Origin of the sequence: Pseudomonas sp. 58(2021) (assembly GCF_017491585.1) — a bacterium.
Lineage (GTDB): Bacteria > Pseudomonadota > Gammaproteobacteria > Pseudomonadales > Pseudomonadaceae > Aquipseudomonas > Aquipseudomonas fluorescens_BT.
On sequence record NZ_JAFGYZ010000010.1, the window covers coordinates 57,091 to 113,177 of the forward strand.

Here is a 56,087-nt window from a genome sequence, read left to right on the forward strand (position 1 = left end):
TGGGCTTTAAGATTGGCGTCCAACATACGGGCGATCTCCTGACTGTATTTGAGGCGAAAAAAAGCCCGAGCGAATCTCGCCCGGGCTTTTCTATTGGGCGGTGCAGCTTACTTAGGTAGGTGCGGAGTTCCGCCCTGCATTGCGTGTCACAGACTTAAATCTTGCCGACCAGGTCCAGGGACGGAGCCAGAGTGGCCTCGCCTTCTTTCCACTTGGCTGGGCAAACTTCGCCTGGGTGTGCAGCAACGTACTGAGCAGCCTTGATCTTGCGCAGCAGCTCGGAAGCGTCACGGCCAACGCCGCCATCGTTCAGTTCAACGATTTTGATCTGGCCTTCAGGGTTGATCACGAAGGTGCCACGATCCGCCAGACCAGCTTCTTCGATCAGCACGTCGAAGTTGCGGGAGATCACCTGAGTCGGGTCGCCGATCATGGTGTACTGGATTTTGCCGATGGCTGGCGAAGTGTTGTGCCAGGCAGCATGGGCAAAGTGGGTGTCGGTCGAAACGCTGTAGATCTCTACGCCCAGTTTCTGGAAGGCAGCGTAGTTGTCAGCCAGGTCTTCCAGCTCGGTTGGGCAAACGAAGGTGAAGTCGGCCGGGTAGAAGAACACTACGGACCATTTGCCTTTCAGGTCAGCGTCCGAGACTTGTACGAAGTCGCCGTTTTTGAACGCGGTAGCTTTGAACGGTTTTACTTGGCTGTTGATGATAGGCATTGATGACTCTCCGTCAGGGTTGTGAATTCGATGGGTGAATCCTACCCACTCACTCGACGGATGGCTCATTGGCAAACCTGATGCTGCTGATTTGTTTTCGCTATTAGCTGAGGTTATTAATAGAAGAAAACGATATCTATGGCGACAGCGGCTTATCCGTAATCCGGGCCATCCCGTGAAAAGGGCTCGCTTCAACATAGCGCATGGCGGACTTCATATCCTTCCAGCCGACGTAACTCATCAGCGATTTGAGGTCCCAGCCACTTTGATGTGCCCACGTTGCAAAGCCGCGCCGCAGTGAGTGGCTGCTATAGCGTTCGGCAGAGATCCCGGCGCGTTCCAGGGCCTGACGCAGCAACGGAATCACACTGTTGGCGTGCAAGCCCTCCTCGCTCAGATTGCCCCAGCGGTCGACGGCGCGAAACACCGGGCCCCGCACCAATGCTGCTTCGGTGATCCAGTCGATGTAGGCCTGCACCGGGCACAGCTTCAGCAATGCAGGCGCCTGATAGGTCTGACCGAGATTCTCCCGATCGCCCTTGCTGCGCGGCAAGTACAGGGTGATGCCGCTACCGGCGTGGGCCTGGACATGCTCGATTTGCACCCGGCACAACTCATCACTGCGAAAGCCGCGCCAGAAGCCCAGAAGAATCAACGCTCGATCCCGACAGGCTCTGAGTAGCAACGGCCGGTCCTGATTTTCTCGGGCCTCTTTCATTTCCTGCTCTAGCCAGGCAACGGTCTGCTCAAGATCCTGCAACTGTAACGGCTCGGCCTGTTTTTCCCGCGCGGGATGCAGCGCGCGGATGCCTTTGAACACTTTGCGCACCACCGGCGACTTGGTGGGATCAGCGAACCCCTGACTGTTATGCCACTGCGCGAGTGCCGACAAACGCAGCTTCAGCGTATTGACCGACAGCACGCCCGCGTGAGCCACCAGGTAGCGCGCGATGCTGTCAGCCGTCGCGGGCAGAAACCCGCCCCATACCGTTTCAAAGTGCTCGACGGCCGCACGATAGCTGCGGCGGGTGTTGTCACGGGTGGCGGCTTGCAGATAGCGATCGATATCGCTCATGGGCTGATTTCTCGCAGATGTACTGATTTGAAGATTGAAAAGCGGATTCTGGCGCTTCACACGGGGTAATACCAGTATATCCCGCCCGTTTATCTTGAAACATTTAACTTTATTTCCGGCATGGTACACTTCGTACTTTGGTGGCATGTACCACAGTACGTAATCGTAGGAGCACATATGGCCCGTGGCGGCGTTAACAAAGCAGTAGTCCAGATCGCGCGCGCAGCGATCCTCGCCCGTGGCGAACACCCCAGCATCGACGCAGTACGCATCGAGCTGGGCAATACGGGTTCCAAAACCACGATTCATCGTTATCTGAAGGAACTGGATGACGGCAGCGAACCGGCCGATCCGTCGGCAGAACCTGTCGATGACGAACTCCTCGCCCTCGTCACGCGCCTGGCGCAACGCCTGAAAGAACAGGCACAGGAGCCGATTGACCAGGCTCGCGAGCAGTACGAGCAACAGCGTCAGGCACTGGAGGACGAGCTGAATCAGCTTCGTCAGGACCATGCGCAACTGGAGAAGAAGCACGACATCCAGGCTGCCGCGCTGGCCAAGGAATCCGAAGCCCTGAGCGATACCCGCTCGATGCTGCAGACCGAGCAGACCCGCAACGCCGGACTGAATCAGGCGCTGGCCGATTTTGAATTGCGCCTGCAGGACAAGGACGAGCAGATCCGCTCGCTGGAAGAAAAACACCTGCACGCCCGTGATGCGCTTGAGCACTACCGCAACGCCATCAAGGAACAGCGCGAGCAGGAGCAAAGCCGTCACGAAACTCAGGTTCAGCAGTTGCAGATGGAGTTGCGCCAGGCGCAACAAAGCGCGCTGGTACGCCAGGACGAGATCACCCAGCTGCACCGCGACAACGAACGCCTGCTGACCGAGAATCGCGGCACCATGCGCGAACTGAGCCTGATGCAGGATCAGCTCAAGCACAGCAATCAGCGTCAGGATCAATTGCTGGAGCAAGCGACGCGTGTCGACAGCGAGCGCACCCTCCTCCAGGAACGCCTGCGCGTGGCGCTGCTGGAGAGCCAGACGCTCAAGCAGAGCGTCGACGAGCAGTCGCAGCTCAATCAGTCATTGGAGAAGGAATTGACCAAGGTGCAAGACAGCCTGCGCCTGGCTACCACCGTTGCGGCAGCGCCAGACGCAGCAGAACCGAAAAAGACTTAAACGCCGACCGGCGTACGCATCGTGACAAACTCTTCGGCCGCCGTCGGGTGCACCCCGATGGTGTCGTCGAAGTCACGCTTGGTGGCGCCAGCCTTCAACGCAATTGCCAGCCCCTGCACGATCTCGCCGGCATCCGGACCAACCATGTGACAGCCCAGCACCTTGTCAGATTTGCCATCGACCACCAGCTTCATCAGTGTGCGCTCCTGGCAGTCCGTCAGGGTCAGCTTCATCGGGCGGAAACGGCTTTCGTAGATCACCACGTCGTGACCCGCTTCCCGGGCCTCTTCTTCGGTCAGGCCGACGGTGCCGATATTCGGCAGACTGAACACTGCCGTCGGGATCATCTTGTAATCCACCGGGCGGTATTGCTCAGGCTTGAACAGACGCCGCGCCACCGCCATGCCTTCAGCCAGCGCCACCGGCGTCAACTGCACACGACCGATGACATCGCCCAACGCCAGAATTGATGGCTCAGTGGTCTGATATTGTTCATCGACCTTGATGAAGCCTTTGTCGTCGAGCTGCACATCAGTGTTTTCCAGCCCCAGGTTGTCCAGCATCGGACGTCGGCCGGTGGCGTAGAACACGCAATCGGCCTCCAGCACGCGACCATCCCTGAGGGTCGCTTTCAGGCTGCCATCCACCTGCTTGTCGATCCGCTCGATATCGGCATTGAACTGCAGATCCATGCCGCGCTTGGTCAGCTCTTCCTTGAGATGGTTACGTACCGAACCGTCAAAACCGCGCAGGAACAGATCGCCGCGATACAGCAACGTCGTGTTGGCGCCCAGACCATGGAAGATTCCGGCAAATTCGACGGCGATGTAACCGCCACCGACGACCAGTACACGCTTGGGCAGCTCTTTGAGGAAGAACGCCTGGTTCGAGCTGATCGCATGCTCATGCCCCGGAATCTCGGGGATCTGCGGCCAGCCACCGGTGGCGATCAGAATATTCTTCGCGGTGTATCGCTCGCCATTGACCTCGACTTCGTGCGGACCAACGATTTTCGCGTGAGCCTCATGCAGGGTCACGCCGCTGTTGACCAGCAGATTGCGATAAATGCCGTTCAGGCGATTGATCTCGCGATCCTTGTTGGCAATCAGCGTGGCCCAATCGAAATCCGCCTCGCCCAGATTCCAGCCAAAACCCGAGGACTGTTCGAAGTCTTCGGCAAAATGGGCGCCGTACACCAACAGTTTTTTCGGTACGCAACCGACGTTGACGCAGGTACCGCCCAGATAACGGCTCTCGGCCACCGCCACTTTCGCACCGAACCCGGCAGCAAAACGCGCAGCCCGTACACCGCCGGAACCGGCACCAATCACATAAAGGTCAAAATCGTAGGCCATTTCTATCTCCTCGGCAGGCGATCAGCATACCCGCAGACGCTTATTGAGCAAGTCTCTACTGCACAGGGACGGGCAATACCGGGAGGTGCTACCGTTAGCATTTGATTAATGGCTTTCTGCCGGTTGAATTTTTGGCAGCCGCAACGTATGCCAGGCGATCAGAATCGCTACGAGCGCCAGGCCGAAAGCGAGCCACGATGCCAATGCAATTCCGCCCGCAAATGCACTTCCCGCCTGCTGCATCAACTGTTGCGCTTGATCCCCCGCCAACCCCGTCGCCACATGATGAGCGCCAGCCAGCGTTTCACTTGCCAGCATCGTCTGAACATCGCTCAAAAACGCTGGAAGCTGCAGGTCTGCTCGGTAGTGAGCTGTCAAACGCTCTCCTTCGCACCTCCCTGGCGAAGACGAGTCAGTTCAGCAGCGAATATGTCAGCTGACAATCGAACATTTGTTTGACGTTGCATCGCGTATCGAATCGAGATGCACTATTTCTCCCCACAAACGCAAACGCCCCGAACATGTCGGGGCGTTTGTTTTTAGCGTCACACGATTCAGACCGTGTGACGCACCTTCAGACAGATCAGGCGCTATCAGTAGGCCTTGCCAGTCTTGTAGAAGTTTTCGAAGCAGAAGTTGGTTGCCTCGATGTAGCCTTCAGCACCACCGCAGTCGAAACGCTTGCCCTTGAACTTGTAGGCCATTACGCAACCGTTCTGGGCTTGTTTCATCAGGGCGTCGGTGATCTGGATTTCACCACCCTTCCCTGGCTCGGTCTGTTCGATCAGGTCGAAGATGTCCGGGGTCAGGATATAACGACCGATGATCGCCAGGTTCGACGGAGCATCTTCCGGCTTTGGCTTCTCGACCATGCTGTGTACGCGGTAGATGTCGTCGCGGATCATCTCGCCGGCGATTACGCCGTACTTGCTGGTTTCTTGCGGATCGACTTCCTGAATGGCAATGATCGAGCAGCGGAACTGCTTGTACAGCTTGACCATCTGGGTCAGCACGCCGTCGCCTTCGAGGTTGACGCACAGGTCGTCCGCCAGCACTACGGCGAACGGCTCATCGCCGATCAGCGGACGACCGGTCAGGATCGCATGACCCAGGCCTTTCATTTCAGTCTGACGGGTGTAGGAGAACGAGCACTCGTCCAACAGTTTGCGGATACCAACCAGGTATTTTTCCTTGTCGGTGCCTTTGATCTGGTTTTCCAGCTCGTAGCTGATGTCGAAGTGGTCTTCCAGAGCACGCTTGCCACGGCCGGTCACGATGGAGATCTCAGTCAGACCAGCATCCAGAGCTTCTTCGACGCCGTACTGGATCAGTGGCTTGTTTACCACCGGCAGCATTTCTTTGGGCATGGCCTTAGTCGCTGGAAGGAAGCGAGTACCGTAACCGGCTGCTGGGAACAAGCATTTCTTGATCATATAAGTCCTTGAAAGGGCTGTGTGTACGAGTTTCGGCGCAGTCTAATCAGGCGGCGTGCACCTTACAATGCCCCGCACTGGCTAACCGATGTCAACATAGAGAAATATTCTGGCGGATAGTTCAATCCGCACGCAGAAGCTGCGCATTGAGCGTAGCCCAAAGATTCAGGAACACCGCATCGACCCGCGCCCGTTCGCCCGTTTCCCGTTATCATGAAGCCTTTGAACCAGCCAACGAGGCCGCTAGATGTCCGCAGCAAAAATCATCAACGGGTACACCGTCGCCAAGGCAAAAGATGGCCAGTGGCATATCACCGCCGCCAACGGCGAAGATGTATCCGGCCCATTGCCCACTGAAGCGATGGCAATTGAGGTAGCCGCGGTGCTTGATTACACACCTCCTGCACCGAAGCGTCGCGGGAAGGATCAGGACTGATCAAACAGGCCCTGCCACTGCGCAGGGCTTTTTTTGGCCCGCACACAAAGACGTGGCCAATCGCTATAACCTTTTCACACCGGCGCTGTCATAGCGTCTAGCCCTCTCCTTCCGAAGACGACATCGCCATGACCACCCGTACCCTGCACCGCATGCTGCCACTGATTGCACTTCTGGCCCTGGCCGGCTGCGCCACTTCCGAAACGACTTATCTGAACAATGGTGAACAAGGCCTGAGCATCGACTGCTCCGGTGAGGCCAATTCCTGGGCCGCCTGCTATGAAAAGGCCGATGCTTCCTGCGCCGGCACTGGCTACCGCATCGTCGGAACCGACGGCACGCCGGCGCCAAAAGAAAGTGACAAGACGCTGGGTGTCGACGTCGGCAATTACAAGAATCGCAGTGTTGTGGTGGTCTGCAAGTAAGGGCCTACATGTGAATCTCGGCGAACTTGATACCCAGTCCGCGTACCACCTCGATCAGATCGTCGAGCCGGTCGAAGGATTCGACTTCGTCGTTTTCATCCACCAGAAAATAACTGCGTCCGGCGCTCTTCTTGAAAAATACGATCCATTCACCCGGGTTCGCCGGATTCTGGATCACATGGGTGGCTTCAATCAGCCCCTCTCTATGGCGCTCGCGCACCTGTTCTCGCTTCATGCACGTCTCCTGAAATGAAAATGCCGTCCAGGCGTGACCTGGACGGCATCGATACCGGTGACTGACAGTTTATCAGCCGGAAATGCACGCCGTGGCTGCATTGCGTACATCCCGTGGACGTATCGGCACATTGGACATGCGCTCATGCAACTTGATGCTGCTACCGCCAGAGCGATCCTCGATGTCAAACACCGCCGCCGGGCCGGACGACAATTTCCCCGGCACGATCACCCTGACGCCGTCCTTGTGCGGCTCCATTTGCAGGGCCCCGCGGCTTTGGGCCAGCTTGTCGGCCAGACACTGTGCGTACTCGTGGGGTTTTTTGCCGGAAATGACGTTCATGGTCGGCAGCGTTTCATTGATCTGCGAAACACTTGCGCAACCACCCATCGCCAATGCAAACGGCACAATGACCACACCCCACTTCATACAGAATCTCCTATAAAGACCCTCGGACAGCCTGAATGCCGTTTTTCTCCGAGGTCTATTGCATTTAACGCACATGGAATCGCGAATAACTGTTTTTAATTGTCAAAGCAGCGCTCGACGGCCGGATAATAACCTGTCCGGACTGATAAACTGCCGCCAATTGATCTTGCTATCGTTTTGATTTTGTAGAAAAAGCCCTTCTGGAGGCGACCATGAAATTTATTCACCAGCGCGAGCATCTCAACGAAGACGACATCGTCGTCATCCAGTGCTCGCAAACCTGCAACATCCGTCTGATGAACGACGCCAACTTCCGCAGCTTCAAGAACGGCGGTCGTCACACCTATCACGGCGGCGCGTTCGACACATTTCCTGCCCGTATCACCGCGCCGAGCACCGGTTTCTGGAACATCACCATCGACACCGTCAGCCGCCGCGCAATCAGCGTGACTCGCAAGCCGACCCTGACGCACTCGATCAAGATCATCCGCCGTTCCAGCTCGAAGCTCAGCTGATCGACCCCATCAATACAATCAGGTAAGCATGACCGTGGCCCAAACGACCAAATATGTCATCAAGTACAAATTGAACGGCGAGCGGCGCTTCGAATTCGCCCAGCTGGAGAACGGCACGCCGGAAGAAGCCAAGGCTGCGCTGGACGCCCTGCACGGCCAAAGCGAAGACGTGATCAGCGACATCAGCGTCAGCAAGGCGTTGTAAGACGCGGATGACAATTCGACCGCAAGCGCCGGAGTGTTCCGGCCTCGCGGGTTGCCTAGACTGATCGCCTGGACGCAAGCCAAGGAATCAGTATGCCGATGTCACCCGACTCTCCCCTCGATACGCTCGACTGGGTCGCACTGGAACAACAGCTGGATCAGGACGGCTGTACCGTCATCCGTTGTTTGTTACGCCCGCAAACCTGCGATCGCCTGAGTGCGCTTTACCCGCAAAGCGAGCCGTTCCGCTCGCAGGTGATCATGGCCCGCCACGGTTTCGGGCGCGGCGAATACAAGTATCTGCGCTACCCGCTGCCGCCATTGGTGGAGCACCTGCGCAGTGCGCTTTACGCGCGCCTGGTCCCCTTGGCCAACCGCTGGCATGAACGAATGGCAATACCGGAACGGTTTGCGCCCCTGCACAGCGATTTTCTTGCGCGCTGCCATGCCGCCGGTCAACTGCGGCCTACCCCGCTCTTGCTGCAATACGGCCCTCAGGACTACAACTGTCTGCATCAGGATTTGTACGGCGAACACGTATTCCCGCTGCAAGTGGCGATTCTTCTGTCAGAACCTGGCGAGGATTTCAGCGGTGGTGAATTCGTCCTGACCGAACAGCGCCCAAGAATGCAGTCTCGCCCACTGGTGATGGATCTGAAGAAAGGCGATGCGTTGATCTTTGCCGTCAACCAGCGCCCGGTCAAAGGCCTGCGCGGCGACTATCGCGTCACCATGCGTCACGGCGTAAGTCGCTTGCACAGCGGAAAACGGCATACTCTGGGCATCATCTTTCACGACGCAATCTGACCATCATGCACAGCAATTTCGACCTCTTCGCCGACATCGAGCAGCCACACCGCTCTGAACAGATTGGAGAGCAGTCGTGGGTGCTGCGCGGTTTCGCGCTGTCCTGTACCGAACGATTACTGCCAGCTCTGGAGTCGATCATCGAACGCGCACCGTTGCGACACATGATGACGCCTGGCGGGTTCAGCATGTCGGTGGCCACCAGCAGTTGCGGCGCACTTGGCTGGATCACCGATCGTGGCGGTTACCGCTACTCGGCCGAAGATCCGATCAGCCACCGGCCCTGGCCGCAGATGCCCGACGTGTTTCGCGAACTGGCGCAAACAGCAGCCTTGCAGGCAGGCTTCTGCGGTTTCGTCCCGGATTCCTGCCTGATCAACCGCTATATTCCCGGCGCAAAAATGTCTTTGCATCAGGACAAGGACGAAAGCTCCTACACAGCGCCCATCGTTTCCCTGTCATTGGGTTTGCCCGCGACATTCCTGTTCGGCGGCTTCAATCGCAGCGACAGGAGTCAGCGCATTTCGCTGCTGCACGGTGACATGGTGATCTGGGGTGGTGTCGACCGGCTGCGCTACCACGGCGTCCTGCCGATCAGACACGGTCGGCATCCGCAACTGGGCGAACAGCGTTTCAACCTGACGTTTCGCACCGCGGGATAACCTCGCGGAATTTGACCGCAAGGGCCGGAGTGTTACGGTTGGCGGCACTGGTTAACCTGACATTCAACAGGTCAACGGACTCTCCATCATGAAAACGCTTTCGACCACTTCGAGCACTCAAGACGATCCACGCTGGGCCGCTGTCGTCGCACGGGATCCAAGGGCGGATGGACAATTTGTCTACGCCGTCAAAACCACGGGCGTCTATTGCCGCCCGAGCAGCCTGGCGCGCTTGCCGAAACCGCAGAATGTCGAGTTCTTCGACACGGCCGAAGCAGCTGAAGCGGCGGGTTATCGCCCCAGCAAACGGGCGAGCAGGGATCAGAGCGAAATCGCCGCGCAACATGCCGCGACCGTAGCGGCAGCCTGCCGCCAGATCGAAGCAGCCGAAAACCTGCCGCCGCTCAATGAACTCGCGCAAGCCGCTGGCCTGAGTTCGTTTCATTTCCATCGGGTTTTCAAAGCCGCCACCGGCCTGACTCCCAAAGGCTACGCTGCCGCGCACCGGTCTCGTCGGGTACGGCAACACCTGGCGGATGGCAGCTCGGTTACCGAAGCGCTGTACGACGCCGGTTTCAACTCCAACAGCCGCTTCTATGAAACAGCAGACCAGTTGCTGGGCATGAAACCCGGCGACTTCCGGGCTGCCGGGCAAAACAACGACATTCGTTTTGCGGTGGGCCAGTGTTCGCTCGGTGCCATTCTGGTGGCCCAGAGTGCGCGAGGAATCTGCGCGATTCTGCTGGGAGATGATCCGCATCAATTGGTCTGTGACCTGCAGGATCAGTTTCGCCGGGCAAACCTGATCGGGGCTGATGCCGAGTTCGAGCAACTGATCGCCCATGTCGTCGGTTTCATCGAAGCACCGGCCATCGGCCTCGATCTGCCACTGGACGTGCGGGGCACCGCGTTTCAGGAGCGGGTCTGGCAGGCGCTGTGCGAAATACCGGTTGGCAGCACCGCCAGTTACGCCGATATCGCCCAGCGCATTGGCTCACCCAAAGCGGTTCGGGCGGTGGCCCAGGCTTGCGGCGCCAACAGCCTCGCGGTAGCAATCCCTTGCCACCGCGTGGTCCGCAGCGACGGTAACCTTTCGGGCTATCGCTGGGGCGTGGAACGCAAGCGTGAGTTGTTGTCCCGGGAAACCCGCTCTTGACGAATAGATGGCCACCGACTCGGGGCCCGGATGGGCCTCGAAGTTGGTGGCGTAGCGGTGCGAAAGCTGCAGATGGGTTTTGAAGTGCTTCCAGATCCGCCCCCAGTCAGCGATTGACGTCCACGACAACCCGTCCGCGCAACTGGCCGGCGAGCAATTTCGGAGCCGCTTCAATCACTTCGCCGAGGCCGATCTCGTGACTGATCAGAGGCAGCAAGGAAAAGTCCAGATCCTTGGCCAGACGCTCCCAGGCCTCGATCCGTCGTGCCTTGGGCTGAGTCACGCTGTTGATCCCCGCCAGCGTCACCCCGCGCAGAATGAACGGCGCCACCGACGCCGGGAAATCCATACCCTGAGCCAGACCGCAGGCCGCTACCGTACCTTCGGCGCGGGTACTGGCGCAGGCGTTGGCCAGGGTATGGCTGCCGACCGAATCGATGACAGCCGCCCAGCGCTCCTTGGCCAATGGTTTGCCAGGTTCGGACAAGGTTGCGCGATCGATGATTTCGCTGGCGCCCAATTGTTGAAGATACGCATGCTCCGAGATCCGCCCCGTGGAGGCCACCACCCGATAGCCCAGCGTGTGCAACAACGCGATGGCAAAGCTGCCGACTCCGCCATTGGCGCCGGTGACCAGTACTTCACCCTGCTCCGGCGTCACGCCGTTACGTTCCAGCGCCATGATGCACAGCATCGCGGTGTAACCGGCCGTGCCAACGGCCATGGCTTGTGCCGGGGAAAACGCTTCGGGCTGCGGGATCAGCCAGTCGCCGTTGAGCCGCGCCTTCTGGGCCAGGCCGCCCCAGTGGCTTTCTCCCACGCCCCAGCCGTTGAGCAACACTTGATCGCCAGCCTTGTAGTCCGGATGCGAGCTGACGTCTACCGTACCGGCCAGATCGATCCCCGGCACCATCGGGAACTTGCGCACCACCGGACTGCTGCCGGTAATCGCCAGTCCGTCCTTGAAGTTGAGCGTGCTGTAAGCCACACGCACGGTCACATCGCCCTCGGGCAGTTCCTGCTCGCCGATTTCCTGCAGGCTGGCGCGATAACCGGTGTCGTCTTTGTCGATCAGAATGCCGTTGAACATGGCTGCCTCTCTGGGGAAGGATTCTGGGATTGTGGCATTCAAATAGCACACCGCAACATTTTGCCCCACTCGACTTTCCGCCAATCGCTGCAACCGGCGGGTGATTCATGAACCACTCCTGCGGAGGTGGCGGATTGCGTCGGCGTTGACCGGAATTACCGTGAAGCCACAATCCCGGCTGGCCCTCGACCCGCTTTTGCTGGTAAAAAACCGGCTCGAGCGTCCAGCCCTGTTTTGTCTTTCGGAGTCTTTTCCAATGAGCCAATGGCCAGATACCCGCATTCTCGACCTGTTTGGCATCGAACTGCCGATCATCCAGGGCCCGATGGCCGGTGCCACCCAGTCTTCGATGGTCATCGCCGTGTGCAACGCAGGTGGCCTGGGGTCGATGCCGGCGGCAATGTTGAGCATCGAGCAACTGCGCGAAGAGTTGAAGACCATCCGCCAGGGCACTGACAAACCCTTCAACGTCAATTTCTTCTGCCACCAGCCGCCGGCTCCCGATGAACAGCGGGCACGGGACTGGAAGAATCTGCTGGAACCTTACTACCGCGAACTCGGTGCCGATTTCGACGCTCCCACGCCGGTTTCCAATCGTGCGCCTTTTGATGCAGCAGCCTGCGAAGTGCTGGAAGAGTTTCGTCCTGAAGTGGTGAGTTTCCACTTCGGCCTGCCGGAAAAATCCCTGCTGGATCGGGTCAAGGCCACCGGGGCAAAAATCCTGTCGTCGGCGACGACCGTCGACGAAGCCATCTGGCTGGAACAGAACGGTTGCGACGCAATCATCGCCATGGGCTACGAGGCCGGCGGGCATCGAGGCATGTTTCTCAGCGATGACCTGAGCAGCCAGGTCGGAACCTTTGCCCTCGTTCCGCAAATCGTCGACGCGGTCAAAGTGCCGGTGATCGCTGCCGGCGCGATCGCCGATGCACGAGGGGTTGCAGCCGCCTTCATGCTCGGCGCGTCGGCGGTGCAAGTCGGTACGGCCTACCTGTTCACTCCGGAGGCGAAAGTCAGCGCTTCCCATCACAAGGCGTTGCGCACAGCGAAAGAAAGCGAAACAGCGGTCACCAACCTGTTCACCGGGCGTCCCGCACGGGGGATCCTGAACCGGGTGATGCGCGAACTGGGGCCGATGTCGGGCAAGGCACCCGCATTTCCCTTGGCTGGCGGCGCCCTGATGCCTCTGCGCGCCAAGGATGAAGCCGACTTCAGCAACCTGTGGGCGGGCCAGGCGTTCACGCTGGGCAAGGAACTGAGCAGCGCCGAACTGACCCGGCAACTGGCTGAAGGCGCGCTGGCGAAACTGGCTCGATAACCAGCGCAATCGGGTGAGAGGCTGCGCGCCCTCACCTGATGTGAAACCAGTACTTTCCGTTTAGCGGCATTTCGCTATATATTCAGATATATAGCGGGCCAGACCCTCGTATCGGCGCACTCTACCCCTCTAACAACAACTGCCCGCTGCACCTGCCAACAACGGAGCTGTTACATGACCATTCGTGCCTCACGTTTTGCCCCTGCCTGCCTGGCCTCCCTGCTTGCGGTATTCGCCGTTGGCGCTGTTCAGGCCGAAGAAGTGCAGGTCGCCGTCGCGGCCAACTTCACTGCACCGATCCAGGCAATCGCCGTCGATTTCGAAAAAGACACCGGGCACAAACTGGTTGCCGCGTATGGTGCCACCGGGCAGTTCTACACCCAGATCAAGAACGGCGCGCCATTCGAGGTATTGCTCTCCGCTGACGACACCACGCCGGAAAAACTGGAAAAAGAAGGCGACACCGTCAAAGGCTCGCGCTTTACCTACGCCATTGGCACCCTGGCGCTGTGGTCGGCTAAAGAAGGTTACGTCGATGCGAAAGGCGAGGTTCTGAAGAAAAACGAGTATCAGCACCTGTCCATTGCCAACCCGAAAGCCGCGCCCTATGGCCTGGCTGCCACTCAGGTGCTGGAAAAGCTGAAACTGACTGAAGCGACCAAAGCCAAGATCGTCGAGGGTCAGAACATCACCCAGGCCTACCAGTTCGTTGCTACTGGCAACGCTGAACTGGGCTTCGTCGCCCTCTCGCAGATCTACAAGGATGGCAAGGTCAGCAGCGGCTCGGCCTGGATCGTTCCGGCAAGCATGCACGACCCGATCAAGCAGGACGCCGTCATCCTGAACAAAGGCAAGGACAACGCCGCTGCCAAGGCGCTGGTTGATTACCTCAAAAGCCCGAAAGCCGCTGCGGTCATCAAGTCCTACGGTTATCAGCTGTAAATGTCGCTGACGAATGCCGATTTCGCGGCGATCTGGCTGACCCTGAAACTGGCGTCTCTGACCACTGCGATCCTGTTGGTCATCGGCACTCCGATTGCCCTGTGGTTGTCGCGCAGCCGTTCCTGGCTGCGCGGCCCCATCGGAGCCATCGTCGCCTTGCCTTTGGTGCTGCCGCCAACCGTCATCGGTTTTTATCTGTTGCTGGCAATGGGCCCGAATGGCTTTCTTGGCCATTTCACCCAGTGGCTGGGGCTTGGCACGCTCACCTTCAGTTTCACCGGGCTGGTGATCGGTTCGGTGCTCTATTCCATGCCTTTTGTGGTGCAGCCGTTACAAAACGCCTTTTCCGCCATCGGCACTCGCCCACTGGAAGTGGCCGCCACCTTGCGCGCCAATCCCTGGGACACTTTTTTCAGCGTGATCCTGCCGCTCGCGCGTCCGGGTTTCGTTACCGCGGCAATCCTCGGTTTCGCCCATACCGTGGGCGAATTCGGCGTGGTGCTGATGATCGGCGGCAATATTCCTGACAAGACCCGCGTGGTTTCGGTACAGATCTACGACCACGTCGAAGCCATGGAATACTCGCAGGCACACTGGCTGGCCGGGGCCATGCTGGTGTTTTCGTTCCTGGTGTTGCTGGCACTCTATTCCAGCCGCAAGTCGCGCTCAGGCTGGAGCTGACCGATGATAGAAGCACGCTTGAAACTCGCCTGGTCGGGCTTCGGCCTGGATGTCGATCTAAGCCTGCCCGGGCGAGGTGTGACCGCGCTGTTCGGGCAGTCCGGTTCGGGCAAGACCACCTGCCTGCGCTGTATTGCCGGACTTGAACGGGCTCCCCATGCCTTCATCAGAATCAACGATGAAATCTGGCAGGACAGCGATAACGGGATTTTCGTCCCGCCCCACAAGCGTTCGCTCGGCTATGTCTTTCAGGAAGCCAGCCTGTTTGCGCACCTTTCGGTGTTGGCCAATCTGCAATTCGGCCTCAAACGCATCGCAAGAACCCAGCGCCGGGTCGACATGGCGCAAGCCACCGAACTGCTGGGGATCGGCCATTTGCTGGAACGTCATCCGCAGCACCTGTCCGGCGGCGAACGTCAGCGAGTCGGCATCGCCCGCGCCTTGCTGACCAGTCCGAAATTGCTGTTGATGGACGAACCTCTGGCAGCCCTCGACAGTCAGCGCAAACGTGAAATCCTGCCTTACCTGCAACGCCTGCACGACGAGCTCGATATACCGGTTCTTTACGTCAGCCACGCTCAGGATGAAGTGGCGCGTCTGGCCGATCATCTGGTGTTGCTCGAAGACGGCAAAGCATTGGCCAGTGGCCCGATCGGGGAAACCCTCGCCCGACTGGACCTGCCATTGGCGATGGGCGATGACGCCGGAGTGATCATCGAGGGGCACGTCATCTCCTACGATCACGAGTACCAGTTGCTCTGCCTGCAATTGCCCGACACATTGCTGGGCATTCGCGTGACCCACGCACTGATGGACGTCGGCCAGGCACTGCGCTGCAAAGTACAGGCCCGCGATATAAGCCTGACGCTGCACGACACCGAACACAGCAGCATTCTCAATCGACTGCCGGTCAGGGTGGTCAGCGAGATGCCTGCCGACAATGCCGCGCACGTGCTGATTCGCCTTGACGCCGGTGGCACGCCGCTGCTGGCGCGGATTACACGGTACTCGCGGGATCAACTGGGCGTGCATCCGGGCCAGGCATTGTGGGCGCAGATCAAGGCAGTCGCGGTTCTGGCCTGAATCGGTTCGCACGACTGGCAGGGCATGCGGTCAATCGCTGTAACAGTTGACCGCCGCAAAGGAATCCGCCATGCCCGATGCCACGCTGACCGAAGTGTTGCCTTCGGACCTGCATTACGTCGATGACACCCAACCCGGAATCACACGCAAGAAGCTGCGTGGCAAGTTCTGTTACTTCGACCCCCATGGACAGCGAATCGTCGATACCGACGAAGTCAAACGCCTCAATGCGCTGGCCGTGCCGCCGGCCTATACCGATGTGTGGATCTGCGCCGATCCTCACGGTCATCTGCAAGCCACCGGCCGCGATGCTCGAGGGCGCAAACAATACCGCTATCACCCACGCTGGCGTGAAGTGCGCGATGCCGACAAATACTCGCGCCTGCGCGAGTTCGGCATGGCGTTGCCAAAGCTGCGCAAACAACTGGAAGCGCTGCTGGCAGCACCGGGGTTCAGCCGCGACAAAGTCATGGCCACGGTCATCACACTGCTTGACGCCACGCTGATCCGTGTCGGCAACACTCAATACGCACGGGATAACCGGTCATACGGCCTCACCACATTGCGCAGTCGGCACGTCGAGATCAATGGCAGCGCGATTCTGTTCCAGTTCCGGGGCAAGAGCGGTATCGAGCATCAGATCACCGTGAAGGATCGGCGACTGGCGCGAATCATCAAGCGCTGCCTGGAGATTCCGGGGCAAAATCTGTTTCAGTATCTGGATGAAAATGGCGAGCGGCACACCGTCAGTTCACAAGACGTCAACTCGTACCTGAAAACCCTCACCGGCGCAGACTTCACCGCCAAGGACTACCGCACCTGGGCCGGCAGTGCTCTGGCGTTGGCGGTATTGCGAGAGCTGCAATGGGAGTCGGAAAGCGAGGCCAAACGCCATGTGTTGGAGATGGTCAAGGGCGTCGCCCGGCAACTGGGCAATACGCCAGCGGTCTGTCGCAAGTGCTACATCCACCCGGCTGTGGTCGAGCAGTTCATGCTGGGCGCGCTGGCTGAACTTCCAAGGCCTCGGGTGCGCAAGGGCTTGCGCGCAGAGGAAGTCGCCCTGGCAATGTTTCTTGAGCGAATGGCCGACATGGCAACCGCACCTTGAACCCTGCAGACGTCTCGGCTAGGCTTGCGGCTTTCTCCTCCTCGGGATGACCGCAGAAGTGAACAACTAAGCCTTCAAAAATGTAATCGCGACACGCCTTTCAAGGCGCTTGTCAGTGTTCACGACATTTTTTGGAGGTGCCGATGACTCACGTCTCGCGTACGCCTGCCCTCGTCTCCCTGAATCAACTGGGTTTCCAGTTCGCCAATGGCGAGACGATTTTCAATGAAATCAATCTGAAATTCGACCACACACCAACCGCCATCGTCGGGCGCAATGGCGTCGGCAAAAGCGTACTGGGACGCTTGATCGCCGGGCGTTTACAGCCAGCCAACGGTAGCGTGGTCTGCTCCGTGACAACCGCCTACATGGAACAAAACCCCGTCGTACCAGCCAACCTCACAGTCGCCGACGCAACAGGCAGCACAGCCATTCTTCTGGCACTTGATCGTCTGAGCGAGGGCAAGGGTTCAATCGAGGATTTCGACATTGTCGGTGAACAATGGGATTTCGCAGAACGTTTGCGACGGTTGCTGGATGACGCAGGGCTGGCAAAGACTGGCTTTGACGACCGGGTCGGCAATCTGAGTGGTGGTCAGCAGGCCCGCATTGCTCTGATTGGCGCCTTTTTAAACCACACATCTCTGTTGATTCTCGATGAGCCGAGTAACCATCTGGATGCTGTCGGCCGGCAATGGCTACTGGGCATGCTCGAACGTTGGCGAAGCGGGTTGATCGTCATCAGTCATGATCGGCAATTGCTTGATTGCATGCAGCGCACGGTCGAGCTGACCGCCGCAGGCGCGAACGAGTTTGGTGGCAACTACTCGGCGTTTCGAGAGCAGCAGAAAATTCATCAAGCGGCCGCGCAGGCTCGCCTCGATCAGGCCAGGAGCGAACGCCATCGCGAACAGATCAGGTTGCGGCGCGAGCACGACACCATACAGCGACACGCGGCCACCTCCAGTCGCAATGCCGATACGGCCAACATCGCCAGTTTCGAACGCGTCGCCATCAAGGGCGCCGCCCGCGAAATCATGGGTCATGTCCGTTCTGTACATGAGCGACGCAAATCCGAATTGAATGCTCAGGTGCGTGATGCCTACGCCAAGGTAACCCCCGAGGATTGTGTGCTGGTCAACCTGCCGGGCAGCAGCGTGCCGACCGCGCGCCAGGTCTGTACGGTGATTGATGCAGGTTTGCCCTGGTTGCCGCCTGATGCGCCGACAAGCAGACTGAGCTTCTGGTTGCGCGGTCCGATGCGGATCGCTGTCAGTGGCCCAAACGGCTGCGGCAAGTCCACCTTGCTGAAAATGCTCGCGGGGGAGTTGCATGCTGTCACCGGACATTGCACGACTCATGTGCCTTGCGCATTTCTCGATCAGCAACTGAATCTGCTGGACGAGCAGCACTCCATCACTGAACAGCTGACAGCTCAAGGCTCGACGCTGAGTGAAGGCACTCTGCGCAGTTACCTTGCTCAGTTGCAGCTCGATGCCCGGCGCGCCACGCAACCTTGCGGTTCACTCAGTGGTGGCGAACGACTGAAAGCGGCACTGGCGCTGGCCTTGTGGAGGGAAACTCCCGCACAACTGTTGCTGCTCGACGAGCCGACCAATCATCTGGATCTGCCGTCTGTTGAAGCTTTTGAACAGGCTTTGCAGACATTTCCGGGAGCAATTGTTGTGGTTTCACACGACCAGAAATTCCGACAAGCGTTGCGCCCGACGCACAACCTGCACTGGCACCCCTCAGGCTGGTTGCTCCAGCCGACAAACTGAGCTGTGTATTTTTTGCATGATCGGTCAGGGCTTCTATAGTTGATCTGACACGCATCATCTGCGGTGACGCCATGGAAGACATATTCGTCGTGAAGCATTGCAACAAGATCATCATTCACGGTCGCCGCGCCGGAGAAAGTCTTCATGAGCCTGCCGAAGCCATTGGCTGGTATCGCATCAGCGACACCCGCACCGGCGGCTTCATCGGCGACGGCTACGATCTCGAGGAAGACGCCCGGCAAGAATGCCTGCGGCTCAATGCCGCCAGCGCCCGAGTAACCGTCGATGAGTCTTGCGGCTGATAGCTGTCATTTACGGGTCTATACTCAAACGAGCTGAAGGAGCAGCGCCCCAACGGCAGAGAGCTCGCGCTTCGCGGGCTTTTTGCTGCCTCAGAGCGGTTTACCGAACGGAGGTGTTCCATGTCCGAAAGAGAGTCCATCACCACGCTTCTTACCTTGCTCGACGCCCGGGAAGCGCGCCTCGCCGCGGCCTGCAAAGAGATCGCCGACTGGGTCGATCATCAAGGCGGGCACCCGACCGCCCTGCGTATCCGTGACCGTCTGAACGACATTGAAAAGGACACTCCCCTGATCCGCAGCACCCTGTCATCGCTAAAACCTGTCGATCGGCCGCTGCCACGTTTCCGGTAATCCGCTGATTTGCGTGTGGTCAGTTACAAAGAACGTCCCTGGTGGTGAAAGGTCAAACCCTTTACACGTCACCAAGGAGACGTCTCATGGTCACTCATTTCAAAGTCGACGGGCTTCTTGCCTGTGGTCACAAGGGCAACAATCTCAGCGCGAGCTCCGAGCTCAATCGCGTCAAATGCCGCAGCTGCCGCAATACTGAAGCCTATAAGGATGCACGCAAGGACCAGCGCAATGCCGCACGACGGGCCGCGCGTCATGCCAAGGCGTCACACCACGAATCAAATTGGCGTTCTGAATGGATCGACCGCCTGACGGCCATGGCAGGTCTTCAGCGTTTGCCAAGGGGCTTTACCGGCCAGGCCTTCGTCTAGACATCCCCTCACAACGGGCCGGCCTGCCCGGCCCTTTTTGCGAATGCGTTTATCACTGTGCAGATCTGCCGATGCTATGGTGAATTTTTGTCCGCCTCAATTTTGGAAACTCACCGTGCCAGTACCATTTGAATCTACAGGCAGCGCCGGAAACGCTCCGTCACCCCGTCGCAACTTTTATGAGGGCAACTCACATTCAACCGCAGAGTGTCGCCGTGCAGGCCCTCACAGCTGCGGGTCACACCGCAAAACTCTATGAGCTGACAGGCCCGAAGCTTTGGGGCGGCCTGCGAACGACTTCAGCGCTTATGCCAAGCGCACCGCTTCGACCGAAGTCTGGAAGTCTCTAAAGTGAACAAACGGTAGAAAAAGGGGTGAATGATTATTGCAAGGCAAAAGGGGCTCGCATGAAAAATAGCGTGCAAGTCCACTCCACGAGACAAGTCATCGAAAGGATCATCAGCGAGCCAAACGCTGGGAGAGTTGAATATTCATGCAGCGACTCTTTAGAATCTCCCCCCCTCACGGCAAGCTGCTTTGAAACCAATAGGAAAATTATGAGTAATCCGAACATCCAATACCGTCCGGATATTGATGGGCTGCGCGCCCTGGCCGTTCTGGGTGTTGTCATCTACCATGCTTTCCCGTCTTTACTTCCCGGTGGGTTTGTTGGTGTCGATGTATTCTTCGTGATATCCGGTTTTCTGATCGGTACGATACTACTTCAAAGTCTCGCAAAAGACACATTCAGCTTCAGCGACTTCTACTCTCGCCGGATACGTCGAATATTCCCCGCGCTAATCGTTGTTCTGGCATCTTGTTTGATAATAGGCAAACTCGTACTGCTCGATGATGAGTATCGACAACTTGGCAAACATGTGACTGCTGGCGCCACGTTCATCGCCAACTTTGCATTCTGGAGTGAAAGTGGTTATTTCGACACTGCCGCAGAACTTAAACCACTGTTACATCTCTGGTCTCTGGCTATTGAAGAGCAGTTCTACCTGATTTGGCCACTGGTGCTGTGGGGAGCATGGAAACTGCGCGCAAACATGTTGGCTGTGACCATCGTGATCGCACTTGTGTCCTTTGCCATCAATATCACCCATGTCACCAGCAATCCTGTTGCGACATTCTTCCTGCTACCGAGTCGCGCATGGGAACTGCTTGCAGGGAGTATCCTGGCATGGCTCGCTCTTCAAGGCGGCGGGGCAACAGCGCGGACGCCACTTCGTGCATTGCTTGATGATCTGGCTGGTGTACTTGGTTTCGCCCTGGTTGTTTGGGCAATGTTTTTTGTCCATAAATCTGACGCGTTTCCCGGCTGGTTTGCACTTGCACCGGTTACCGGAGCTGTCCTGTTGATTGCTGCGGGTCCGCAAGCACGCGTCAACCGTTTCCTGCTTTCGAATAAACTAGCGGTATTTATCGGTCTGATCAGCTTCCCGCTGTACCTGTGGCATTGGCCACTGCTGTCGTTTGCAAGGATTGTTCAGAGCGACGAGCCTGGCCGAGAAATACGACTGGCTGCAGTCCTGCTCGCAATCGGACTTGCATGGCTCACATACAAGTTTGTTGAACCCCCATTCCGCACCAGCAACCGCAGATTGGGCAAAGTCGTCGCACTGGTTTCAGTCATGCTGGTGGCGGGGGTCATTGGCTATAAGGGCCTTGTCAGCCAAAGCAGTGCTGACGAGACTCAAACCATGGCCTTGACAAAGAGTTATCAAACCATGGCTCTGTCACAGGCAAACTGTGAAAAACGGTTCCCGGATTGGACTAGCATCACGGACAATGCCTGCCGCTTCCAGAGAGAGGCAGACAACTCCGTTGCCATTGTTGGCGACTCTCATGCTGGCCACCTATTTCTGGGTATTAGCGAGCTGCTGAAGCCAAGCGAAGGGGTTGCGGTATTTGCAGCCAGCTGTGCGGCGCCCTATATTGATGTCGCCACTGCTCAGCAAGACAAAAATGCTCAGAAAGTCAGGAAAGGCGCCTACAAGCTTATAAACCGCGCGTATGACTACATAATTGACGACCCGAAAATCAAAGTCGTTATTCTGGCTCACCTTCCGATTTGCTCTTATCAAGATGCCACTGACATGAGAGATCCCTCCAATGGCGACTATAAGAAAGCTCTCACTGAAGGAATGAAGCGGACTTTCTCGGCACTGACGCAAGCAAACAAAAAAATCATTGTTTTGCTGGATAACCCAGTCCTGCCCTACGCGCCCTCAGCGTGTACCGAACGCCCTTTCAGGCTTACAAAGAACACTGATCGCTGCTCCTTCCCGCGCGAGCAATTCGACAAAAACCAGCCTTTCGCAGATTACAAAGCGCTTGTAGAAGCGGCAACCAATGACTTCCCGCAAGTTAAAATACTCGATCTTTCCACCAAGCTTTGCGATGAAAATCGCTGCTATCTGGCGAAGGATGGACGCTTGCTCTATAGCGATAACAGCCATCTAAATTTCGATGGATCTCGATATGTTGCACCCTATTTGGTTAAGGCAATCGAGAGTAACAACTAACCCCAAAATCGCGGCCCACCCTGCACGGACTGGGCGCAGGGCGGCCCGCTGATCGAATTTCCCACGGTTACAGTGGCGCCATATTTCGTAAATGTGAGCGGCGCCGCACATTTCTGGGTTGCTGAGCCATGGCCAGAATGTCGGTCACCGGCACACGTGGCTGGACGACGCGACGAACAATGCATTCAGCCACCAGCCCGGCGAGACCCGAACCGACGCCGCGGTCTTCGCCAGGCGCGGCACCTCGGTCAAAGTCCCCAACGTGGGATAACGGAACAAAAACGAGGCCAGAAACATCCACGCACTGAAACACGTATTGATTGATCTAATCCATACCCAAAACAGACCAGCATATAAATATAAAAGCGATCACGGACCAAACACTAAATCTTCAGCCTGTTCAAGAGTCAACACCTGAGTCAACTCAATCTTTAGATGACGATAAGCCCTAGGGTTGAATTTGATCTGCACAGCTGGGTTTTCACTGGCATTCGACAGCCAATCATAATTATTGCAATAGTCCGCAGGTATGTTTTGCCACTGCTGAGCTTCTGGAACCGCAAAGTTCTCCATATCGATCAACTCTCGATTGCAATATACAGCCCATATATCAACTCCCTCCCGAGGAACAACAGCAGAAGCAATCCCATATCCATAAGTATAAAGGGCCGGTGTTTTTTTAAAGGATTTTATTACATAAAATCCACTTCCCAACTCCCCGCCTGATGCATGATCCCAAGCCCCTGGCACGACTCTCAGACCGCTTGTCAAAGATGCCCTATGTCCAGATCTAGTAGCGTGAAAACCTATTAATCTCATAGAAAACTCCATTTAAGTTACACGACTCATCCAAACGCACAGGTTGAGTAAATCGCCCTCCAGGAAGACGAGACACCTAGATTAAATAGATCGGGTTCCGTCAGTTCGCCATCAATTTAGATGATGAGAACTGTCTACCCCCTAAAACCCCCTGACTTGATATAACAGCCGGCCAGGCGCCCTGTCCACACGCAAACTCTTGGTCCATCGCCCGAGCATTTTTACTTCTCTTTATCCAAGCTTAATGCCAGCTATCAACAAATAGACCATTCCCGAATAAAACGCCAATACGCCAGCCTCATAGGTCTACCTGGAGCAGCCCATGGCCCCTTCCCACCCTATATTGATCGGTGAATGCATCGACATGATGTGGACTATGCCCGACCAGTCAGTGCAGTGCTGTTTGACCAGACCGCCCTACTTCGAGTTGCGGGATGACAGCGTCGACGCGCAGATAGGCCAGGAAGAAACCCTGCCGAGTAGCAACGGAAATATGAAAGCGGTGGCCAGGAAGCCAAACGGCGTTGGCTGGGGGCATGGCACCTATAGTCAAGACAGCGCCCGTGGCAGGATCAAGGCGGTGGTCGCCATACAGGAAGGCCGAAAATCGATCCTGTGCGAACGAAACCCGGACTATGCAGCCATGGCCGAACAGCGGATAGCGGCGGCATGGCTCGACGGTGCGGCACAGATGGACGTGATTCACGATTCTGCGCCGGCCGCCTGATCCGCCAGAGCCTGACGACAAAATTGCCGTGCCTGGACTCATGCCTGCTTGAGTGGCTCGCTCTTTCCCCTCAAAACAGCATCATAGGCATTCTGCAACTCGATGCTTGCACGGGTCGGAATAAAGTCCGATACCGAAGGTTCACGGGGGCAGCTCTTGGTCATTGAAAGCGCGTGAGCAACCAAGTCATCAAGATTTACACCAAACCTTTCTGATGCGATCAGCACAGATATGAGGGCAGTTTGTAAGGCACTTTCACGAACAACGGCCATTTTGATCTCCCTTCGGCCTCATGCCGAGCCGCAAAAGTTAACCGATCCGACATCATTTTGCCATAACCCTATGCGGCGCATCCGGTAACGGAGGACAGCGCCCGACTGGAGGTCACCGACAGACCTGGCCGCAATTGCCGGCCAGCGGAATTGAAGAGGTAGGCCATGGCCGGTCCGATTCCTCAGATCGAGAACCGAAAAATCGCCACCTACCGATGCAGGAAGCTGCGCGGCGAGTTCGTTAAATCCGGTGCCGATAGGAAGGCTATTACCAAGCAGGAATCCATCGAGTCGGCCCGTCAGCTCCGGAAGCAATGTCGGAATGAAGCCGAGGCGAAAGGGTTGTTGACTGTGTAAACCACCGCTCACCCGGGCAAGGAAGTGCGCCATGAACATCACGAAGATCATCAAGGGCCGGCCGATAGCAGCCGCCCACGAACGATCGCAACCCGTCATTCGTGATCCATAGTTTTGGACTCAAATTGGTTTTCTGTTCCCTGCATCAACATCGCACTTCTACTGAAACTACGCTTTGAGTGAGCGCCCTATCTACTCCGGCTCCACGTCCTCGACCGGCAATGAAGCAAGCATTTCTGCCCGGCACACCTCAAGGATTTCATCAGCAAGTGCGGAGTCATCGGGGCAAGCACGCGACAAAATAATCGCGCCGACCGCACGCGACAGCAGGTCGATCATTTTCTTTCTCCCCTCACCCTCTGCGGCATCCGGCCCTGTCGGATATTTTCCCCCCAGGGTTTGCAAGGTGCGTTCAATGCCTTCAGCAAACGTCGCTTTCACATCGTCCGTCTGACGCGCCGCGTCGCCACACAGTGCGGCCATAGTGCAACCGCTGCCGCGTCCGTCGCGATGTTCTTTGTTCACATAGACGTTGATGAAACCGGGCACGTCGAGCGCCTGGGCACCTGTTAACGATTTGCCAAGACTGCAGGCCGAGGCTTCGGCCATCAGGTCGGCCTTCGAACCGAAGTGCTTGTAGAAGCCTCCATGAGTGAAACCGGCAGCCGCCATGAGGTCCGCTACACCGACGCCGTCAAAACCACGCTCACGGAACAGCTCCGAGGCCGTTTCAACGATGTGTTCTCGATTGGCCTGCGCCTGGGCCTTGGTCACTCTCACGTGCAATACCTCGTGTTCAGCGGGAATTCCTGCGTCTGATGATACATAGATGTCGACCATAATCAAAACCGTTGACAGTTTAGATTTCGATCATCATCCTAATTTCACACCCACCGATCTCCATCCACGGGCACGGAAGATTCATCAGATGACCAAACAGACTCTGTTCACCCCTTACACGCTAGGCAGTCTCACGCTGTCGAACCGCGTCGTTCTTGCACCGCTGACACGCAACCGCGCGGGCCAGGGCTTTGTCCCGAGCGAATTCGCGGCGACCTATTACAGCCAGCGCGCCAGCGCCGGTTTGCTGATCAGCGAAGCTACTCAGATTTCCCGACAGGGTCAGGGTTATCAAGACACCCCCGGGATCTACACCCAGGCACAGATTGACGGTTGGCGCACAGTCACTGATGCCGTCCACGCCAAGGGCGGAAAAATCTTCCTGCAGCTGTGGCATGTCGGCCGCGTTTCACACGTTGACCTGCAAGAAAACGGCGCCGCACCGGTGGCCCCTTCTGCGCTGCGTGCCGCGACCAAAGTGTTCGTCAACAACCGCTTTGAAGACGTCTCCGAACCCCGCGCCCTGGAAACCAGCGAACTGCCGGGGATCGTCTCCGATTTCCGCCAGGCTGCGGCCAACGCGATCGATGCCGGGTTCGATGGCGTGGAGATTCACGGTGCAAACGGCTACTTGCTGGATCAATTCCTCAAGGACAACGCCAATCTGCGCACCGACGCTTACGGCGGCTCGATTGAAAATCGTGCGCGTCTGTTGCTCGAAGTGACGGCGGCTGTCATCAACGAGATCGGCGCGGATCGCACTGGCGTGCGCCTGTCTCCCGTGTCGCCGGCCAATGGCGTGTCTAGCAGCGATCCGCAGGCGCAATTCAATTACGTCGTCGAGCAACTCGACGCCCTCGGTGTGGTTTATCTGCACATGGTCGAAGGCGCGACCGGCGGCCCGCGCGACGTGGCCCCTTTCGATTTCGGTGCCCTGCGCCAGCGCTTCAAAAACACCTATATCGCCAACAACGGCTATGACCTGGACTTGGCGAACGCGCGGCTCGCCGAAGACCAGGCCGACCTGATCGCCTTCGGTCGCCCGTTCATTGGCAACCCGGATCTGGTGGAGCGCCTCAAGCAGGGCGCGCCGCTGTCCGCGTTCAATCCCGCCACCCTCTATGGCGGCGGCGCGGCGGGCTACATCGACTACCCGACGCTGGCTGAATCAAGCGTCAGCGCAAGCTGAGCGCGTTCTGTTTCTCACCTCCTGAAAGAGAGATACCCCATGAGCACTCGCCCTACTGTTCTCATCACCGGCGCCTCCACCGGCATTGGCGCCGTCTACGCCGAACGCTTCGCGCAACGTGGCCACGATCTGGTACTGGTCGCCCGCGACAAGGCTCGCCTAGACACACTGGCAGCGCGTTTGCGCAGCGAGCACGACGTCGCCGTCGATGTCATCCCCGCAGACCTGACCCAACTCGGCGATCTCAACACCGTTGAAAGCCGCCTGCGCGATGACGCCCGCATCGGCGTTCTCGTCAACAACGCCGGCGCTGCGCTGTCCGGCCACTTCGTCGACCAAAGCACCGACAGCGTTGCGCAACTGGTCGCCCTCAACACCACAGCGCTGGTGCGGCTTGCCAGCGCCATCGCACCACGCCTGGCCAAGGCCAGCGACGGCGCGATCATCAACATCGGTTCGGTGGTGGGTCTGGCGCCGGAGTTCGGCATGACGGTCTACGGTGCGACCAAGGCCTTCGTGCTATTCCTTTCCCAAGGCCTGAGCCTGGAGCTTTCGCCTCAGGGCGTCTACGTGCAAGCCGTGTTGCCCGCCGCCACCCGCACGGAAATCTGGGATCGCTCCGGCGTCGACATCAATACCCTGAGCGAAATCATGGAAGTGGGTGATCTGGTGGATGCCGCACTGGTCGGCTTCGATCGTCGCGAACCTGTGACCATCCCGCCGCTGCACGAAGCTGAGCGCTGGGATGACCTGCAGGGCGCACGCCAGGGCCTGCTGGGGCAAATCCGCCAGTCTGCGGTCGCCCAACGCTACCAGACGCCACAGTGATTTTTTGCTAGCGAGCATTCGCGGCAGATTCGATGCAGGCACATGGCATTGCATCGAATCCTGCCCGCTGGCCGGAGTGACAATGAGTTCAATGCAGACAAATTCCCGCTCGGGTTTGCCGACGCCATTTATTGACGCGGCAAACCAGTCGATCACGGTCAACGGCATTCCCTTCGCCTACCGCGACACCGGGCCCGCGACCGGCATGCCCTTGGTACTGTTCAACCATTGGGGTGCAGTACTGGACAACTTCGACCCCGCGATCATCGATGGCCTGGCGCAAACCAGACGCGTCATCACCACCGACTATCGCGGCATCGGCAACTCGGGGGGAACCGCGCCACTGACGGTGAGCGAAATGGCCGACGATGCCATCCAGCTGATCAGGGCGCTGGGGCTGAAAACCGTGGATGTGCTCGGTTTCTCCCTCGGAGGTTTCGTCGCTCAGGATATTGCACTCAAGGCGCCTGACTTGGTACGCCGGTTGATTCTGACCGGTACTGGACCGGCGGGCGGCACCGGCATCGACAAGGTCGGCACAGTGTCATGGCCATTGATCCTCAAAGGTTTGCTGACCCTGCGCGATCCCAAGTTCTACCTTTTCTTCACCTCGTCGGCCAATGGGCGACGGTCTGCCTCGCAGTATTTAAGACGCCTAAAGGCACGCAAAAAAAATCGCGACAAGGGCCCGACGCCCCGCGCCTTCCTGCGGCAATTGAGAGCCATCACCGCGTGGGGCAGACAACAGCGGCAAGCGCTTGGGCACTTACGCACGCCGACGCTAATCGTCAACGGCGACAACGACCTCATGGTGCCCAGCGTTAACTCGTTTGAGCTGGCCAGGCTTATCCCCAACGCACAGTTGGTAATTTATGAGGACGCCGGGCACGGCGGGATTTTCCAGTATCACGCCGACTTTGTGGCCAAGGCGCAGGCGTTTCTCGATGCTTGACCACGTCACTCAGCAACACCGCAACCCCACCGACTACCCTCCGTATAACCAGCAAGAGCCGCACCACGATGAAAGCATTTCTGATTGATGGCTATGGCAAGAATCCCGGACGCATTGGCGAAGCGCCCGCCCCTGCAGTCGGTGCCCACGACGTCTTGATCGAGGTCCATGCGAGCAGTGTCAACGTGCTGGATTCGAAGATCAGCAAAGGCGACTTCAAGCTGATTCTGCCCTACGCCTTTCCGTTGATTTTGGGCAATGACCTGGCGGGGGTTGTGGTTGAAGTCGGCCCGCAGGTGACACGCTTCAAACCGGGAGACGAGGTATACGCTCGCCCGCCCGAAGCGCGGATCGGGACCTTCGCCCAATTGATCGCCGTGAACGAAAACGCGGTCGCCCTGAAACCCGCCAATACCGACATGGCACAAGCCGCATCCCTGCCCTTGGTTGCACTGACCGCCTGGCAAGTGCTGGTTGAAACCGCCCGGCTGCAAAAGGGCCAGAAAGTGCTGATTCACGCAGGTTCCGGCGGCGTCGGCACCATTGCGATTCAGCTTGCCAAACACCTCGGTGCGTTTGTCGCCACAACTACCAGCACCGCCAATGTCGAATGGGTCAAGGCGCTGGGGGCCGATCTAGTCATCGACTATAAACAGCAGAACTTCGAAAATGTACTGCGTGACTACGACGTGGTGCTGAACAGCCTTGGCGCCGACGTGTTGGAGAAATCACTCGCGGTCCTGAAACCCGGTGGTCAACTCATTTCCATCTCGGGCCCACCCACTGTGCAGTTTGCGAGGGAGCAAGGATTGTCCTGGCCATTGCAGCAAGTCATGCGACTGCTGAGCCTTGGCATTCGTCGCAAAGCGCGCAAGCAGGATGTCAGCTACGCGTTCGTGTTCATGCGGGCCAATGGCGCTCAACTGCAACGCATCACCGCGCTCGTGGAGGACGGAATCATCAAACCTGTGGTTGATCGCTCCTTCCCCTTTGAATCAACGGCCGAGGCATTGAAGTACGTTGAGCAGGGACGCGCCAAGGGCAAGGTGGTTGTTTTGCTCAAATGACCACGTCGCCTACTCATGAGTCGACCGTAGACACTGCACCGCTTTTACTGCTTGAGCGCTCATCAGCCGAGGTGATTTCGCCAGAGAAGCAGCAAGTGCCTCAACCGCATGATGCGCAGGCTCAACCGCCCGTTATCGTTTGGCGCAGTTTAATGCTTGAGCCATAAGGCGAAACCGGTTGCAGGTGATCTCGTCAGGCTGTCGCGTTCGGCTCGACAAGATGAACTTCCGTGGCATTGCGTCCGGCCAGCCAGGCCAGTACAGATGCGGCGACCAGGACAGCGGCGCTAAGCTCGAAGGTGGCTTTGTAGCCGCTCAAATCAAAGGCCAGACCGCCAATGATTGCGCCGGCGGCGATCGCCAGTTGGACGATGGCCACCAGCAAGCCGCCTCCGGCTTCCGCATCATCCGGGAGCGTCTGCGCCAGCCACGTCCACCAGCCAACCGGCGCGGCCGTGGCGACCAGCCCCCAGATTCCGAGCAACACGGCGGTCAGCACCGGAGACTTGCCGAAGCTGACCAACGCCAGCGCGATGGCCGCCATGATCAGCGGGATGATGGTCAACGTGCGGTAGAGGCCGCGGCTTATAAACCGCTCGATCAAAAAGGTGCCGATAAAACCGGCCAGCCCCAGCCCCAGCAGCATGAACGACAAGGTTGAGACACTGACGCCAGTCACGCCCTCAAGAAAGGGCCGCAGGTACGTGAACAGCATGAACTGGCCCATGAAAAATACGCTGACGGCGACCATGCCCAAAGCAACTGGCAACTGCTTCATCAGCCGCAGGACATTGCCGCTACTTACCTGGCGTTCGGCCTTGAAGGACGGCAGGCTGATCAGCAGCCACACGGCTGCCAACGCTGCGACCGGCACCACACAGAAGAATGCGCCGCGCCAGCCGATCAACGAGCCAAGGAAGCTGCCCGCCGGAGCGGCGATGACCGTCGCCAGAGCGTTACCACCATTGACGATGGCCAACGCACGGGAAACCTGATCAGGTTGCACCAAGCGCATAGCGGTCGCCGCCGACAGTGACCAGAAACCACCAATCGCAATCCCGATCAAGGCACGTCCAAACATGAATGACGGGTAGCCCGGAGCGTACGCGACGACCGTACCGGAGACGATCATCAGCAAGGTCAGGCCCAACAACAATTTCTTCCGTTCGATGCGAGCGGCGACCGAGGCAATCAACAGACTGGTGATCAATGCAAAGGCACCGGACACGGAAATCCCCTGCCCTGCCTGACCTTCGGTGATGTGCAGGTCAGCCGCGATGGGCGTCAGCAGGCTGACGGGCATGAACTCTGAAGTGACCAGGGCGAACGCGGCCAACGACATCGCCAGCACGGCGCTCCAGCCGCCTGTTCTTTTAGAAGGATCTGTAGAAGGAAACGTCATGGGAACTACCTGTGGTGCGAAAAACGTGTGGGGTGTGAAACGCAGGGGCAAGCAGTTTGTCGCCCGTCCGGGCACTGCCCCTGTAACAGATAGACACATTCTCCCGGTCAATCCGGCCCTTCCCTAGCGCATTCCTCTTGAATGCTTGCCTGATCCTCTGGCGATGCAGGCTGACGGATAGGAAACGTCTCGCGCGCGGATTAGAGTTCGGACAACAGGAGTGACCCGACATGAACCCGCCCTCTCTGCCCCAGGAATCGCCTTTGGCCTTGCACATCGACCCGCGCCTGAGCACGCCGGGTGACTTCGCCACGGCCATACCCGGACTGACGCTGTTTCGTCGCGACCAGCCGGCGCCCCCCGTTGTGTGCATGATCGAGCCCAGCCTGATTCTCGTGGGCCGCGGCGAAAAGCGCTTGTGGGTCGGTGGTGAGGGCTACAGCTATGACCCATCGCGGTTTCTGGTCACGTCGCTGGACCTGCCCGCCAACTCCGAAGTGATGCTCGCCAGTCCCGAACAGCCCTGTGTCGGCTTCGTGCTGAAACTGGATGTCAGCATGCTTGCCGAGGTCATTACCAAGAGCGGCTTGCCCGCGAAACGCCAGCCATCAACGGGTACGGGCGCTGCGATTGGCAGCCTGTCACCTGCTCTGGAGGACGCGCTCGATCGCCTGCTGGCATTGCTCGATGAACCCGAGGCGATCCCGGTCCTGGCACCGCTGATTCTGCGTGAAATCCACTATCGGCTGCTCCATACCGACCAAGGCCCACGGCTGCGGCAGATCACTGCCGTCGATGGTCAGGGTTATCGCATCGCCAAGGCCATTGACTGGCTCAAGGTCAACTACACCGATGCCCTGCGCATCGATGATTTGGCCGCGCGGGTACAGATGAGCGCGCCGACCTTTCACCATCATTTCCGCCAGCTCACCGGCATGAGTCCGCTGCAGTACCAGAAATGGCTGCGGCTCAACGAAGCCCGGCGGCTGATGCTGATCGAGCGCCTCGATGTGTCGCGTGCAGCGTTTGCGGTCGGCTATGAAAGCCCTTCGCAGTTCAGCCGCGAATACGGCCGCCTGTTCGGCACCGCGCCGAGTCGTGACATGGCCCTTTTGCGCGGGCAGCCCTTCGAGGCAGAAGCGCTCGGCACAGTCGCGAATTGAACGAAAACCGGTGATTCGCCCCGCCGCGTGTCACCGCTCATAACAATGCACGTCAACCGATGATCAAGCGGGTGAACCATGGAACTACGAATCAACCAGAAGACCTATCAGGTCGATGCCGACGCCGATACGCCCTTGCTGTGGGTGATCCGCGATGATCTGGGCTTGACCGGAACCAAGTACGGCTGCGGACTGGCGCAATGCGGCGCCTGCTCGGTGCTGGTGGACGGCAATGTGGTGCGCTCGTGCGTCACGCCGGTGGCGGGTGTGGTTGGCCGCGAGGTCACCACCATTGAAGCCATCGAAACCGATGACGTGGGCAAACGAGTCGTCTCGACCTGGGTCGATCTGCAGGTCGCCCAGTGCGGCTACTGCCAGTCCGGGCAGGTGATGGCCGCCACCGCGCTGCTCAAACAGAATCCCAAACCCAGTGATGCACAGATCGAGGCGGCGATGGTCAATCTGTGCCGCTGCGGTACTTACAACGCCATTCATGCCGCCGTGCATGAGCTTGCCGGCAAGGGAGAAGCGTGATGAACGTTCGAATCAATCCTTCACTGCAAGCCTCAGCACTGGATCTGCATGAACCGATCAATGTTTCGCGCAGACGTTTTCTGACCGGTACCGCAGTCGGCGCACTGGTCCTCGGCTTCGGCCTGCCGCTGGGTGTGACACGCGTACAGGCGGCTGCAGCAACAGCAACTGCCGAGCGTGGCACACAGGTCCCGGCGTTTCTCGAGATCCGCCCGGACAACCGCGTGCGTCTGCTCTGCCCATTCATGGAAGGCGGACAAGGCACGTTCACTGCGATGGCGCAGATTGTCGGTGAAGAACTGGATGCCGACCCGGCGACTTTTCTGGTCGAAGCCGCCCCGCCCGGCGAGGCCTACGTAGTCATGGAGAACGGCATGCGCATCACCGGCGGCAGTATGTCAGTGCGCATGAGTTACCCGGTCATGCGCCGCCTCGGCGCCCTCGCCCGCGCCATGCTGTTGCAGGCGGGCGCGCAGCAACTCGGTGTGCCGGTAAGTGAATTGACCACCGAGCCTGGCAAAGTCGTGCACGCCAAGTCGGGCCGCTCGCTGGCCTACGGTGAACTGGCCGAGCGTGCGATGGATCTGCCGGTACCCGATCCGGCCTCGGTGAAGCTGCGCGATCCGAGTCAGTTCCGCTGGATCGGCAAACCGGTGAAGCGTCTCGACGCTTACGACAAATCCACGGGCAAGGCGCTGTACAGCATCGATCTGAAAGTCGACGACATGCTGCATGCCGCCGTTCAACATGCCCCGCGCCTGGGGATGACGGTGGGCAATCTGCGCAACGAAGATCAGGTCAAGGCAATGAAAGGCGTGCATTCCGTGCACCGGCTGCCGGGCGCAGTGGCGGTGGTCGCCGAGCGCTGGTGGCACGCCAAACGTGCCGTCGAGGCGATTCAGGTCGACTGGCAAGAGCCGACGGCCGACAGCCAAGTGCGGCCGATGCCCGCCGACTTTTCCAGCGATGCGTGGTTCAAGCGCCTCGCTGAAGATAAAAGCCCCGCCAAAGATGATGAACATGAAGGCGATGTGGCTTCGATTCTCAAGGAGACCAAGACCCGGATCGACGCCACTTACCACAACCAATACCTGAACCACGGACAACTGGAGCCGCCTTCAGCACTGGCCCGATTCAATCCGGATGGTTCGCTGGAGGTCTGGCTGCCGAATCAGGCGCCGGATATGTTCCGCGCCGACATCGCCAAACGCACAGGCCTGGATCCGTCGCGCATCACCTTGCATTCGCCACTGCTGGGCGGGTTCTTCGGCCGGCATTTTCTCTACGACTCGGCCAGTCCCTACCCTCAGGCAATCGCCCTGTCCAAAGCAGTAGGCCGCCCGGTCAAGCTGATCTGGAGTCGCGAGGAAGAGTTTCTGCGTGACGTGCTCCGCCCGGTTGCCGCAGTGAATTTCCGTGCAGCACTGGACACCGACGGCTGGCCGCTGGCAATCGAAGCGATCAGTGCCACCGAAGGTCCGACCGAAGCCCTCGCCGGCAAGCAAGGTGAAAAGCTCGACCCGACGGCGCTGGAAGGGTTGTCGGGCAAGTCCTATGCGATACCCAACAAGCGCATCGCGCAGATCTACGTCAAAGGCCCGGCCATGCTCGGTTACTGGCGCTCGGTGGGTAATTCCCTCAACGACTTCTTCTATGAATCGTTCCTCGATGAACTGGCCGACAAGGGCGGCAAAGACCCGTTCGAGCTGCGCCTGCATTTGCTGCGTGACAACCAACGGCTGACCACGTTGTTGCAAGCAGTGGGTGAATTGTCGGGCGGCTGGAAGCGTGGGCCATTTACCGCCGAAGACGGCAGCCGGCGTGCGCGCGGGGTGGCCATGGCTTCGCCGTTCGGTACCGAGACTGCGGTGATCGCCGAGGTCTCCATCGAAAATGGCCAGGTCAAGGTGCATGACATCTGGCAGGCGATTGACCCCGGCAGCATCGTCAATCCGGCGATTGTCGAGGCTCAGGTGAATGGTGCCGTGGCGTTGGGACTGTCGCAAACCCTGGTGGAAGAAGCCGTGTGGATTGATGGCAAGCCTAGGGCGCGCAACTACGACTTGTATCCGATCCTGCCGCCTGCGCGGATGGCACGGGTTCATGTGCGTGTGGTCGAGAGCGGGGAAAAAATGGGTGGCATCGGTGAACCGCCGTTGCCTGCCGTCGCGCCTGCCGTCGCCAATGCGGTGGCAACGCTGACCGGGCAGCGGGTACGCAGCCTGCCCCTGAGCCGACACACCTTCACCTGATCAGCGCCGGAGCCTTTATGAACAACAGCCGATTCGCAAGAACCGCTGGCTGGTTGGCCGTGCCATGTCTGGTCGCGGCAGGCCTGCTGGCCTGGTACGTCACCCGCGAGCCCGTCTCGCGCCTGGAAAACCATCAGATCGCCGTGGCCGACATCGACCCGGCATTGGTCGCTCGGGGCGAATACGTTGCCAGGTTAAGTGATTGCGTGGCCTGTCACAGTGTGCAGGATGGCGCGCCGTTCGCCGGTGGGCTGGAAATGGCCACACCGCTGGGCGCGATCCATGCGACCAATATCACCCCGGACATGGACACCGGCATCGGTTACTACAGCCTGGCGGACTTCGACCGTGCCGTGCGCCACGGCGTAGCTCCCGACAGTCGCCGGTTATACCCTGCGATGCCCTACCCGTCCTACGCCAAGCTCAGTGACGATGACGTACGTGCGCTGTATGCGTTCTTCATGAAAGGCGTGGCGCCCGTCAAACAGGCGAACATCCCGAGTGCGATTCCGTTCCCGTTGAACCTGCGCTGGCCGATTGCACTGTGGAACGGTGTGTTTGTCGATGCCGAGCCCTACGTAGCCAAACCGTCGCAGGATGAACAGTGGAACCGTGGCGCTTACCTCGTTCAGGGCGCCGGACACTGCGGCAGTTGTCATACACCGCGCAGCCTGGCGTTCAACGAAAAAGCACTGGATGAGTCCGGCAAGCCCTACCTTGCCGGCGCCTTGCTCGATGGCTGGTACGCGCCGAGCCTGCGTGATGATCACAACACCGGCCTGGGCCGTTGGAGCGAGTCGGAAATCGTGCAGTTCCTCAAGACCGGACGCAACCAACATGCGGTGGTCTACGGCTCGATGACCGAGGCGTTCAACAACTCCACGCAGTTCATGAGCGATAACGATCTGACCGCGATTGCCCACTACCTGAAGTCGCTTCCCGGCGATCGTGAACGGGATGGCGCACCCTGGCAGTACCAAGCGGTTTCGGCAGCGCAACGTCTGGACTCGCCCGGTGCTCATACCTACGTGACACGCTGTGCGTCTTGCCACGGTCTGGACGGCAAGGGTCAATCGCAATGGATGCCGCCGCTGGCCGGCGCGACTTCTGCACTGGCCAAGGAAAGCGCCTCGGCGATCAACATTACCCTCAATGGCGCGCAACGTGTGGTGGCGGCCGGCGTGCCGGATGCCTATCGCATGCCGGCCTTCCGTGAGCAACTGTCGGATCAGCAGATCGCCGAAGTACTGACCTTCATGCGCAGCACCTGGGGTAATCAGAGCAGTGCTGTCGACGCACAGACGGTTGGCAAACTGCGGAAACACACCGACCCGGCCAGCAGCAGCCCGATCATTCTGCAGATGCGTTAGAGGAGAACCCGATGGAGAGCATCGACTTGCTGGTCCTGCGCACAGCGCGGGATACCCCACAAAGTGACTGACGATCACGAATTGCGGAAAAGATTTTTTGATTGCGGTAGAAAGAACTAAGGGCTTGCATGAGGTATGTCATGCAAGCCCTTGATATTCATGGTGCCCGAAGCCGGAATCGAACCGGCACGCCCTTACGAGCGGGGGATTTTAAGTCCCATGCGTCTACCAGTTTCGCCATTCGGGCGGTAGCGCGGTGTTACATTGCTCTGATGCCGGTTAGCAATCCTGACAGATCGTTACCCCGTTCAGCAGAGGGGGAAATATATACATCAGTCCCCTGTGAAGCAAGTTTGCAAAGGCTGTTTTAAAGACTAAATCTTTCAGCGTAATACAAATAAAAAAGCTCCGTAAATCATGGATCTACGGAGCTTGTTTATAGTGGAGGCCGAGGTCGGAATCGAACCGGCGTAGGCGGATTTGCAATCCGCTGCATAACCATTTTGCTACTCGGCCTCAAAACATTTGTCGTCAGTAGCGCAACAACAAACGTTGTACAAACTTGGAGCGGGAAACGAGACTCGAACTCGCGACCCCGACCTTGGCAAGGTCGTGCTCTACCAACTGAGCTATTCCCGCTTGGTGTGGCGCATTCTATAGAAATCAGAAGCGCCGTCAACCCTTTGATTCAAAAAAGTTTTATTTCTTTTCAACATCGGTCTTCAGATGCGGCCAGGCAGCCCGGAGGTATTGAACCATCGACCACAGGGTCAGGCCTGCCGAGACCATCAGCAACGCATAACCAATGAAAACCCAGAAGCTGAAAACCTTGGGATTGGCCAGGAGAATCACCAGCGCAAGCATTTGCGCAGCGGTTTTCCATTTACCCAGGTTCGATACGGCAACATGAGCCCGCGCACCGAGTTCGGCCATCCACTCACGCAATGCAGAAACCACGATCTCGCGACCGATGATCACGGCTGCCGGCAGTGTGAGCCAGAGGTTACCGTGCTCCTGCACCAGCAACACCAGTGCAACGGCAACCATCAGTTTGTCAGCAACAGGATCCAGGAACGCGCCAAACGGGGTGCTTTGCTCCAGGCGCCGCGCCAGGTAACCATCCAGCCAGTCTGTGGCTGCCGCGAAGGCAAATACCGAACTTGAGGCCAGATAACTCCACTGGTAAGGCAGATAGAACAGCAAAATGAAAATCGGGATGAGCAGGACACGGAGAACGGTAATCAGATTAGGGATATTCATCGGCACAACTGGCTACGAGGTGAATGGGCATTCTACTCACTATGCAGGTTTGCATAAATCGACTCTGCTAGCTTTTTGCTGATCCCCGGCGCTTTGGCGATCTCTTCGATGCTTGCACGAGACAGCTCCTGCAATCCACCAAAATGTTTCAACAAATCCCTGCGACGGGTCGGGCCTACCCCCGCCACGCCTTCCAGCGTTGACGTACGCCGGGTTTTACCGCGACGGGCACGGTGTCCGGTAATCGCAAATCGGTGAGCTTCGTCACGGATCTGCTGAATCAGGTGCAACGCGGGCGAGTCGCCGCGCAGGGTGAATTCGTGCGCCGCATCATTCAGATACAAAGTCTCGAACCCCGCCTTGCGCGTCGCGCCTTTCGCAACCCCCAGCAGAATCAGATCCGGCACTGCCAGTTCATTAAGCACATCCCGGGCCATCGACAACTGGCCCTTGCCACCATCCACCAACAGAATGTCCGGCAACTTGCCCTCCCCGTCCTTCAACTTGCTGAAGCGCCGGGTCAGCGCCTGATGCATGGCGGCATAATCGTCACCCGCCGTCACACCTTCAATGTTGTAGCGGCGGTAATCCGACTTGATAGCGCCTTCCGGACCGAATACCACACAGGACGCCACCGTCGCCTCGCCACTGGAATGGCTGATGTCGTAACACTCCAGGCGCTGTGGCGGCTCATCCAGGTTCAGCACTTCGGCCAACGCCTCGAAACGCGCCGCGACATGCTGACGATTGGCCAGCCTTGCCCCCAGCGCCTGTTCGGCGTTGGTCACGGCCAGTTGCTGCCAGCGCGCCCTGGTTCCGCGGACCCGATGGCTGATGCTCAACTCGCGCCCCCGCAGTTCATGGATCGCGTCAATCAATGCAGGGAAATCATCATGAACCACGTTGACGATCAGTTCGCTCGGCAAGTCGCGCTCAGGGCTACTGATGAAATACTGGCCGAGAAATGCAGCCATGACTTCGGCGACGTCCTCTTCGATACCGACTTGCGGGAAAAAATTCTTGCTCCCCAGAACCCGTCCACCTCGCACACTGATCAAATGCACACAGGCACCGCCCGGGTTGACGAATGCGGCGATTACATCGATATCGCCAGTACCACCTTCCATACTTTGCTGATCCTGGACCCGGCGCAGTAATGCGATCTGGTCGCGCAGTTCGGCGGCGCGTTCAAACTCAAGATTGATCGCAGCCTCCTCCATCGCACCGGACAGCTCGTTGGTCAACGCATGGCTGCGCCCCTCAAGGAACATCACCGAGTGGCGAACGTCTTCGGCATAGACCTCAGGTTCGACCAGTCCGACACAAGGAGCCTTGCATCGCTTGATCTGGTACTGCAGGCACGGACGGGTCCGGTTCTTGTAATAGCTGTCTTCACACTGACGCACGAAAAACGTCTTTTGCAGAAGACTCAGGCTTTCACGAATGGCCCCGGCACTCGGGTAAGGACCGAAGTACTTGCCCTTGGCTTTCTTGGCGCCGCGGTGAATGCTCAGTCGCGGGAACTGCCCGTCAGACAGAAAAACGTACGGATAGGACTTATCGTCGCGCAGCAGAATGTTGTAAGGAGGTCGCCATTCCTTGATCAGTGTCTGTTCAAGCAGCAGAGCCTCGGTTTCGTTGGCCGTAATCGTCGTTTCGACCTGGGCGATTCGCCCCACCAGAGCAGCTGTTTTAGGCGCCAGCCCGGTCTTTCGAAAGTAACTGGCCAGACGTTTCTTGAGGTTCTTGGCCTTGCCGACGTACAACAGACGCGCATCACTGTCGAACATGCGGTAAACGCCGGGGCGCCCGCTGACCGTCGACAGAAACGCGCCGGAATCAAATGTCTCAGTCATGGTCAGGCGCTGGCATCGACCATGCCATGGCGTACCGCAAGCAGCGTCAGTTCGACATCGCTACTGATCGAAAGCTTCTCGAAAATACGATAACGGTAAGTGTTGACGGTCTTTGGCGACAGGCACAATTTGTCGGAAATGATCTGTACCTTCTGACAGCCGACAATCATCAGGGCAATCTGGATTTCCCGCTCCGACAAGGCGTCGAACGGAGAATCATTGGTTGGCTGAAAGGACTTGATCGCCAGTTGCTGGGCAATCTGCGGGCTGATGTAACGCTGACCGGCGAACACCAGGCGAATGGCTTGTACCATTTCCGGCAGTCCGGCGCCCTTGGTCAGGTAACCCGCAGCCCCGGCCTGCAACAAGCGCGTAGGAAAAGGATCTTCCTCGCACACGGTGACCGCAACCACCTTGATGTCCGGATGGCTGCGCAGCAATTTGCGCGTGGCTTCCAGGCCGCCGATGCCAGGCATCTTGACGTCCATCAGCACCACATCGGGTTTCAACTCACGGGCCTTGATAAGGGATTCTTCCCCGGACTCGGCCTGACCAACCACTTGCAGGCCATCGATATCGGCCAGCATACGTGTAATGCCTGTACGAACGAGATCATGGTCATCGACCACTAGCACCCTAATCAAGCAGACACCTCGCGATATGGTCTTATTGGGATGCCGGACACCTTAGCAAAAAGTCCCCGGCAGACCTAGCGGCAAGCGACATATAAAAAGTTTCAATTCATCATTCAAGGCTTGCAGGACGTGCGTTTCAGAGCACACGTGTACTTAAATCGAGCTGCATTCGCAGGAAACAGTCGTCACCGCCCTGCTCAACCAATCCCTTTCTGCGATACAGGTTTTGCGCCGGGTTGTTCTTGAACACCGTGAGGCGCACTGCCGGACGACGCTCCCGGCACGCCATTGCCACAACCTGATCGATCGCCCAGGAACCTGCCCCTCGCCTTTGAAACGCCTCACAGACCTGCAGCTCACGAATATACAAGGCTCGCGCATCACGACTCAGGCTGAAATAGCCTGCAGGAGTAGTACCGCACACGATCAACCAGTTTTCGCGACCGGCCCAGGCCATATCGAATGCATCGTCCTGCCATAGCAAATCGTAGTTCATGTAGTAGCGGAGCATGTTCCGGCAAGTGATTTCTCGCGCAAATGACAGGTCATCGGTCGTTGACTGCCGCAAATGAAAACCTGTCTGCTCGTCCCCTTCACTCATGAACTGACTTCTCCCGCGATGTCGGCGCCAACGCGACTCTGCCCTGAATCGCTGAAAAAGAGGCAGAGTGTGTCACACATGACCGAAGGCTCAAGCCATAGAAACGCTCTTTGAACTTCGATAGCATTTTCTGATTGCTGACGCGCCCCGGGCTCTAGTAAGCTCGGCGCATTCATCGGAGACACATCATGTTCAACGCCATCGTACAGCTGCCTGACACCCGCGCCCTGCGCTCGGTTGCTGCTGCCCGCGTGAACGGCGCCTGTGCTCCTGCCAGCTTTTATTTTGGGTATTGGTTTAGCCACTGGCGCGCCTGATACCCAACCGGCGCCCATACAAACGGGTCGCCTACCAGAGAAATCTCAACCCCCGGTCGGCCTCCCGACCGGGGGTTTTGTTTTTTCGGACCCCGAATTTTCAGCGACACACCAGACAAATTGAGGAATTGCCACATGAACTACGCCACTTATTACCGCTACGACACCTTTACCGCCTGGCGATTTAGCAGCCTCCGCTCGGGACAGCCTGCCGCCTCCGATCGGTCACCCACAGGTGGCAAGCCAACAAAAGTAGCCAATCCGGCCAACTGTCGAACACCCCAATAGGGCCGAGTCGGCGGGAAAGCCCCGCGACCAGCCCAGGAAAATCGAATATGAACTCGTCCGTTTCTGCTCTGCCACTGTCCACCCTGAACCCAGCCAACGAAGCATTGACTCTGCGCCTGCCCAGTTCGCTGCAACTCAAACAGCAATTGCCCCTGGCCAGCGCCTTGAGCCAGCAGGTCGCCAGTCACCGCCAGGCGATCCGCGCCATTCTCAACGGCGAAGACCCTCGCTTGCTGGTCGTCGTCGGCCCTTGCTCGATTCACGACCCGCAATCCGCCCTCGAATACGCAAGCAAGCTCGCCCGACTGGCCGATGACGTCCATCACGAGATGCTGCTGGTGATGCGCGCTTACGTCGAAAAACCCCGTACCACCGTCGGTTGGAAAGGCCTGGCTTACGATCCGCATCTCGATGGCAGTGATGACATGGCCGCCGGCCTGACACTGTCACGCGAGCTGATGCTGGAAATGATCCGCCTCGGCTTGCCTGTTGCCACCGAACTGCTGCAGCCCATGGCTGCCGGTTACTTCGATGACCTGCTCAGCTGGGTGGCCATCGGTGCGCGAACCACCGAGTCACAGATCCATCGCGAGATGGCCAGCGGGCTGGGCATGCCGGTTGGTTTCAAGAATGGCACCGATGGCGGCGTAGCCATCGCGGTCGACGCCATGCGCTCGGCCGCACATCCTCATCGTCATTTCGGAGTGGACAGCCAGGGACATCCCGCAATCATCGCGACCTCAGGCAATCCAGACACGCATCTGGTCTTGCGCGGCGGCCATCAAGGACCGAATTACGACTCCGCCAGTGTTGCCCGAATCCATACGGAACTGAGCCGCTTGAAGATTCCGGGCCGGATCATGGTCGACTGCAGTCATGCCAACAGTGGCAAAGACCCACTGCGACAGCCGGACGTTTTCAATGATGTGCTGAAGCAGCGCCTCCAGGGAGACCGCTCACTGGTCGGCATGATGATCGAGTCACATTTGTTCGAAGGGTGCCAACCGCTGAGTGAGTCGTTGCGCTACGGTGTCTCGGTAACGGATGGCTGCCTGGGTTTCTCTGCCACGGAACGTCTGCTGCTCAACGCTGCGGAGCGTCTTCGGAAACCGTCCCGGGCCTGAAAATGAAACCGGCCTTCCGGAGCGTGCATGCCCGGAAGGCCTCTGTATCAACCCTGCACGCGCAGCAGTGTCGTATCGGATACTTGACTGACATCATCCAGTCGCTCGACCGAAAAGGACACTCGAACAACCGTACCGACATGTTCGCGCCAGAAGCGATAGGGAACGATAAAGACCAGAGGCTCGATCTCCATTGCCCTGGTTATTTCCCGATCATCGTGATGGAAGAAATACTCGCCATCGCATTTGAGATAAACCAGCTCACCGACCTCCACCTGCGCATCGCTGATCACGACGCTGACGCCATCAATGGTATCGCGTACGTCCAGCGTCCCTTCCCGTGCTTCAAGCACTTGTGGTGCGGACAGCTCTTCGCGCACCAACGGAGCAATGATGATGTTCATGGAGCCCGATTCGCGCAACGCGCCGGTCTTTTGTTCGATGACATATCGAACAAGCACTTTGCTTCCAGAATGCGGGATGATGAATCGAGGATCGATACCAAACACCAGCGGTGCTCCAACAGCAAAAGGTTCGACGATCAAGCTGTCCCGGAATGAGGCATGCTCTGCAGCGCCTTGCCAGAGCAATGCCACTCGATCACCGGCCGACATCCCGGCATATGGCTGGAGAGTGATTGTGGTGCCTTCGTTTACACGTGCCGGATCAAGATGCCCGCCAACGGCCTCGTCAACCGTGGGGGGCAGCAAACTGTATAGAACGTCTCCCACATTCAGTTGAGTCCTGACTGAGCTGACGGGTAACCCCCACTTTACGCTGTTCAATGTCCAGAACACCTCCAGTGAACCACCGTCCAGTGCGGCGATGTGAGGGCTCCTGATGACAAATACAGTATCCCTCCCCAACTGAGCCTCGCTGATCGATCGCACAAACTCACGTCGATACGCAAGCCCCTCGATATCAAGACCGTGCCAACTCAGTGTCACTCTGTCACCGCATGCCATATCGGGATAGGGCGCAATCCGGATGACAACCCTGTTCAATGAAGGATCCAGAACATCTCCTTCCACCGATTCGAGGTTGAGTGCGGGTAACGAACCCGGCCGTTCCTGCAAGCAGGCGTGTAACGGTGAGTCGATCATCGTTATAACTTCAATATCGCTCTTAGCGGGTTCCCGTGCGTTCTGCATATTCATTCGTAGCTCCATTCCATGGAAATCCCCTGCAGCTTGCTTGCTGCGTCGAAGAACCTCTATTCAACCCGCCCTACAAGAAAAATGATGTCGTCCATCCATCCCGCGTAGCGGTAGCAACCGCATCACAGCAGGTAGGCAATAGCAGGGAAAAATCATTGGATGAGGCAAAAGATGTCCAGATATTCCGATCCGGATTTCAAATTTCAGGGACATTTCCTGCGCACGCTGATCCAGTTTCCGATTTCGGTTGAGGATGGGTCATACATCGAGAGCTCAACGACTGCTTTAAAGTGGTGCCTTGCAAATATCGATGAACTTCTGCGATCAAGGATGAAAAATGCGACAAAATACCACCACTCTTTATCCCATCCTCCTGGTGCACGGTTTGTTCGGATTCGAGCGCATCGGCCCTTTTGAGCTCTTCCACGACGTAAAAAAGGCTCTGCAGACCATTGGCGTACAGGTCTTCGTGCCGCACTTGTCAGCCATTCACGACAATGAGGTACGAGGCAGACAACTGCTTTGCCAGATCGACTCCGTGCTCAAAGGCACAGGTGCGGCCAAAGTCAACCTGATTGGCCATAGCCAGGGTGCACTGGCTGTTCGCTACGCAGCAGCGCTTGCCCCAAACAAGGTCGCATCCGTGACGTCGGTCAGCGGGCCGAATCACGGTTCGGAACTGGCGGATTTCCTGCGCAAGGCACTGATACCCGGAAAGCTGCCGGAAGCCGTGGCACAAAATGTGGCCACCGTGTTTTCCGACTTCCTGTGCTTGCTCAGCGGGACCACGGCGCTGCCGCAACATGCATTGGCCGCATTGAGTGCCCTGACGACCGAAGGTGTCGGCGACTTCAATGACAAGTACCCGCAAGGCCTGCCGCAGAGTTGGGGCGGGCAAGGCGCCGAACAGGTCAATGATGTGCGCTACTACTCCTGGAGTGGTGTCGTGCCGACAATAAACCTGCACAAACCCGATCCAGTGCAGGACATCTGCCGGGCCCTGTCGCAGTACTTCATGACCGAACCTTTGCAGAACGACGGTTTCGTCGGTCGCAACAGCTCTCATCTGGGCACCGTGATCCGATCCGACTATCCATTTGATCACTTGCGCAGCCTGGGTCGAACCGCAGGCGAGCAAGCCGGAGCAATCGATTCGATCCAGTTGTATGTCGAGCACGCCTTGCGTCTGCAGGCAGCTAACCTCTGAGAACGCATCCGACAACCAATCGGAACTTTGCCGAGAAATCGGCCACTGAATCCGGTAGGCTCCACCCTTTACTGATTTGATTGGAGATTTTCCCATGGCTAAAGCCACTGCCCGCCACATCCTGGTTTCCAGCGAAGACAAGTGCAACGAACTCAAGGCCCAGATCGAGGCCGGTGCAGATTTCGCAGAAGTTGCCAAGGCCAACTCCACTTGCCCATCCAGCCGCCAGGGCGGCGACCTGGGCTCCTTCGGCCCGGGCCAGATGGTCAAGGAGTTCGATACCGTGGTGTTCAGCGCACCGATCAACGTCGTTCAAGGCCCGGTCAAGACTCAATTCGGTTATCACCTGCTGGAAGTTACCAGCCGTCAGGACTGACCCCTCACCGTCCTGCTGTGCAACGGCCCGCCTGATGGCGGGCCGTTGTGTTTTGGTTACACCTCGCGGCTGGCGATCAGCACTGCGCTCGCGTACAAATTGCGCTTATCGTTCACCCGGCTTTAAGGCTGACAATGCGACTGGCTTTCTCCACCTTGATGTTCACCGCCGTGGCTCTGCTGATGGGCGCCACCGGGGTGAACGCTGCACCGCAACATGCATTGACCGTGTATGGCGAGCCGGCGAAGTACCCGGCAAATTTCAGCCATTTCGACTACACCAATCCCCACGCGCCAAAGGGCGGTACGATGCGCCGTTCGGCGATCGAGATCGGTCACTTCGACCATCTTCTGCCGTACATCGACAAAGGCATCGGCGTCACCCAGATCGACGGCCTGCTGTACTCCCCGCTGGCCCAGCGTTCAATGGACGAGCCCTACACCGTTTACGGACTGGTGGCGGAGAAAATGGAACGCTCCGAGGACGGTCTGTCCCTGCGCTTTTTCATCAACCCCAAGGCACGCTTCGCCGACGGCAAGCCGATTACTGCCGAAGACGTGCGCTACACCTACGAATTGCTGATGACCCAGGGCAGCCTGCGTTATCGCACTCAGTTCGCCGACGTCAAAGGCGTCGCAATAGAAGCGCCCCTGACCGTGCGTTTCGATTTCAAGAGCAACGAAAATCGAACCCTGCCACTGGACATCGCCACGTTGCCGGTCTTTCCCGAGCACTGGTGGAAGACCCGGGATTTCGCCGGAGGTGGCGGCTATGAACCACCGCTGGGCAGCGGTCCGTATCGGGTCGGCAAGGTCGATTCCGGACGCAGCATCACCTTTGAACGCAATCCCGACTGGTGGGGCAAGGACCTGCCGGTCAGCCGTGGTCTGTACAACTTCGATCACTTCAGCATCGAGTACTTCGGCGACACAGATGTCGCCCGCCAGGTCCTGCGCGGCGGTGCCTACGACTACAACCGTGAGTTCTCCGCCACTGGCTACTCCATCGGCTACGACAGCCCGGCCCTGAGCGACGGTCGTCTGCAGAAGGCTCATCTGGCCACCGAAGCGCCGCAGTCGGCCCAGGGTTTCGTGTTCAACCTGCAAAAGCCGATGTTCCAGGACCGCCGCGTACGCCAGGCCCTGGCCATGCTCTGGGATTTCGAATGGAGCAACCGGCAGATGATGCGCAACATGTACATCCGCCAGCAGAGTTATTTTTCCAACAGCGCCCTCGCGGCCAGTGAACTGCCGGACGCCGCCGAACTGAAGATCCTTGAACCGCTGCGCGGGCAAATCCCGGACGAGGTATTCACGAAGGTCTTCGAGGCGCCGAAAACCGACGGCAGCGGCCTGATCCGTGACAAGCAGCTGCAGGCACTGGAATTGCTGGAACAGGCGGGCTGGAAACCCGACGGCGACCAATTGGTCAATGCTCAGGGCGAGCCGTTGAGTTTCACCTTCCTGGTCAGCCAGAATGGCATGGACCGATTGCTGCTGCCCTACAAACGCACCTTGAAACAGATCGGCATCAATCTCGACATCCGCCGCATCGATTCCTCGCAATACGTCAATCGGCTGATGAGCCGCGACTACGACATGATCGTCACCGGTTACCCAGTCACCACGTCTCCCGGCGGTGAGTTGCTCAATTACTTCGGGTCCGCTTCGGCCAACGATCCCGGCGCCAACAATTACATGGTGCTGAAGAACCCGGCGGTCGATACCTTGATCAACGGCCTGATCCGTGCCTCGACCCAGACGGACATGCTGCACTACGCCCACGCGCTGGATCGCGTGCTGCAATGGAACTACTACTGGATTCCCAATTATTACCCGCCGGGCACCTCGACCGTGTGGTGGAACCGCTTCGGCATCCCGACCGTGCAGGCGAGCAATGACGAAGCGATCGAGAGCTGGTGGGAAATGAGCAGCACGCCGCTGACCAACCAGCAGATGACGGCCGAGAAGATCAGCCGTGGCAGACCCGGAGGGCCGCACTGATGTGGGCTTACATACTGCGGCGCCTGCTGCTGATCATCCCGACGCTGGTGATCATCCTGCTGGTGAACTTCGTGATCATCCAGGCCGCACCGGGTGGTCCGGTGGAACAGGCCATCGCCCACTTGCAAGGCATAGGCGGTGCCAGTGTCGGCGGCGGCGCGAGCGAGACCATGAGCGGCACTTCCCGCGCCAGCCGCGGCCTCGATCCGCAACTGATCAAGGACATCGAAAAACAGTACGGCTTCGACAAGCCCGCCCCTGAACGCCTGTGGCTGATGCTCAAGAATTACGCGCAGCTGGATTTCGGCAAGAGTTTCTTCCGCGGTGCCACGGTCACCGACCTGATCCTGCAAAAAATGCCGGTGACCATTTCCCTCGGGCTGTGGGCGACGCTGATCACCTATCTGGTGTCGATCCCGCTGGGCATTCGTAAAGCGGTGCACCACGGCAGTCATTTCGATATCTGGAGCAGTACGGCGATCATCATCGGTTACGCGATGCCGGCGTTTCTATTCGCGATGTTCCTGATTGTGGTGTTTGCCGGCGGCACGTCGCTGAACTGGTTTCCCGTGCGCGGACTCGTCTCGGACAACTTCGAATCACTGTCGACGCTGGGCAAGATTGCCGACTATTTCTGGCACCTTGTTTTACCAGTGACCGCATTGGTGATCGGTGGCTTCGCGACCCTGACCATCCTCACCAAGAACTCGTTCCTCAATGAAATCACCCGTCAGTACGTGGTCACCGCTCGCGCCAAAGGCCTGAGCGAACGTCGGGTGCTGTACGGTCATGTGTTCCGAAACGCAATGCTGCTGGTGGTATCGGGTATTCCCCAGGCGTTCATCAGCGTGTTTTTCGCCGGTTCGTTGCTGATCGAAGTGATTTTCTCCCTCGACGGCCTCGGGCGAATGAGCTACGAAGCGGCGGTCTCGCGCGACTACCCGGTCGTGTTCGGCTCGCTGTTCATCTTCACCCTGTTCGGCCTCCTGATAAAACTGATCGGCGACCTGTGCTACACGCTGGTCGACCCACGCATCGACTTCGCCGCGAGGAACGCCTGATGTTCAAGCTCTCGCCTCTGGGCCGTCGCCGCTTCGAACGTTTCAAGAAAAACCGTCGGGGCTGGTGGTCGCTGTGGCTGTTCATTGGTCTGTTCGTGATCAGCCTCGGTGGCGAACTGATCGCCAACGACAAACCCTTGGTCGTCAGCTATCAGGGTCAATGGTATTTCCCGGTGTTCAAGCGCCACACTGAACAGGAGTTCGGCGGCCAACTGCCCTTCCAGGCCGATTACCGCAGCGACTATGTCCAGAACCTGATCCACAAGGACGGTGGCTGGCTGCTGTTTCCGCCGATCCCGTTCAGTGACGACACACCGAATTACGACCTCAACAAACCGGCGCCAAGCCCACCGACTTCGGTCAACTGGCTGGGCACCGACGATCAGGCGCGGGACGTGCTGGCACGGGTGATTTTCGGTGCGCGGGTGTCGATCCTGTTCGCCCTGATGCTGACCTTTGTCAGCGCCCTGATCGGCATCGCGGCCGGCGCCCTGCAAGGCTATTACGGCGGCTGGATCGACTTGCTCGGTCAGCGTCTGCTCGAAGTCTGGTCGGGACTGCCGGTGCTGTATCTGTTGATCATTCTTTCGGGTTTTGTCGAACCGAACTTCTGGTGGCTGCTGGGGATCATGGCACTGTTTTCCTGGCTCGCGCTGGTGGACGTGGTACGGGCCGAGTTCCTGCGCGGGCGCAACCTCGAATACGTCAAGGCTGCGCGGGCATTGGGCCTGACCGACCGCAAGGTGATCTTCCGGCACATCCTGCCCAACGCAATGAATGCCACGTTGAGTTACCTGCCGTTCATTCTCACCGGGGCGATTTCCACCCTGACGGCGCTGGATTTCCTGGGTTTCGGCATGCCCGCCGGCAGCGCATCGCTGGGCGAGTTGATCGGCCAGGGCAAACAGAACCTGCAAGCACCATGGCTGGGATTGACCGCATTCTTCACCCTCGCGCTGATTCTGTCCTTGCTGGTATTCATCGGCGAAGCGTTGCGCGATGCCTTTGACCCGCGCTCATGAACGGATACTTGACATGACTGACAACCTGATCGAAATCCGTGACCTCAGCGTCGCCTTCAATGGCCAGACCGTGGTGCGCAACCTGTGTCTCGACATCCGCCCCGGCGAGTGTCTGGCACTGGTCGGCGAGTCAGGGTCGGGCAAGTCGGTGACAGCCCACTCGATCCTGCAACTGCTCCCCGACAGCGAAGCCGCCACCACCGGCAGTATTCGCTATCGCGGCCAGGAGCTGGTGGGAGCTGATCCCAAGACCTTGCGCGACTTGCGGGGCAACCGCATCGCCATGATCTTCCAGGAGCCGATGACTTCACTCAATCCGCTGCACACCATCGAAAAGCAGATCGGCGAAACCCTCCTGCTGCACCGAGGTCTCGGCGGCAAAGAGGCCCGGAAACGCATTCTCGAACTGCTCGAACTGGTGGGTATCCAGAAGCCGGAAGAACGGTTGAAGGCCTACCCCCATCAATTGTCCGGCGGCCAGCGACAGCGGATCATGATCGCCATGGCCCTGGCCTGCGAACCGGAACTGTTGATCGCCGACGAACCGACCACGGCCCTCGACGTCACCGTGCAGCGCAAGATCCTGGTGCTGCTCAAATCCCTGCAACAACGCCTTGGCATGGCGCTGCTGCTCATCAGCCACGACCTCAATCTGGTGCGCAGCATCGCCCAGCGGGTGTGCGTGATGAAGGCCGGGGAAATCGTCGAGCAGGCGCCATGCGAAACTTTGTTCACCGAGCCTAAACACCCGTACAGCTGCGTGTTGCTCAACGCTGAGCCCGAAGGCGAAGCCTTGCCCCGGGACGAGCGTGAAAATGTGCTGGAAGTTGAAGATCTGCGGGTCGACTTCGCGGTCGGCGGCGGTCTGTTCCAACGCAAACAATTGCTGCGCGCCGTGGATGGCATCAGCTTGAATATCCAGCGAGGCAAGACTCTGGGCATCGTCGGCGAGTCCGGCTCGGGCAAGTCGACACTGGGCCAGGCCATCCTGCGCCTGCTCGATTCCGAAGGCAGCATCCGCTTTCAGGGCCAGTCTCTCGATGGCCTCAATCAAAAACAATTGCGCCCGTGGCGTCGACAGATGCAGGTCGTCTTTCAGGATCCATTCGGCAGCCTCAGCCCGCGCATGTCCGTGGCGCAGATCATCAGCGAAGGGCTGGAGGTGCATTGCAAGTCAACGGCTGAGGAGTGCGATGACCAGGTGATCCGTGTGCTCAGGGAAGTCGGCCTCGACCCCGAAAGCCGTCATCGCTACCCCCACGAGTTTTCCGGCGGCCAGCGTCAGCGCATTGCGATTGCCCGGGCGCTGGTACTCAAACCGGCGCTGATCCTGCTCGACGAGCCGACCTCGGCACTGGATCGCACCGTGCAGAAACAGGTCGTCGCCCTGCTCCGCCAGCTTCAGGAAAAACACGGCCTGACCTACCTGTTCATCAGCCACGATCTGGCAGTGGTGCGGGCGCTGGCCCACGACATGATCGTGATCAAGGACGGCAAAGTGGTCGAACGCGGCGCCAGCCATGAGGTGTTCGACTCGCCGCAGCATCCCTATACCAAAGAGCTGTTGGCGGCGGCGCATCCAGGATAGGCATAATCGCGCCACCTGACTTCCGCCAATGGACGCCGCCATGAACACCACTGACAGCCTCAAGGATTACCAACGGGTCCGCACCCTGGCGATCCGTTCGTTGTTCGAGATCATCGAGCAATCCAGTGAGGGCACGGTGATTGTCGACCGCGACGCCAACATCGTCTGGATGAATGAGCGCTATGCGCGGCGCTTCGGGCTCGACTCCGCCGCCGGGGCCATCGGCAAGCCTTGCGAAAGCGTGATCCCCGGCAGTCTGCTGCGTGAAGTGGTGCGCACCGGGCGACCGATTCTGCTGGACATGCAGGACACGCCAAAAGAACCGCTGGTGGTGATGCGCCTGCCGATCCACGACGACGCTGGAGCGGTGATCGGCGCCATCGGCTTCGCCCTGTTCGACGAACTGCGCACGCTGTCGCCGATGCTCAAGCGCTACCTGAGCATGCAGGAAGAACTGGCTTCGACCCGTTCGCTGCTGCGCGCCCGGCAGACCAAATACAACTTTGCCCACTTCATCGGCACCAGTGCTGCGAGTCTGGAGGTCAAACGCCGTGCCCGGCGCAGCGCCAGTGCCGAGTCGCCGGTTCTGTTGCTGGGCGAGACGGGCAGCGGCAAGGAGTTGCTGGCGCAGGCCATCCACGGCGCTTCGCCTCGGGCCCACAAGGCGTTCGTCAGCATTAACAGCGCGGCGATTCCCGAAGCACTGCTCGAAGCCGAATTCTTCGGCACCGCGCCCGGTGCCTTCACCGGCGCCGACCGCAAGGGTCGAACCGGGAAGTTGCAGATCGCTCAGGGCGGCACGTTGTTTCTCGACGAGATCGGCGATATGCCGCTGCCTCTGCAAAGCAAATTGCTGCGGGTGTTGCAGGAAAAGGAATTCGAGCCTGTAGGCTCCAACGACGTGATCCAGAGCGATGTGCGGGTGATTGCCGCCACCTCGACGGATCTGGAGGCGGCGATCAAGCGTGGCGAGTTCCGCGCGGATTTGTATTACCGCCTCAACGTGCTGCCGATTCAGGTACCGCCTCTGCGAGAGCGGCTGGATGATCTGCCGGCGCTCAGTGAAGCGATTCTCGAAGAGTTGCGCAGCCAGCATGAACTCAACCACGAAGCACTGGAGCTGCTGGGTCGGCATGCCTGGCCGGGAAATATCCGTGAGTTGCGCAATGTGCTGGAGCGTGCGGCATTGCTCAGTGATGACTTGATGCTGACGGCGGATGACATTCGTGCAGCGATTGGCACGTTTACACCGGTTGATCGAACGGTGGCGCCTCTGTCAGCGCCGGCAATCAACGAGACCTTCAGTCAGGCTCGCGAGCGGTTTGACCGGCAATTGATTCAATCCACCCTCGCGCAATGCGGGGGCAAGGTGATCGAGGCGGCTGAGCGGCTCGGGCTAGGACGCTCCACGCTATACAAGAAGATGATTGCGCTGGGGATTGCCGAGTCTCAATAGAGAGACAGCATTCTCCAAATCAAGACTGCAGCAAAAACTTCGCGAGCAAGCCCGCTCCCACAGAGGAATGCGTTCAACTGTGGGAGCGGGCTTGCCCGCGAAAGCGTCCTCTCAGTCATAGAAGTCTCCAAACCGAGACAAAACCCTAAAAATCGCCGCCACAAATCAAACTAATTCCTTTTATTTCAATAACTTAATCATCTGGCACAGTTCTCGCTAAAGCCCCTTCCTGCACCTGTTCCACCCACAAAAATAACAATCGAAGGAGCACACCATGAGTGTGATCATCGCCTTGGCAGCCCTCGCGCTGCTGATGCTCGCGGCCTACCGTGGCTACAGCGTTATCCTCTTTGCCCCGATCGCCGCCCTCGGCGCCGTCCTGCTCACCGACCCGTCCGCCGTCGCCCCTGCCTTCACCGGGGTGTTCATGGAGAAGATGGTCGGTTTCATCAAACTGTATTTCCCGGTCTTCCTGCTTGGCGCCGTGTTCGGCAAGTTGATCGAGCTCTCGGGTTTCTCCCGCTCGATTGTTGCCGCAGCGATTCGTCTCCTCGGCACGCGCCAGGCGATGCTGGTGATCGTGCTGGTCTGCGCCCTGCTGACCTACGGCGGCGTGTCGCTGTTCGTGGTGGTGTTTGCGGTGTATCCGTTCGCTGCAGAGATGTTCCGCCAGAGCAACATCCCCAAGCGCCTGATTCCCGCGACCATCGCCCTCGGCGCGTTTTCGTTCACCATGGACGCCCTGCCCGGCACGCCGCAGATCCAGAACATCATCCCCAGCACCTTTTTCAACACCACCGCGTGGGCGGCGCCGTGGCTGGGTGTGATCGGCACGATTTTCGTGTTCTGCGCCGGCATGCTGTTCCTCCAGCGCCAACGCAACAAGGCCCAGCGCGCCGGCGAAGGCTATGGCACCGAACTGCGCAACGAACCGGAAACCGCCGAAGACCTGAAACTGCCCAACCCGTGGATCGCCCTCTCACCGCTGCTGGCGGTGGGCATCATGAACCTGTTGTTTACCCAGTGGATTCCGCAGTGGTACGGCAAGACCCACAGCCTCGCGCTACCCGGCATGGCTGCACCGGTTACCACTGAAATCGCCAAACTCACGGCGATCTGGGCGGTGCAGGCTGCTTTGCTGGTGGGCATCCTGATGGTGCTGGCATTCGGTTTCAAGGCGATCAAAAGCAAGCTCGCCGAGGGCAGCAAAAGTGCAGTCAGCGGCGCATTACTGGCAGCGATGAACACCGCGTCCGAATACGGTTTCGGTGCGGTCATTGCCTCATTGCCGGGTTTTCTGGTGCTGGCTGACTGGCTCAAGAGCATTCCCAATCCGCTGGTCAACGAAGCGGTCACCGTGACCCTGCTGGCCGGTATCACCGGCTCCGCCTCGGGGGGCATGAGCATCGCGCTCGCGGCGATGTCCGAACAATTCATCAGCGCCGCCCACGCCGCCAACATTCCGCTGGAAGTGCTGCACCGGGTGGCCGCCATGGCCAGCGGCGGCATGGACACCCTGCCGCACAACGGCGCGGTGATTACCCTGCTCGCTGTCACCGGCCTGACCCATCGTGAGGCCTACAAGGACATTTTCTGTATTACGCTGATCAAGACACTGGCAGTTTTCGTGGTGATCGGCACTTTCTACGCCACCGGCATTGTGTGAGGTATTGATGACGACTCTTTCTGGCAAGACCGCACTGGTCACCGGCTCCACCAGCGGTATAGGGCTGGGCATCGCCCTGACGCTGGCCAAGGCCGGCGCCAACCTGATCCTCAACGGCTTTGGCGATGCGTCGAAGGTGATCGCCGAAGTCGAACAGTTCGGCGGCAAGGTCGGCCATCACCCGGCAGACGTCAGCGACCCGGCGCAGATCGCCGACATGATCGCCTACGCCGAACGCGAATTCGGTGGCGTGGACATTCTGGTCAACAACGCAGGCATCCAGCATGTCGCAGCGGTTGAAGAGTTCCCTGTGGAGCGCTGGGACTCGATCATCGCCATCAACCTCTCGTCTGTGTTTCACAGCACTCGCCTGAGCCTGCCGGGCATGCGTGCCAAGGGCTGGGGGCGGATCGTCAACATCGCCTCGGTACACGGTCTGGTCGGCTCCACCGGCAAGGCGGCGTATGTGGCGGCCAAGCATGGGGTGATCGGCCTGACCAAAGTGGTCGGCCTGGAAACCGCCGCCAGCAACGTCACCTGCAACGCGATCTGCCCGGGCTGGGTGCTGACGCCGCTGGTGCAGAAACAGATCGACGATCGCGCGGCCAAGGGTGTCGACCCGCAACAGGCGCAGCACGATCTGCTGGCCGAGAAACAGCCATCGCTGGAATTCGTCACACCGGCGCATCTGGGTGAACTGGTGCTGTTTCTGTGCAGCGAGGCCGGCAGCCAGGTACGAGGCGCCGCGTGGAACATCGATGGCGGATGGCTGGCGCAGTAAGCTTGCAACTGATTGCTCCCACTTTGCGGTGGGAGCTTTCTGACAAACAATAAGAGGCAAACCATGTCCGACATCCTCTGGCAACCCGATGCCAAACGCATTGCCCGGTCCCGCATGGACGGTTTTCGGCGCTTCATCAATCAGCGCCATCATCTGCACCTCGACGACTACCCCGCCCTGCATCAATGGTCCATCGACCAGCGTGAAGCGTTCTGGCAGGCGATCGTCGATTTCTTCGGTATCTGTTTTCACACCCAACCCGACGCGGTCCTGCGCGAAGGCCTGAAGATGCCAGGTGCCGAGTGGTTTCCCGGCGCCACCCTGAATTTTGCCGAACACCTGCTGAGCCGCCGCGACGATGCCATCGCCGTGATCGCTATCGGGGAAAACGGCCAGCGTGAACTGCTGACCTGGGCCGAACTGGCCCAGCAAGTCGCCGGCTTCCAGGCCAGCCTGCAAGCGGCCGGCGTCGTGCTCGGCGACCGGGTTGCGGCCTGTATGCCCAACACTTGGCAAACCCTGGTGGCGATGCTCGCCACCACCAGCCTCGGAGCGATCTGGTCATGCTCCTCACCGGACTTCGGCACACACGGCGTGATCGACCGCTTCGGCCAGATCGAACCGAAGGTGCTCATCACCTGCGCCGGTTACCGTTACGCCGGCAAAGAGATCGACCAGACCGTCAAGATCAACGAAATCCTCGAACAACTACCGTCCTTGCAACAGCTGGTCATCGTGCCTTACGCACGTCCTCACGCCCATGCCACGGATTACCGGACACCCGCCAACGTCACGCTGTGGGACGACTTCTACGAACCGGGCGATGAACCGCAGTTCGTCCCGGTGCCCTTCGATCATCCGCTGTACGTGCTGTATTCCAGCGGCACCACCGGCGTGCCGAAATGCATCGTTCACAGCACCGGCGGCGTGTTGCTGCAACACGCCAAGGAACACGGGCTGCATGTCGACCTGGGCCCCGGCGACCGCTTGTTCTACTACACCACCTGCGGCTGGATGATGTGGAACTGGCTGGTCTCGGCACTGGCGGTCGGCAGCGCGGTGGTGCTGTATGACGGTTCACCGTTTTACCCGGACAACGAGCGGTTGCTGGAGCTGCTCGACGACGAGCAGGTCAGCGTATTCGGCACCAGCCCGAAATTCCTTGCGACCCTGGAAAGCAGCGGCATCAAACCGCGTGAAAGCCATGACTTTAGCAGCCTGAAAACCTTGCTCTGTACCGGTTCCGCGCTGTCGCCGCAGAGTTATGACTTCGTCTATCGCGACTTCAAACCAGACGTTTGCCTGTCCTCGATGTCCGGCGGCACGGACATCGTGTCCTGCTTCGTCAACGGCAACCCGATGTCCGCAGTCCGCCGGGGCGAAATCATGGGCAAGAGCCTGGGCATGGCGGTCGAGGTGTGGAACGACGCCGGGCAATCGGTGATTGGCGAAAAAGGCGAGCTGGTGTGCACCCGGCCATTTCCCGCCATGCCTGTCGGACTCTGGAACGATCCCGACGGCGAAAAGTTGCGCAAATCCTATTTCAGCCAGTTCCCCGGCGTCTGGGCCCAGGGTGACTATGCCGAGCAACTGCCCCACGGCGGAATGCTGATCCACGGCCGCTCCGATGCTGTGCTCAATCCCGGCGGCGTGCGCATCGGCACAGCGGAAATCTACCGCCAGGTGGAAAAAGTCCCGCAAGTGCTGGACAGCGTTGCCATCGGCCA

General features: G+C 58.7%; 57 protein-coding genes, 3 tRNA genes and 1 pseudogene (2 of these 61 only partly in view). 39 read left to right on the plus strand and 22 right to left on the minus strand.

The genetic code is table 11. The features are described 5' to 3' along the window. The 3 genes from ahpF to J5M72_RS29245 all read right to left on the minus strand — a co-directional run. Positions 1-26 carry the 5' portion of an alkyl hydroperoxide reductase subunit F gene (gene ahpF, locus J5M72_RS13480; RefSeq protein WP_169430541.1) on the minus strand. The gene continues 1,537 nt to the left of window position 1, outside the view, so 26 of the gene's 1,563 nt are visible here — the first part of the coding sequence; its start codon is at positions 24-26; its stop codon lies beyond the left edge, outside the window. Between the two features lie 128 nt (positions 27-154). Further along, positions 155-718 (minus strand): alkyl hydroperoxide reductase subunit C, encoded by a 564-nt coding sequence (gene ahpC, locus J5M72_RS13485; protein ID WP_007958941.1) that lies wholly within the window; start codon positions 716-718, stop codon positions 155-157. A 136-nt stretch (positions 719-854) separates the two neighbouring features. Beyond that, positions 855-1,853 (minus strand): site-specific integrase, encoded by a 999-nt coding sequence (locus J5M72_RS29245; protein ID WP_207865766.1) that lies wholly within the window; start codon positions 1,851-1,853, stop codon positions 855-857. A 117-nt stretch (positions 1,854-1,970) separates the two neighbouring features. Here J5M72_RS29245 and J5M72_RS13495 point away from each other — a divergent pair, with 117 nt between their 5' ends. Continuing rightward, a complete protein-coding gene (locus J5M72_RS13495) occupies positions 1,971-2,975 on the plus strand; it encodes a DNA-binding protein (protein WP_207865768.1) in 1,005 nt (334 codons plus the stop codon). Here the strand turns inward: J5M72_RS13495 and gorA are convergent. From gorA to galU, 3 genes are all read right to left on the minus strand, one after another. Next, the gene (gorA, locus tag J5M72_RS13500; protein WP_207865770.1) at positions 2,972-4,330 is read right to left on the minus strand and encodes a glutathione-disulfide reductase; all 1,359 of its coding nucleotides are present in this window, start codon (positions 4,328-4,330) and stop codon (positions 2,972-2,974) included. The two genes, J5M72_RS13495 and gorA, sit on opposite strands and share 4 nt — an antisense overlap. A gap of 105 nt (positions 4,331-4,435) precedes the next feature. Next, a complete protein-coding gene (locus J5M72_RS13505) occupies positions 4,436-4,708 on the minus strand; it encodes a hypothetical protein (RefSeq protein WP_207865772.1) in 273 nt (90 codons plus the stop codon). Positions 4,709-4,923: 215 nt separating this feature from the next. Beyond that, entirely contained in the window at positions 4,924-5,763 is an 840-nt protein-coding gene (galU, locus tag J5M72_RS13510) for a UTP--glucose-1-phosphate uridylyltransferase GalU (protein WP_007912230.1), read from the minus strand. Between the two features lie 247 nt (positions 5,764-6,010). Between galU and J5M72_RS13515 the strand changes: the two genes are divergently transcribed. Both J5M72_RS13515 and J5M72_RS13520 read left to right on the plus strand, forming a co-directional pair. Then, the gene (locus J5M72_RS13515; RefSeq protein ID WP_096821531.1) at positions 6,011-6,199 is read left to right on the plus strand and encodes a hypothetical protein; all 189 of its coding nucleotides are present in this window, start codon (positions 6,011-6,013) and stop codon (positions 6,197-6,199) included. A 128-nt stretch (positions 6,200-6,327) separates the two neighbouring features. Beyond that, on the plus strand, positions 6,328-6,624 hold the full coding sequence (locus J5M72_RS13520) for a hypothetical protein (protein WP_169430546.1): 297 nt from the start codon (positions 6,328-6,330) through the stop codon (positions 6,622-6,624). Positions 6,625-6,628: 4 nt separating this feature from the next. On the opposite strand, the gene J5M72_RS13525 is transcribed toward J5M72_RS13520, so the two are convergent. Continuing rightward, positions 6,629-6,859, minus strand: coding sequence for a hypothetical protein (locus J5M72_RS13525; protein ID WP_169430547.1), 231 nt, complete (start codon positions 6,857-6,859; stop codon positions 6,629-6,631). A gap of 72 nt (positions 6,860-6,931) precedes the next feature. Next, on the minus strand, positions 6,932-7,288 hold the full coding sequence (locus tag J5M72_RS13530; RefSeq protein ID WP_169430548.1) for a hypothetical protein: 357 nt from the start codon (positions 7,286-7,288) through the stop codon (positions 6,932-6,934). A gap of 212 nt (positions 7,289-7,500) precedes the next feature. On the opposite strand from J5M72_RS13530, the gene J5M72_RS13535 reads away from it, so the two are divergent. The 5 genes from J5M72_RS13535 to ada all read left to right on the plus strand — a co-directional run bounded on the left by J5M72_RS13535 (position 7,501) and on the right by ada (position 10,632). Further along, complete coding sequence (locus J5M72_RS13535; RefSeq protein WP_039768744.1) at positions 7,501-7,803, plus strand: DUF1883 domain-containing protein; 303 nt, start codon at positions 7,501-7,503, stop codon at positions 7,801-7,803. Between the two features lie 28 nt (positions 7,804-7,831). Continuing rightward, positions 7,832-8,008: a hypothetical protein gene (locus J5M72_RS13540; RefSeq protein ID WP_169430549.1), complete on the plus strand. Its 177-nt coding sequence runs from the start codon at positions 7,832-7,834 to the stop codon at positions 8,006-8,008. Between the two features lie 98 nt (positions 8,009-8,106). Continuing rightward, the gene (locus J5M72_RS13545) at positions 8,107-8,814 is read left to right on the plus strand and encodes a 2OG-Fe(II) oxygenase (protein WP_207865943.1); all 708 of its coding nucleotides are present in this window, start codon (positions 8,107-8,109) and stop codon (positions 8,812-8,814) included. 5 nt (positions 8,815-8,819) lie between these two features. Then, positions 8,820-9,476 carry a DNA oxidative demethylase AlkB gene (gene alkB / locus J5M72_RS13550; RefSeq protein ID WP_207865774.1) on the plus strand — a complete coding sequence of 219 codons (657 nt, stop codon included), beginning with the start codon at positions 8,820-8,822 and terminating at the stop codon, positions 9,474-9,476. A gap of 88 nt (positions 9,477-9,564) precedes the next feature. Then, on the plus strand, positions 9,565-10,632 hold the full coding sequence (ada, locus tag J5M72_RS13555) for a bifunctional DNA-binding transcriptional regulator/O6-methylguanine-DNA methyltransferase Ada (RefSeq protein WP_207865776.1): 1,068 nt from the start codon (positions 9,565-9,567) through the stop codon (positions 10,630-10,632). 106 nt (positions 10,633-10,738) lie between these two features. On the opposite strand, the gene J5M72_RS13560 is transcribed toward ada, so the two are convergent. Then, the gene (locus J5M72_RS13560; RefSeq protein WP_207865778.1) at positions 10,739-11,722 is read right to left on the minus strand and encodes an MDR family oxidoreductase; all 984 of its coding nucleotides are present in this window, start codon (positions 11,720-11,722) and stop codon (positions 10,739-10,741) included. A 256-nt stretch (positions 11,723-11,978) separates the two neighbouring features. On the opposite strand from J5M72_RS13560, the gene J5M72_RS13565 reads away from it, so the two are divergent. From J5M72_RS13565 to J5M72_RS13610, 10 genes are all read left to right on the plus strand, one after another. Continuing rightward, positions 11,979-13,040 (plus strand): nitronate monooxygenase, encoded by a 1,062-nt coding sequence (locus tag J5M72_RS13565; protein ID WP_207865780.1) that lies wholly within the window; start codon positions 11,979-11,981, stop codon positions 13,038-13,040. A 174-nt stretch (positions 13,041-13,214) separates the two neighbouring features. Continuing rightward, a complete protein-coding gene (modA, locus tag J5M72_RS13570; RefSeq protein WP_207865782.1) occupies positions 13,215-13,982 on the plus strand; it encodes a molybdate ABC transporter substrate-binding protein in 768 nt (255 codons plus the stop codon). Next, a complete protein-coding gene (gene modB, locus J5M72_RS13575) occupies positions 13,983-14,663 on the plus strand; it encodes a molybdate ABC transporter permease subunit (RefSeq protein ID WP_207865784.1) in 681 nt (226 codons plus the stop codon). Positions 14,664-14,666: 3 nt separating this feature from the next. Then, the gene (modC, locus tag J5M72_RS13580) at positions 14,667-15,746 is read left to right on the plus strand and encodes a molybdenum ABC transporter ATP-binding protein (RefSeq protein ID WP_207865786.1); all 1,080 of its coding nucleotides are present in this window, start codon (positions 14,667-14,669) and stop codon (positions 15,744-15,746) included. 70 nt (positions 15,747-15,816) lie between these two features. Beyond that, positions 15,817-16,854, plus strand: coding sequence for a DNA topoisomerase IB (locus J5M72_RS13585; protein WP_207865788.1), 1,038 nt, complete (start codon positions 15,817-15,819; stop codon positions 16,852-16,854). Positions 16,855-16,997: 143 nt separating this feature from the next. Then, positions 16,998-18,635, plus strand: a complete 1,638-nt coding sequence (locus J5M72_RS13590; RefSeq protein ID WP_207865944.1) for an ATP-binding cassette domain-containing protein — start codon at positions 16,998-17,000, stop codon at positions 18,633-18,635. 71 nt (positions 18,636-18,706) lie between these two features. Then, positions 18,707-18,937 (plus strand): hypothetical protein, encoded by a 231-nt coding sequence (locus tag J5M72_RS13595; protein WP_169430559.1) that lies wholly within the window; start codon positions 18,707-18,709, stop codon positions 18,935-18,937. Between the two features lie 120 nt (positions 18,938-19,057). Further along, on the plus strand, positions 19,058-19,288 hold the full coding sequence (locus tag J5M72_RS13600; protein WP_207865790.1) for a hypothetical protein: 231 nt from the start codon (positions 19,058-19,060) through the stop codon (positions 19,286-19,288). 86 nt (positions 19,289-19,374) lie between these two features. Next, a complete protein-coding gene (locus J5M72_RS13605) occupies positions 19,375-19,659 on the plus strand; it encodes a hypothetical protein (protein ID WP_207865792.1) in 285 nt (94 codons plus the stop codon). A gap of 557 nt (positions 19,660-20,216) precedes the next feature. Next, positions 20,217-22,190, plus strand: a complete 1,974-nt coding sequence (locus tag J5M72_RS13610) for an acyltransferase family protein (RefSeq protein ID WP_207865794.1) — start codon at positions 20,217-20,219, stop codon at positions 22,188-22,190. A gap of 369 nt (positions 22,191-22,559) precedes the next feature. On the opposite strand, the gene J5M72_RS13615 is transcribed toward J5M72_RS13610, so the two are convergent. Then, positions 22,560-23,009, minus strand: a complete 450-nt coding sequence (locus J5M72_RS13615) for a hypothetical protein (protein ID WP_207865796.1) — start codon at positions 23,007-23,009, stop codon at positions 22,560-22,562. 577 nt (positions 23,010-23,586) lie between these two features. On the opposite strand from J5M72_RS13615, the pseudogene J5M72_RS28940 reads away from it, so the two are divergent. After that, positions 23,587-23,736, plus strand: a pseudogene (locus tag J5M72_RS28940) (site-specific DNA-methyltransferase); the annotation flags it as partial. Between the two features lie 38 nt (positions 23,737-23,774). On the opposite strand, the gene J5M72_RS13625 reads toward J5M72_RS28940, so the two are convergent. The 3 genes from J5M72_RS13625 to J5M72_RS13635 all read right to left on the minus strand — a co-directional run bounded on the left by J5M72_RS13625 (position 23,775) and on the right by J5M72_RS13635 (position 25,145). After that, positions 23,775-24,008: a hypothetical protein gene (locus J5M72_RS13625; protein WP_169430564.1), complete on the minus strand. Its 234-nt coding sequence runs from the start codon at positions 24,006-24,008 to the stop codon at positions 23,775-23,777. A gap of 18 nt (positions 24,009-24,026) precedes the next feature. Continuing rightward, on the minus strand, positions 24,027-24,464 hold the full coding sequence (locus J5M72_RS13630) for a hypothetical protein (RefSeq protein ID WP_207865800.1): 438 nt from the start codon (positions 24,462-24,464) through the stop codon (positions 24,027-24,029). Between the two features lie 93 nt (positions 24,465-24,557). Beyond that, positions 24,558-25,145 carry a TetR family transcriptional regulator gene (locus J5M72_RS13635; protein ID WP_207865946.1) on the minus strand — a complete coding sequence of 196 codons (588 nt, stop codon included), beginning with the start codon at positions 25,143-25,145 and terminating at the stop codon, positions 24,558-24,560. Positions 25,146-25,293: 148 nt separating this feature from the next. Here J5M72_RS13635 and J5M72_RS13640 point away from each other — a divergent pair, with 148 nt between their 5' ends. The 4 genes from J5M72_RS13640 (at position 25,294) to J5M72_RS13655 (ending at position 29,241) form a co-directional block, all read left to right on the plus strand. Next, on the plus strand, positions 25,294-26,394 hold the full coding sequence (locus J5M72_RS13640; protein ID WP_207865802.1) for an alkene reductase: 1,101 nt from the start codon (positions 25,294-25,296) through the stop codon (positions 26,392-26,394). A 39-nt stretch (positions 26,395-26,433) separates the two neighbouring features. Continuing rightward, a complete protein-coding gene (locus tag J5M72_RS13645) occupies positions 26,434-27,222 on the plus strand; it encodes an SDR family oxidoreductase (RefSeq protein WP_207865804.1) in 789 nt (262 codons plus the stop codon). Between the two features lie 82 nt (positions 27,223-27,304). Then, positions 27,305-28,174: an alpha/beta hydrolase gene (locus tag J5M72_RS13650; RefSeq protein ID WP_207865806.1), complete on the plus strand. Its 870-nt coding sequence runs from the start codon at positions 27,305-27,307 to the stop codon at positions 28,172-28,174. Positions 28,175-28,242: 68 nt separating this feature from the next. Continuing rightward, positions 28,243-29,241, plus strand: coding sequence for an NADP-dependent oxidoreductase (locus tag J5M72_RS13655; protein WP_207865808.1), 999 nt, complete (start codon positions 28,243-28,245; stop codon positions 29,239-29,241). 193 nt (positions 29,242-29,434) lie between these two features. Here the strand turns inward: J5M72_RS13655 and J5M72_RS13660 are convergent, their stop codons facing one another. After that, a complete protein-coding gene (locus J5M72_RS13660; RefSeq protein ID WP_207865948.1) occupies positions 29,435-30,643 on the minus strand; it encodes an MFS transporter in 1,209 nt (402 codons plus the stop codon). 230 nt (positions 30,644-30,873) lie between these two features. Between J5M72_RS13660 and J5M72_RS13665 the strand changes: the two genes are divergently transcribed. From J5M72_RS13665 to J5M72_RS13680, 4 genes are all read left to right on the plus strand, one after another. After that, on the plus strand, positions 30,874-31,806 hold the full coding sequence (locus J5M72_RS13665; protein ID WP_207865810.1) for an AraC family transcriptional regulator: 933 nt from the start codon (positions 30,874-30,876) through the stop codon (positions 31,804-31,806). A gap of 78 nt (positions 31,807-31,884) precedes the next feature. Further along, the gene (locus J5M72_RS13670; protein WP_207865812.1) at positions 31,885-32,340 is read left to right on the plus strand and encodes a (2Fe-2S)-binding protein; all 456 of its coding nucleotides are present in this window, start codon (positions 31,885-31,887) and stop codon (positions 32,338-32,340) included. Continuing rightward, positions 32,340-34,592, plus strand: a complete 2,253-nt coding sequence (locus J5M72_RS13675) for a molybdopterin cofactor-binding domain-containing protein (protein WP_207865814.1) — start codon at positions 32,340-32,342, stop codon at positions 34,590-34,592. The genes J5M72_RS13670 and J5M72_RS13675 overlap by 1 nt, the downstream gene beginning before the upstream one ends. 17 nt (positions 34,593-34,609) lie before the next feature. Beyond that, positions 34,610-35,962, plus strand: a complete 1,353-nt coding sequence (locus J5M72_RS13680; protein WP_207865816.1) for a cytochrome c — start codon at positions 34,610-34,612, stop codon at positions 35,960-35,962. Positions 35,963-36,122: 160 nt separating this feature from the next. Here J5M72_RS13680 and J5M72_RS13685 read toward each other — a convergent pair. From J5M72_RS13685 to J5M72_RS13715, 7 genes are all read right to left on the minus strand, one after another. Next, positions 36,123-36,209 (minus strand) — tRNA-Leu (locus tag J5M72_RS13685). Positions 36,210-36,404: 195 nt separating this feature from the next. Continuing rightward, positions 36,405-36,478: transfer RNA gene (locus J5M72_RS13690), tRNA-Cys, on the minus strand. A gap of 47 nt (positions 36,479-36,525) precedes the next feature. Next, positions 36,526-36,601: transfer RNA gene (locus J5M72_RS13695), tRNA-Gly, on the minus strand. 60 nt (positions 36,602-36,661) lie between these two features. Next, positions 36,662-37,222: a CDP-diacylglycerol--glycerol-3-phosphate 3-phosphatidyltransferase gene (gene pgsA, locus J5M72_RS13700; protein ID WP_085603312.1), complete on the minus strand. Its 561-nt coding sequence runs from the start codon at positions 37,220-37,222 to the stop codon at positions 36,662-36,664. Positions 37,223-37,254: 32 nt separating this feature from the next. Beyond that, positions 37,255-39,078: an excinuclease ABC subunit UvrC gene (gene uvrC, locus J5M72_RS13705; protein WP_207865818.1), complete on the minus strand. Its 1,824-nt coding sequence runs from the start codon at positions 39,076-39,078 to the stop codon at positions 37,255-37,257. 2 nt (positions 39,079-39,080) lie between these two features. Continuing rightward, positions 39,081-39,722, minus strand: a complete 642-nt coding sequence (uvrY, locus tag J5M72_RS13710) for a UvrY/SirA/GacA family response regulator transcription factor (protein WP_024012761.1) — start codon at positions 39,720-39,722, stop codon at positions 39,081-39,083. Positions 39,723-39,849: 127 nt separating this feature from the next. Then, a complete protein-coding gene (locus J5M72_RS13715; protein WP_169430575.1) occupies positions 39,850-40,314 on the minus strand; it encodes a GNAT family N-acetyltransferase in 465 nt (154 codons plus the stop codon). Positions 40,315-40,502: 188 nt separating this feature from the next. On the opposite strand from J5M72_RS13715, the gene J5M72_RS29165 reads away from it, so the two are divergent. Both J5M72_RS29165 and J5M72_RS13720 read left to right on the plus strand, forming a co-directional pair. Beyond that, positions 40,503-40,631, plus strand: coding sequence for a hypothetical protein (locus J5M72_RS29165; RefSeq protein ID WP_279382168.1), 129 nt, complete (start codon positions 40,503-40,505; stop codon positions 40,629-40,631). A 335-nt stretch (positions 40,632-40,966) separates the two neighbouring features. Further along, the gene (locus J5M72_RS13720; protein ID WP_207865820.1) at positions 40,967-42,043 is read left to right on the plus strand and encodes a 3-deoxy-7-phosphoheptulonate synthase; all 1,077 of its coding nucleotides are present in this window, start codon (positions 40,967-40,969) and stop codon (positions 42,041-42,043) included. A 47-nt stretch (positions 42,044-42,090) separates the two neighbouring features. On the opposite strand, the gene J5M72_RS13725 is transcribed toward J5M72_RS13720, so the two are convergent. Further along, positions 42,091-43,200 (minus strand): hypothetical protein, encoded by a 1,110-nt coding sequence (locus J5M72_RS13725; RefSeq protein WP_243433320.1) that lies wholly within the window; start codon positions 43,198-43,200, stop codon positions 42,091-42,093. 337 nt (positions 43,201-43,537) lie between these two features. Here J5M72_RS13725 and J5M72_RS13730 point away from each other — a divergent pair, with 337 nt between their 5' ends. The 10 genes from J5M72_RS13730 to J5M72_RS13775 all read left to right on the plus strand — a co-directional run. Beyond that, the gene (locus J5M72_RS13730) at positions 43,538-44,407 is read left to right on the plus strand and encodes a triacylglycerol lipase (protein WP_207865822.1); all 870 of its coding nucleotides are present in this window, start codon (positions 43,538-43,540) and stop codon (positions 44,405-44,407) included. A gap of 94 nt (positions 44,408-44,501) precedes the next feature. Continuing rightward, positions 44,502-44,783 (plus strand): peptidylprolyl isomerase, encoded by a 282-nt coding sequence (locus J5M72_RS13735; RefSeq protein WP_041478733.1) that lies wholly within the window; start codon positions 44,502-44,504, stop codon positions 44,781-44,783. A gap of 134 nt (positions 44,784-44,917) precedes the next feature. Further along, on the plus strand, positions 44,918-46,786 hold the full coding sequence (locus J5M72_RS13740; RefSeq protein ID WP_169430578.1) for an extracellular solute-binding protein: 1,869 nt from the start codon (positions 44,918-44,920) through the stop codon (positions 46,784-46,786). After that, the gene (locus tag J5M72_RS13745) at positions 46,786-47,847 is read left to right on the plus strand and encodes a microcin C ABC transporter permease YejB (protein WP_207865824.1); all 1,062 of its coding nucleotides are present in this window, start codon (positions 46,786-46,788) and stop codon (positions 47,845-47,847) included. The genes J5M72_RS13740 and J5M72_RS13745 overlap by 1 nt, the downstream gene beginning before the upstream one ends. Continuing rightward, positions 47,847-48,869, plus strand: coding sequence for an ABC transporter permease (locus J5M72_RS13750; RefSeq protein ID WP_207865825.1), 1,023 nt, complete (start codon positions 47,847-47,849; stop codon positions 48,867-48,869). Before J5M72_RS13745 ends, J5M72_RS13750 begins: the two co-directional genes overlap by 1 nt. Before the next feature lie 13 nt (positions 48,870-48,882). Then, positions 48,883-50,457, plus strand: coding sequence for an ABC transporter ATP-binding protein (locus J5M72_RS13755; protein WP_207865827.1), 1,575 nt, complete (start codon positions 48,883-48,885; stop codon positions 50,455-50,457). 40 nt (positions 50,458-50,497) lie between these two features. Continuing rightward, complete coding sequence (locus J5M72_RS13760; protein WP_207865828.1) at positions 50,498-51,913, plus strand: sigma 54-interacting transcriptional regulator; 1,416 nt, start codon at positions 50,498-50,500, stop codon at positions 51,911-51,913. Positions 51,914-52,187: 274 nt separating this feature from the next. Then, complete coding sequence (locus J5M72_RS13765) at positions 52,188-53,579, plus strand: GntP family permease (RefSeq protein WP_207865830.1); 1,392 nt, start codon at positions 52,188-52,190, stop codon at positions 53,577-53,579. 7 nt (positions 53,580-53,586) lie between these two features. Continuing rightward, positions 53,587-54,360: a 3-hydroxybutyrate dehydrogenase gene (gene hbdH, locus J5M72_RS13770; protein WP_007952053.1), complete on the plus strand. Its 774-nt coding sequence runs from the start codon at positions 53,587-53,589 to the stop codon at positions 54,358-54,360. 63 nt (positions 54,361-54,423) lie between these two features. Beyond that, on the plus strand, positions 54,424-56,087 hold the 5' portion of the coding sequence (locus tag J5M72_RS13775; protein WP_207865831.1) for an acetoacetate--CoA ligase. The gene runs 292 nt beyond the window's last position; 1,664 of the gene's 1,956 nt are visible here — the first part of the coding sequence; the start codon lies at positions 54,424-54,426; the stop codon falls past the right edge of the window.

Bases quoted from the DNA above. Each gene is read 5' to 3' on its own strand.
- J5M72_RS13750 (WP_207865825.1), top strand. From the start codon at position 47,847: ATGTTCAAGCTCTCGCCTCTGGGCCGTCGCCGCTTCGAACGTTTCAAG.
- J5M72_RS13610 (WP_207865794.1), top strand. From the start codon at position 20,217: ATGAGTAATCCGAACATCCAATACCGTCCGGATATTGATGGGCTGCGC.
- J5M72_RS13650 (WP_207865806.1), top strand. From the start codon at position 27,305: ATGAGTTCAATGCAGACAAATTCCCGCTCGGGTTTGCCGACGCCATTT.
- J5M72_RS13515 (WP_096821531.1), top strand. From the start codon at position 6,011: ATGTCCGCAGCAAAAATCATCAACGGGTACACCGTCGCCAAGGCAAAA.
- J5M72_RS13585 (WP_207865788.1), top strand. From the start codon at position 15,817: ATGCCCGATGCCACGCTGACCGAAGTGTTGCCTTCGGACCTGCATTAC.
- J5M72_RS13595 (WP_169430559.1), top strand. From the start codon at position 18,707: ATGGAAGACATATTCGTCGTGAAGCATTGCAACAAGATCATCATTCAC.
- J5M72_RS13645 (WP_207865804.1), top strand. From the start codon at position 26,434: ATGAGCACTCGCCCTACTGTTCTCATCACCGGCGCCTCCACCGGCATT.
- J5M72_RS13530 (WP_169430548.1), bottom strand. From the start codon at position 7,288: ATGAAGTGGGGTGTGGTCATTGTGCCGTTTGCATTGGCGATGGGTGGT.
- J5M72_RS13495 (WP_207865768.1), top strand. From the start codon at position 1,971: ATGGCCCGTGGCGGCGTTAACAAAGCAGTAGTCCAGATCGCGCGCGCA.
- J5M72_RS13565 (WP_207865780.1), top strand. From the start codon at position 11,979: ATGAGCCAATGGCCAGATACCCGCATTCTCGACCTGTTTGGCATCGAA.
- J5M72_RS13765 (WP_207865830.1), top strand. From the start codon at position 52,188: ATGAGTGTGATCATCGCCTTGGCAGCCCTCGCGCTGCTGATGCTCGCG.
- J5M72_RS13535 (WP_039768744.1), top strand. From the start codon at position 7,501: ATGAAATTTATTCACCAGCGCGAGCATCTCAACGAAGACGACATCGTC.
- modB (WP_207865784.1), top strand. From the start codon at position 13,983: ATGTCGCTGACGAATGCCGATTTCGCGGCGATCTGGCTGACCCTGAAA.
- J5M72_RS13735 (WP_041478733.1), top strand. From the start codon at position 44,502: ATGGCTAAAGCCACTGCCCGCCACATCCTGGTTTCCAGCGAAGACAAG.
- J5M72_RS13675 (WP_207865814.1), top strand. From the start codon at position 32,340: ATGAACGTTCGAATCAATCCTTCACTGCAAGCCTCAGCACTGGATCTG.
- J5M72_RS13590 (WP_207865944.1), top strand. From the start codon at position 16,998: ATGACTCACGTCTCGCGTACGCCTGCCCTCGTCTCCCTGAATCAACTG.
- J5M72_RS13665 (WP_207865810.1), top strand. From the start codon at position 30,874: ATGAACCCGCCCTCTCTGCCCCAGGAATCGCCTTTGGCCTTGCACATC.
- J5M72_RS13670 (WP_207865812.1), top strand. From the start codon at position 31,885: ATGGAACTACGAATCAACCAGAAGACCTATCAGGTCGATGCCGACGCC.
- ahpC (WP_007958941.1), bottom strand. From the start codon at position 718: ATGCCTATCATCAACAGCCAAGTAAAACCGTTCAAAGCTACCGCGTTC.
- J5M72_RS13660 (WP_207865948.1), bottom strand. From the start codon at position 30,643: ATGACGTTTCCTTCTACAGATCCTTCTAAAAGAACAGGCGGCTGGAGC.
- J5M72_RS13615 (WP_207865796.1), bottom strand. From the start codon at position 23,009: ATGAGATTAATAGGTTTTCACGCTACTAGATCTGGACATAGGGCATCT.
- J5M72_RS13520 (WP_169430546.1), top strand. From the start codon at position 6,328: ATGACCACCCGTACCCTGCACCGCATGCTGCCACTGATTGCACTTCTG.
- J5M72_RS13740 (WP_169430578.1), top strand. From the start codon at position 44,918: ATGCGACTGGCTTTCTCCACCTTGATGTTCACCGCCGTGGCTCTGCTG.
- ada (WP_207865776.1), top strand. From the start codon at position 9,565: ATGAAAACGCTTTCGACCACTTCGAGCACTCAAGACGATCCACGCTGG.
- uvrC (WP_207865818.1), bottom strand. From the start codon at position 39,078: ATGACTGAGACATTTGATTCCGGCGCGTTTCTGTCGACGGTCAGCGGG.
- J5M72_RS13755 (WP_207865827.1), top strand. From the start codon at position 48,883: ATGACTGACAACCTGATCGAAATCCGTGACCTCAGCGTCGCCTTCAAT.
- J5M72_RS13715 (WP_169430575.1), bottom strand. From the start codon at position 40,314: ATGAGTGAAGGGGACGAGCAGACAGGTTTTCATTTGCGGCAGTCAACG.
- hbdH (WP_007952053.1), top strand. From the start codon at position 53,587: ATGACGACTCTTTCTGGCAAGACCGCACTGGTCACCGGCTCCACCAGC.
- J5M72_RS13745 (WP_207865824.1), top strand. From the start codon at position 46,786: ATGTGGGCTTACATACTGCGGCGCCTGCTGCTGATCATCCCGACGCTG.
- pgsA (WP_085603312.1), bottom strand. From the start codon at position 37,222: ATGAATATCCCTAATCTGATTACCGTTCTCCGTGTCCTGCTCATCCCG.
- J5M72_RS13680 (WP_207865816.1), top strand. From the start codon at position 34,610: ATGAACAACAGCCGATTCGCAAGAACCGCTGGCTGGTTGGCCGTGCCA.
- J5M72_RS13725 (WP_243433320.1), bottom strand. From the start codon at position 43,200: ATGAATATGCAGAACGCACGGGAACCCGCTAAGAGCGATATTGAAGTT.
- J5M72_RS13630 (WP_207865800.1), bottom strand. From the start codon at position 24,464: ATGACGGGTTGCGATCGTTCGTGGGCGGCTGCTATCGGCCGGCCCTTG.
- gorA (WP_207865770.1), bottom strand. From the start codon at position 4,330: ATGGCCTACGATTTTGACCTTTATGTGATTGGTGCCGGTTCCGGCGGT.
- J5M72_RS13605 (WP_207865792.1), top strand. From the start codon at position 19,375: ATGGTCACTCATTTCAAAGTCGACGGGCTTCTTGCCTGTGGTCACAAG.
- modA (WP_207865782.1), top strand. From the start codon at position 13,215: ATGACCATTCGTGCCTCACGTTTTGCCCCTGCCTGCCTGGCCTCCCTG.
- J5M72_RS13625 (WP_169430564.1), bottom strand. From the start codon at position 24,008: ATGGCCGTTGTTCGTGAAAGTGCCTTACAAACTGCCCTCATATCTGTG.
- J5M72_RS13560 (WP_207865778.1), bottom strand. From the start codon at position 11,722: ATGTTCAACGGCATTCTGATCGACAAAGACGACACCGGTTATCGCGCC.
- J5M72_RS13730 (WP_207865822.1), top strand. From the start codon at position 43,538: ATGCGACAAAATACCACCACTCTTTATCCCATCCTCCTGGTGCACGGT.
- J5M72_RS13760 (WP_207865828.1), top strand. From the start codon at position 50,498: ATGAACACCACTGACAGCCTCAAGGATTACCAACGGGTCCGCACCCTG.
- J5M72_RS13640 (WP_207865802.1), top strand. From the start codon at position 25,294: ATGACCAAACAGACTCTGTTCACCCCTTACACGCTAGGCAGTCTCACG.
- J5M72_RS13655 (WP_207865808.1), top strand. From the start codon at position 28,243: ATGAAAGCATTTCTGATTGATGGCTATGGCAAGAATCCCGGACGCATT.
- J5M72_RS29165 (WP_279382168.1), top strand. From the start codon at position 40,503: ATGTTCAACGCCATCGTACAGCTGCCTGACACCCGCGCCCTGCGCTCG.
- J5M72_RS13525 (WP_169430547.1), bottom strand. From the start codon at position 6,859: ATGAAGCGAGAACAGGTGCGCGAGCGCCATAGAGAGGGGCTGATTGAA.
- J5M72_RS13720 (WP_207865820.1), top strand. From the start codon at position 40,967: ATGAACTCGTCCGTTTCTGCTCTGCCACTGTCCACCCTGAACCCAGCC.
- galU (WP_007912230.1), bottom strand. From the start codon at position 5,763: ATGATCAAGAAATGCTTGTTCCCAGCAGCCGGTTACGGTACTCGCTTC.
- J5M72_RS13545 (WP_207865943.1), top strand. From the start codon at position 8,107: ATGTCACCCGACTCTCCCCTCGATACGCTCGACTGGGTCGCACTGGAA.
- modC (WP_207865786.1), top strand. From the start codon at position 14,667: ATGATAGAAGCACGCTTGAAACTCGCCTGGTCGGGCTTCGGCCTGGAT.
- J5M72_RS13540 (WP_169430549.1), top strand. From the start codon at position 7,832: ATGACCGTGGCCCAAACGACCAAATATGTCATCAAGTACAAATTGAAC.
- alkB (WP_207865774.1), top strand. From the start codon at position 8,820: ATGCACAGCAATTTCGACCTCTTCGCCGACATCGAGCAGCCACACCGC.
- J5M72_RS13600 (WP_207865790.1), top strand. From the start codon at position 19,058: ATGTCCGAAAGAGAGTCCATCACCACGCTTCTTACCTTGCTCGACGCC.